54 protein-coding genes, 3 tRNA genes and 2 pseudogenes (2 of these 59 running past the window's edge) are annotated in these 56343 nt (G+C 59.3%); 36 read left to right on the top strand and 23 right to left on the bottom strand.

Annotation, left to right across the window (positions count from 1 at the left end):
• The 8 genes from ilvC to M5J09_RS08625 form a co-directional block, all read left to right on the top strand.
• On the top strand, positions 1–437 hold the end of the coding sequence (gene ilvC, locus M5J09_RS08660; RefSeq protein ID WP_042530599.1) for a ketol-acid reductoisomerase. 577 nt of this gene lie to the left of the window's left edge; the window shows 437 of its 1014 coding nt (coding positions 578–1014); its start codon lies off the left edge, out of view; it ends in the stop codon at positions 435–437.
• Between the two features lie 121 nt (positions 438–558).
• Positions 559–2352: a DUF262 domain-containing protein gene (locus M5J09_RS08655; RefSeq protein WP_257157585.1), complete on the top strand. Its 1794-nt coding sequence runs from the start codon at positions 559–561 to the stop codon at positions 2350–2352.
• A complete protein-coding gene (locus M5J09_RS08650) occupies positions 2342–3241 on the top strand; it encodes a hypothetical protein (RefSeq protein ID WP_257157584.1) in 900 nt (299 codons plus the stop codon). The genes M5J09_RS08655 and M5J09_RS08650 overlap by 11 nt, the downstream gene beginning before the upstream one ends.
• A 44-nt stretch (positions 3242–3285) precedes the next feature.
• Positions 3286–4872: a phosphoglycerate dehydrogenase gene (gene serA, locus M5J09_RS08645; RefSeq protein WP_257157583.1), complete on the top strand. Its 1587-nt coding sequence runs from the start codon at positions 3286–3288 to the stop codon at positions 4870–4872.
• Between the two features lie 164 nt (positions 4873–5036).
• Positions 5037–6056 (top strand): 3-isopropylmalate dehydrogenase, encoded by a 1020-nt coding sequence (locus M5J09_RS08640; RefSeq protein ID WP_257157582.1) that lies wholly within the window; start codon positions 5037–5039, stop codon positions 6054–6056.
• Between the two features lie 17 nt (positions 6057–6073).
• Complete coding sequence (locus tag M5J09_RS08635) at positions 6074–7930, top strand: DUF294 nucleotidyltransferase-like domain-containing protein (RefSeq protein WP_257157581.1); 1857 nt, start codon at positions 6074–6076, stop codon at positions 7928–7930.
• On the top strand, positions 7931–8554 hold the full coding sequence (locus tag M5J09_RS08630; protein ID WP_257157580.1) for an exonuclease domain-containing protein: 624 nt from the start codon (positions 7931–7933) through the stop codon (positions 8552–8554). It begins immediately after the preceding gene.
• Positions 8555–8644: 90 nt separating this feature from the next.
• Positions 8645–9454 carry a fumarylacetoacetate hydrolase family protein gene (locus M5J09_RS08625; RefSeq protein WP_257157579.1) on the top strand — a complete coding sequence of 270 codons (810 nt, stop codon included), beginning with the start codon at positions 8645–8647 and terminating at the stop codon, positions 9452–9454.
• A gap of 17 nt (positions 9455–9471) precedes the next feature.
• On the opposite strand, the gene M5J09_RS08620 is transcribed toward M5J09_RS08625, so the two are convergent.
• The 8 genes from M5J09_RS08620 to M5J09_RS08585 all read right to left on the bottom strand — a co-directional run bounded on the left by M5J09_RS08620 (position 9472) and on the right by M5J09_RS08585 (position 19472).
• On the bottom strand, positions 9472–10575 hold the full coding sequence (locus tag M5J09_RS08620; protein WP_257157578.1) for an isochorismate synthase MenF: 1104 nt from the start codon (positions 10573–10575) through the stop codon (positions 9472–9474).
• Positions 10576–10655: 80 nt separating this feature from the next.
• Positions 10656–12005, bottom strand: coding sequence for a choice-of-anchor M domain-containing protein (locus M5J09_RS08615; protein WP_257157577.1), 1350 nt, complete (start codon positions 12003–12005; stop codon positions 10656–10658).
• On the bottom strand, positions 12002–12889 hold the full coding sequence (locus tag M5J09_RS08610) for an anchored repeat-type ABC transporter permease subunit (protein WP_070536593.1): 888 nt from the start codon (positions 12887–12889) through the stop codon (positions 12002–12004). The genes M5J09_RS08615 and M5J09_RS08610 overlap by 4 nt, the downstream gene beginning before the upstream one ends.
• Positions 12886–13614, bottom strand: a complete 729-nt coding sequence (locus tag M5J09_RS08605; RefSeq protein WP_257157576.1) for an anchored repeat-type ABC transporter ATP-binding subunit — start codon at positions 13612–13614, stop codon at positions 12886–12888. The genes M5J09_RS08610 and M5J09_RS08605 overlap by 4 nt, the downstream gene beginning before the upstream one ends.
• Entirely contained in the window at positions 13607–14524 is a 918-nt protein-coding gene (locus tag M5J09_RS08600; protein WP_257157575.1) for a choice-of-anchor M domain-containing protein, read from the bottom strand. Before M5J09_RS08600 ends, M5J09_RS08605 begins: the two co-directional genes overlap by 8 nt.
• 18 nt (positions 14525–14542) lie before the next feature.
• Entirely contained in the window at positions 14543–16030 is a 1488-nt protein-coding gene (locus M5J09_RS08595) for an anchored repeat ABC transporter, substrate-binding protein (protein ID WP_257157574.1), read from the bottom strand.
• Positions 16030–17094, bottom strand: coding sequence for a choice-of-anchor M domain-containing protein (locus M5J09_RS08590; RefSeq protein ID WP_257157573.1), 1065 nt, complete (start codon positions 17092–17094; stop codon positions 16030–16032). Before M5J09_RS08590 ends, M5J09_RS08595 begins: the two co-directional genes overlap by 1 nt.
• A gap of 14 nt (positions 17095–17108) precedes the next feature.
• Positions 17109–19472: a choice-of-anchor M domain-containing protein gene (locus tag M5J09_RS08585; RefSeq protein WP_257157572.1), complete on the bottom strand. Its 2364-nt coding sequence runs from the start codon at positions 19470–19472 to the stop codon at positions 17109–17111.
• A gap of 163 nt (positions 19473–19635) precedes the next feature.
• On the opposite strand from M5J09_RS08585, the gene gltX reads away from it, so the two are divergent.
• The 4 genes from gltX (at position 19636) to M5J09_RS08565 (ending at position 22130) form a co-directional block, all read left to right on the top strand.
• Complete coding sequence (gene gltX / locus M5J09_RS08580) at positions 19636–21135, top strand: glutamate--tRNA ligase (RefSeq protein ID WP_257157571.1); 1500 nt, start codon at positions 19636–19638, stop codon at positions 21133–21135.
• 171 nt (positions 21136–21306) lie between these two features.
• A tRNA-Gln gene (locus tag M5J09_RS08575) sits at positions 21307–21378 on the top strand.
• Between the two features lie 56 nt (positions 21379–21434).
• Positions 21435–21507: transfer RNA gene (locus tag M5J09_RS08570), tRNA-Glu, on the top strand.
• 59 nt (positions 21508–21566) lie between these two features.
• Entirely contained in the window at positions 21567–22130 is a 564-nt protein-coding gene (locus M5J09_RS08565) for an alpha/beta hydrolase (protein ID WP_257157570.1), read from the top strand.
• Here M5J09_RS08565 and M5J09_RS08560 read toward each other — a convergent pair.
• Both M5J09_RS08560 and M5J09_RS08555 read right to left on the bottom strand, forming a co-directional pair.
• Positions 22125–22454 carry a transcriptional regulator gene (locus tag M5J09_RS08560; RefSeq protein WP_257157569.1) on the bottom strand — a complete coding sequence of 110 codons (330 nt, stop codon included), beginning with the start codon at positions 22452–22454 and terminating at the stop codon, positions 22125–22127. The genes M5J09_RS08565 and M5J09_RS08560 overlap by 6 nt on opposite strands.
• Positions 22447–22869, bottom strand: a complete 423-nt coding sequence (locus M5J09_RS08555; RefSeq protein WP_257157568.1) for a hypothetical protein — start codon at positions 22867–22869, stop codon at positions 22447–22449. Before M5J09_RS08555 ends, M5J09_RS08560 begins: the two co-directional genes overlap by 8 nt.
• A gap of 727 nt (positions 22870–23596) precedes the next feature.
• Here M5J09_RS08555 and M5J09_RS08550 point away from each other — a divergent pair.
• Positions 23597–23669 (top strand) — tRNA-Glu (locus tag M5J09_RS08550).
• Positions 23670–23864: 195 nt separating this feature from the next.
• On the opposite strand, the pseudogene M5J09_RS08545 reads toward M5J09_RS08550, so the two are convergent.
• Positions 23865–24961, bottom strand: a pseudogene (locus tag M5J09_RS08545) (IS1249 family transposase).
• Positions 24953–25162: pseudogene (locus M5J09_RS13320) on the bottom strand (transposase); the annotation flags it as partial. The pseudogenes M5J09_RS13320 and M5J09_RS08545, both read right to left, overlap by 9 nt.
• Before the next feature lie 73 nt (positions 25163–25235).
• Between M5J09_RS13320 and M5J09_RS08540 the strand changes: the two are divergent.
• Positions 25236–26663, top strand: coding sequence for a hypothetical protein (locus M5J09_RS08540; protein ID WP_257157567.1), 1428 nt, complete (start codon positions 25236–25238; stop codon positions 26661–26663).
• A gap of 854 nt (positions 26664–27517) precedes the next feature.
• Here the strand turns inward: M5J09_RS08540 and M5J09_RS08535 are convergent.
• Positions 27518–28138: a Panacea domain-containing protein gene (locus M5J09_RS08535; protein WP_257157566.1), complete on the bottom strand. Its 621-nt coding sequence runs from the start codon at positions 28136–28138 to the stop codon at positions 27518–27520.
• Between the two features lie 197 nt (positions 28139–28335).
• On the opposite strand from M5J09_RS08535, the gene M5J09_RS08530 reads away from it, so the two are divergent.
• The 3 genes from M5J09_RS08530 (at position 28336) to M5J09_RS08520 (ending at position 29594) form a co-directional block, all read left to right on the top strand.
• A complete protein-coding gene (locus tag M5J09_RS08530; protein ID WP_257157565.1) occupies positions 28336–28566 on the top strand; it encodes a hypothetical protein in 231 nt (76 codons plus the stop codon).
• 63 nt (positions 28567–28629) lie between these two features.
• On the top strand, positions 28630–28968 hold the full coding sequence (locus M5J09_RS08525) for a hypothetical protein (protein ID WP_257157564.1): 339 nt from the start codon (positions 28630–28632) through the stop codon (positions 28966–28968).
• An 89-nt stretch (positions 28969–29057) separates the two neighbouring features.
• Complete coding sequence (locus tag M5J09_RS08520; protein WP_257157563.1) at positions 29058–29594, top strand: aminoacyltransferase; 537 nt, start codon at positions 29058–29060, stop codon at positions 29592–29594.
• 192 nt (positions 29595–29786) lie between these two features.
• Here the strand turns inward: M5J09_RS08520 and M5J09_RS08515 are convergent, their stop codons facing one another.
• A complete protein-coding gene (locus M5J09_RS08515) occupies positions 29787–30497 on the bottom strand; it encodes a hypothetical protein (RefSeq protein ID WP_257157562.1) in 711 nt (236 codons plus the stop codon).
• A gap of 96 nt (positions 30498–30593) precedes the next feature.
• Positions 30594–30884: a hypothetical protein gene (locus M5J09_RS08510; protein ID WP_257157561.1), complete on the bottom strand. Its 291-nt coding sequence runs from the start codon at positions 30882–30884 to the stop codon at positions 30594–30596.
• 102 nt (positions 30885–30986) lie between these two features.
• Between M5J09_RS08510 and M5J09_RS08505 the strand changes: the two genes are divergently transcribed.
• Complete coding sequence (locus M5J09_RS08505; protein ID WP_257157560.1) at positions 30987–31814, top strand: S1 family peptidase; 828 nt, start codon at positions 30987–30989, stop codon at positions 31812–31814.
• Here M5J09_RS08505 and M5J09_RS08500 read toward each other — a convergent pair.
• A complete protein-coding gene (locus tag M5J09_RS08500) occupies positions 31811–32509 on the bottom strand; it encodes an IclR family transcriptional regulator (protein WP_070536576.1) in 699 nt (232 codons plus the stop codon). The genes M5J09_RS08505 and M5J09_RS08500 overlap by 4 nt on opposite strands.
• Before the next feature lie 48 nt (positions 32510–32557).
• Between M5J09_RS08500 and leuC the strand changes: the two genes are divergently transcribed.
• From leuC to M5J09_RS08480, 4 genes are all read left to right on the top strand, one after another.
• Positions 32558–33982, top strand: coding sequence for a 3-isopropylmalate dehydratase large subunit (gene leuC / locus M5J09_RS08495; protein WP_070536574.1), 1425 nt, complete (start codon positions 32558–32560; stop codon positions 33980–33982).
• Between the two features lie 46 nt (positions 33983–34028).
• On the top strand, positions 34029–34619 hold the full coding sequence (gene leuD, locus M5J09_RS08490) for a 3-isopropylmalate dehydratase small subunit (RefSeq protein WP_070536572.1): 591 nt from the start codon (positions 34029–34031) through the stop codon (positions 34617–34619).
• Positions 34620–34733: 114 nt separating this feature from the next.
• A complete protein-coding gene (locus M5J09_RS08485) occupies positions 34734–35786 on the top strand; it encodes a hypothetical protein (protein ID WP_257157559.1) in 1053 nt (350 codons plus the stop codon).
• Positions 35787–35946: 160 nt separating this feature from the next.
• On the top strand, positions 35947–36927 hold the full coding sequence (locus M5J09_RS08480) for a hypothetical protein (RefSeq protein ID WP_141741440.1): 981 nt from the start codon (positions 35947–35949) through the stop codon (positions 36925–36927).
• A 51-nt stretch (positions 36928–36978) separates the two neighbouring features.
• On the opposite strand, the gene M5J09_RS08475 is transcribed toward M5J09_RS08480, so the two are convergent.
• The gene (locus M5J09_RS08475) at positions 36979–37977 is read right to left on the bottom strand and encodes a bifunctional NUDIX hydrolase/histidine phosphatase family protein (RefSeq protein ID WP_257157558.1); all 999 of its coding nucleotides are present in this window, start codon (positions 37975–37977) and stop codon (positions 36979–36981) included.
• Between the two features lie 130 nt (positions 37978–38107).
• On the opposite strand from M5J09_RS08475, the gene M5J09_RS08470 reads away from it, so the two are divergent.
• Both M5J09_RS08470 and M5J09_RS08465 read left to right on the top strand, forming a co-directional pair.
• On the top strand, positions 38108–39106 hold the full coding sequence (locus tag M5J09_RS08470) for an NAD(P)H-dependent glycerol-3-phosphate dehydrogenase (protein ID WP_257157557.1): 999 nt from the start codon (positions 38108–38110) through the stop codon (positions 39104–39106).
• Positions 39107–39127: 21 nt separating this feature from the next.
• Entirely contained in the window at positions 39128–40198 is a 1071-nt protein-coding gene (locus M5J09_RS08465; RefSeq protein ID WP_257157556.1) for a D-alanine--D-alanine ligase family protein, read from the top strand.
• Between the two features lie 7 nt (positions 40199–40205).
• Here the strand turns inward: M5J09_RS08465 and M5J09_RS08460 are convergent, their stop codons facing one another.
• Complete coding sequence (locus tag M5J09_RS08460) at positions 40206–41111, bottom strand: DUF3515 domain-containing protein (RefSeq protein ID WP_257157555.1); 906 nt, start codon at positions 41109–41111, stop codon at positions 40206–40208.
• A gap of 46 nt (positions 41112–41157) precedes the next feature.
• On the opposite strand from M5J09_RS08460, the gene M5J09_RS08455 reads away from it, so the two are divergent.
• Genes M5J09_RS08455 through M5J09_RS08420 form a run of 8 tightly spaced genes read left to right on the top strand, consistent with a single transcriptional unit; the run spans position 41158 to position 49015 of the window.
• Positions 41158–42117 carry a thiamine-phosphate kinase gene (locus M5J09_RS08455; protein ID WP_257157554.1) on the top strand — a complete coding sequence of 320 codons (960 nt, stop codon included), beginning with the start codon at positions 41158–41160 and terminating at the stop codon, positions 42115–42117.
• Positions 42114–42755, top strand: a complete 642-nt coding sequence (locus tag M5J09_RS08450; protein WP_042530674.1) for a uracil-DNA glycosylase — start codon at positions 42114–42116, stop codon at positions 42753–42755. Before M5J09_RS08455 ends, M5J09_RS08450 begins: the two co-directional genes overlap by 4 nt.
• Positions 42756–42765: 10 nt before the next feature.
• The gene (locus tag M5J09_RS08445) at positions 42766–44151 is read left to right on the top strand and encodes a DAK2 domain-containing protein (RefSeq protein ID WP_144792756.1); all 1386 of its coding nucleotides are present in this window, start codon (positions 42766–42768) and stop codon (positions 44149–44151) included.
• 3 nt (positions 44152–44154) lie between these two features.
• Positions 44155–46251 (top strand): ATP-dependent DNA helicase RecG, encoded by a 2097-nt coding sequence (locus M5J09_RS08440; RefSeq protein WP_042530678.1) that lies wholly within the window; start codon positions 44155–44157, stop codon positions 46249–46251.
• A gap of 46 nt (positions 46252–46297) precedes the next feature.
• Entirely contained in the window at positions 46298–46867 is a 570-nt protein-coding gene (rsmD, locus tag M5J09_RS08435) for a 16S rRNA (guanine(966)-N(2))-methyltransferase RsmD (RefSeq protein ID WP_144792759.1), read from the top strand.
• Between the two features lie 4 nt (positions 46868–46871).
• Complete coding sequence (gene coaD, locus M5J09_RS08430) at positions 46872–47348, top strand: pantetheine-phosphate adenylyltransferase (protein ID WP_042530683.1); 477 nt, start codon at positions 46872–46874, stop codon at positions 47346–47348.
• 5 nt (positions 47349–47353) lie between these two features.
• Positions 47354–48109 carry a sulfite exporter TauE/SafE family protein gene (locus tag M5J09_RS08425; RefSeq protein ID WP_042530685.1) on the top strand — a complete coding sequence of 252 codons (756 nt, stop codon included), beginning with the start codon at positions 47354–47356 and terminating at the stop codon, positions 48107–48109.
• Between the two features lie 51 nt (positions 48110–48160).
• Positions 48161–49015 carry a PPK2 family polyphosphate kinase gene (locus tag M5J09_RS08420; RefSeq protein ID WP_042530687.1) on the top strand — a complete coding sequence of 285 codons (855 nt, stop codon included), beginning with the start codon at positions 48161–48163 and terminating at the stop codon, positions 49013–49015.
• Here the strand turns inward: M5J09_RS08420 and M5J09_RS08415 are convergent.
• The 5 genes from M5J09_RS08415 to M5J09_RS08395 form a co-directional block, all read right to left on the bottom strand.
• Positions 49012–49503 carry a YbjN domain-containing protein gene (locus M5J09_RS08415; RefSeq protein ID WP_070536546.1) on the bottom strand — a complete coding sequence of 164 codons (492 nt, stop codon included), beginning with the start codon at positions 49501–49503 and terminating at the stop codon, positions 49012–49014. The two genes, M5J09_RS08420 and M5J09_RS08415, sit on opposite strands and share 4 nt — an antisense overlap.
• Positions 49500–50048: a hypothetical protein gene (locus M5J09_RS08410; protein ID WP_257157553.1), complete on the bottom strand. Its 549-nt coding sequence runs from the start codon at positions 50046–50048 to the stop codon at positions 49500–49502. Before M5J09_RS08410 ends, M5J09_RS08415 begins: the two co-directional genes overlap by 4 nt.
• Entirely contained in the window at positions 50048–50548 is a 501-nt protein-coding gene (locus tag M5J09_RS08405) for a YbjN domain-containing protein (RefSeq protein ID WP_042530693.1), read from the bottom strand. Before M5J09_RS08405 ends, M5J09_RS08410 begins: the two co-directional genes overlap by 1 nt.
• A complete protein-coding gene (locus tag M5J09_RS08400) occupies positions 50541–51056 on the bottom strand; it encodes a YbjN domain-containing protein (protein WP_042530695.1) in 516 nt (171 codons plus the stop codon). The genes M5J09_RS08405 and M5J09_RS08400 overlap by 8 nt, the downstream gene beginning before the upstream one ends.
• 97 nt (positions 51057–51153) lie before the next feature.
• Entirely contained in the window at positions 51154–52491 is a 1338-nt protein-coding gene (locus M5J09_RS08395; RefSeq protein WP_257157552.1) for a TIGR01777 family oxidoreductase, read from the bottom strand.
• A gap of 171 nt (positions 52492–52662) precedes the next feature.
• Here M5J09_RS08395 and pyrR point away from each other — a divergent pair, with 171 nt between their 5' ends.
• The 4 genes from pyrR to carA all read left to right on the top strand — a co-directional run.
• Positions 52663–53259, top strand: a complete 597-nt coding sequence (pyrR, locus tag M5J09_RS08390) for a bifunctional pyr operon transcriptional regulator/uracil phosphoribosyltransferase PyrR (RefSeq protein WP_070536541.1) — start codon at positions 52663–52665, stop codon at positions 53257–53259.
• Positions 53260–54231 (top strand): aspartate carbamoyltransferase catalytic subunit, encoded by a 972-nt coding sequence (locus tag M5J09_RS08385; protein ID WP_257157551.1) that lies wholly within the window; start codon positions 53260–53262, stop codon positions 54229–54231.
• A gap of 18 nt (positions 54232–54249) precedes the next feature.
• Positions 54250–55602, top strand: a complete 1353-nt coding sequence (locus M5J09_RS08380; RefSeq protein WP_257157550.1) for a dihydroorotase — start codon at positions 54250–54252, stop codon at positions 55600–55602.
• A 117-nt stretch (positions 55603–55719) separates the two neighbouring features.
• A protein-coding gene (gene carA, locus M5J09_RS08375) for a glutamine-hydrolyzing carbamoyl-phosphate synthase small subunit (RefSeq protein WP_042533227.1) crosses the window boundary here: on the top strand, positions 55720–56343 show its 5' portion. The gene runs 522 nt beyond the window's last position; 624 of the gene's 1146 nt are visible here — the first part of the coding sequence; its start codon is at positions 55720–55722; its stop codon lies off the right edge, out of view.

The raw sequence follows: 56343 nt of genomic DNA, 5'->3' as shown, positions 1-56343 counted from the left end.
TCTTTGGTGAGCAGGCCGTCCTGTGCGGTGGCGTGGAATACCTCATCATGAATGGCTTCGAGGTGTTGACTGAAGCCGGCTATGAGCCGGAAATGGCCTACTTTGAGGTGTGCCACGAGCTGAAGCTCATCGTCGACCTCATCGTTGAAGGCGGCATCAAGAACATGAACTACTCCTGCTCCGATACCGCTGAGTTCGGTGGCTACCTCTCCGGCCCGCGCGTTATCGATGAGTCCGTCAAGGAGCGCATGAAGGATGTCCTCACCGACATTCAGGACGGCACCTTTGTCAAGCGCTTGGTGGCCAACGTTGAAGGCGGCAACAAGGAACTTGAGGAGCTGCGCGAGAAGGTCAACAACCACCCGATCGAGCAGACTGGTTCCCAGCTGCGCGATCTCATGAGCTGGGTTAAGAACCCGCTGGATGCGACTGCGTAAGTCATCAACCTGAAGACTCCCTCTAGCTGGCGTGGCTGGAGGGAGTTTCACATGTTTGGTAACGCAGCGCACATCGCTCTTAAACGGGCACGTTCCCACATCTGCTAGTAGGCTCGGAGCCATGGGTTTTTCTACGCCAAGCTATGACCTCTCTGACCTCTTCGCTCGCATCGACCGCGGGGATATCCAGCTTCCGGATTTCCAGCGCGCATACTCCTGGGATGAAGACCGCATCCGCTCTCTCATCGTGACCGTGCTGCGCGGTTATCCGCTTGGTGCCTTCCTCGCGTTGGATACTCGTAACGAGACCATGCGCTTCCGTCCCCGTGTACTGGCTGGTGCGCCGGACACTGGGGTAAATCCAGGTCTGCTGCTTCTTGACGGTCAGCAGCGCCTCACCTCTCTCTATCACTGTTTCCGGGGCGAGGGCTGCGTGGACACCACGGATTTCCGTTCCAAGAAGGTTTCCCGCAAGTTCTACGTGGACCTGCGAAAAGCAACGAGCGAAGACATCATGCCGGATGAGGCCGTGTTCGCCGTTAACCGGCATGGCGAGCTGCGCTCCCATTTTGCCCCGGAAATTGAAGGCTCCCTGTCAGATCGCGATGCTGCCATCAACGCGTGCTGCATCCCGGTCTCGGCTCTGCTCAGCGAAGAAGGCACCAGCATGCTCTTCGAGCTGGCCGCTGCGAACAACGGCACAAACCGCGATGTCGTCGCGGCCTTCAACAACCGCATTCTGCGGCCGTTGTCGGGCTACGCCGTGCCGATGATCCGTCTTTCCCGCGAAACGGCCCGCGCCGGTATCGGCTCAATCTTCGCCCAGGTCAACTCTGCCGGTCTTCAGATGGATGTCTTTGACCTGCTTACCGCAGTGTTTGCCTCGGAGGATCCGGATTTCCACTTGGCGGAGGAGTGGGCGGACGTCGAGAAGCAACTGCGTTCTTTCCCTGCTCTGGATGGTATTGGCCGCAACGAATTCCTCTCTGCCGTATCCCTATTGGTCTCGGGCAAGAAGGGCAATGCCGGAGGCCAGCGCGAGGACATTCTGCAGCTGTCACTTGCGGATTACCGCGCGGCATCGGAAACGCTCGTTAGCACCTTCCGGGAAGTGGCAGAGTTTTTGGCGGAGCGCTGCATCCTGTCGCTTGAGCAAGTTCCGTACTCCGAGCAAATTGTTCCGCTTGCCGTCATCCTTGCCCGCTTGGCCGAGAACAGCGGCGTTCTGGCCAGCCAGGATGCTAGGGACCGACTCAACCAGTGGTTCTGGAGCGGCGTGTTTGGTGAGCTCTATGGCTCCTCGGCGGTGAAATTGCGTGCCGCGCGTGACGTCGATGAGGTCACCGCATGGGTAGCAGGGGAGACTGATGCGATACCTAAGACGGTGCGTGATGCTACCTTCCGTGAATCCCGTCTGTTGTCGGTCGGGGAACACGATGGCGTGTGGCACGGCCTATATGCCCTGCTCATGGCCCGTGGTGCTAAGGATTGGCGCACTGGCCAGCCCTTCAACCGCCGCACGTTCGAGGAACTGAAGCCGGGATTCTTCCCCATTTTCCCGCTCTCGTGGTGCCAGCGTCACGGTGTGAGCCCGGTGCTGGCGAATTCCGTGCTCAACCGCACTCCCATGGGCAAACGCACAGAGGTGGTTCTTGATGGACACTCTCCGGAACGCTATTTGCCGCGCGTGCAGTCCAAGTCGATCATGGAAGATGCCGAGTTTGATGCGGTACTGGGCTCACACGACCTTCAACCGTCATTGCTGACTTCGACGACCGCGCATCAGTTCTTTGCGGATCGCCGCGAACGCTTCGTGGGCATCGTCGAATATGCACTCAACAAGTCCGTGGTGCGTGATGTGGATGAAGCGAACTTGTCCGGTGGTGAGGAGGGCCCGCAGGCCTTTGCGCACTAACGCTTTATGGGTAGTGCTCGCGGTGGGTGGCCTTGCCGTGGGTGCAACGGGCTGTTCATCTTGGGGCCGCGGCGAGCCTCTTGTTACGCAAGAGATTACTGCGGTTCCCGATGCCGAGATTGACCTCGAGCGCGCGAGTGAGGAAAACCGTCTGCGACTTATCGATCCCAAATTTGATCACGTAGTCGCCGTCCTCGACGACCCGTCGGGGGTGGAATCTGCCCGACTCTTTTTCAATCAGACCAATGCTCTCATTGTTGCGGAGGATACTGACGCCGCGGCCTTGCGCGCAGCCTCGCTGAGTGTGTCTCAGCGCATTCCTATGGTGACGTATGATGAGTCGATTCGCAGGCAGATTTCTGAGCTGGCCACGGACTTGGGCGTGGACCAGATTGTGGTGGTCGGTGATGTCCCTTGGGCTAGCCAGTATGGCTTGCGGGAGGTTATCCATGATCCCGGTAATACCAAGGCATTAGGGGAGTACACGGCGTTTCGTTTCACCTCTAAAGTGGTCAAGGATCCTAGCCGCATAGTGGATAACGTGGCGCACCTTAATTCTTCGGAGAAGACTGAGCTTAAGGCAGCGTGGGAGCCGTTGCCCCAGCGCATCACCAAGGAGAAGATGCCCGCCATCCCCGCAGAAGCCCGGCGCGATTCACAGATGGCGCCGGTGATCGTTGCTACCGTCGATAGCCCTGTGGCAAATGTCGCCAACGCTAATGCCTACGGTGGTACCGTCATGGTCATGCCGAATCCCGATCCGTCGGCAACAAAGGTCGGAGCGGCGATGACGGCGGGGCTAGAAAGGGGACCGATCGTGGCGCTGGGGCCGGAATTCGGTTCAGTGACAGAATTCACGCATAAAATAGCTCAGGGCTGGAAAGAATAAACTACACTTCACGGCATCAACTCATCAGCCTAGTGAAGGAAGTTATGTCGAAGCCGGTCGTACTTATCGCCGATAAGCTTGCAGAATCCACCGTATCCGCTTTGGGGGACAGCGTTGAGGTTCGCTGGGTGGATGGCCCTAACCGTGAGGAGCTGCTCGCGGCAGTTCCGGAAGCTGACGCCCTCCTCCTGCGTTCTGCCACAACAGTGGATGCTGAGGTTTTGTCTGCTGCCGAGAAGCTGAAGATCGTCGGCCGCGCCGGTGTGGGCTTGGACAATGTTGACATCCCTGCGGCCACCGAACGCGGCGTTATGGTAGTGAATGCCCCGACCTCTAATATTCACTCGGCCTGTGAGCAGGCCATCGCCCTGCTGTTGGCCACCGCGCGCCAGGTTCCGGCAGCAGACCAGTCTCTGCGTCAGGGTGAGTGGAAGCGCTCCTCCTTCAAGGGCGTGGAAATCTTCGGCAAAACCATCGGTATTGTGGGCTTCGGTCACATCGGTCAGCTCTTTGCGCAGCGTCTCCTTGCTTTTGAGACCACGGTTATCGCGCACGATCCCTACGCCAACCCGGCTCGCGCGGCGGCACTCGGTGTGGAGCTGGTCGGCCTCGAAGAACTCATGTCCCGCTCTGATTTCGTGACCATTCACCTGCCCAAGACTCCGGAGACTGCCGGAATGTTCGATGCCGAGCTGCTGGCCAAGGCTAAGAAGGGGCAGATCATCATCAACGCCGCACGCGGTGGCCTTGTCGATGAGGCGGCGCTTGCGGAGTCCATTAAGTCCGGCCACCACCGCGGTGCCGGCTTTGACGTCTATGCCACTGAGCCGTGCACGGATTCCCCGCTCTTCGAGCTTCCGCAGGTCACCGTGTCTCCGCACCTGGGTGCTTCCACTGTTGAGGCCCAAGATCGTGCCGGTACCGATGTTGCTGCGTCCGTTCTCAAGGCTCTGGCCGGTGAGTTCGTGGCAGATGCCGTCAACGTAGAAGGCGGCAAGGTGGGCGAGGAAGTTGCCGGCTGGTTGGATCTCGCGCGCAAGCTCGGTCTCGTCGCTGGCAACCTTCTTCACTCGGCTCCGGTGGCTGTTGAGGTTGAGGCCTGTGGTGAGCTGTCCACCGAGGATGTCTCCGCGCTCGGCCTGTCTGCCGTCCGTGGTTTGTTCTCCGGTGTGGTCTCGGAGACAGTGACTTTTGTGAACGCGATGCAGATTGCGGAAAGCCGCGGCGTGAGTGTTGATGTGAGGACTGAGGTGGAGTCGAAGGGCCACCGTTCCTCCGTCGTGGTGAAGATTATTGGCTCGGACGGTGAGGTATCTCAGCTGACTGGTGCGCTGACCGGCATCGATGGTGTGGAGAAGATTATTCGCATCAACGGCCGTGGCGTGGATATGCGAGCAACCGGCCGCAACCTCTTCTTCTCCTATAAGGATGCTCCTGGCGCACTGGGCACCGTAGGCACCAAGCTGGGTGCCGCCGGCATTAACATCGTGGCTGCTGCGCTCACCCAGGGTAAGGAAGTTGATGACGCTGTCCTCATCCTGCGTGTTGAGCGTGAGGTTCCGGAGGAGCTCATTGAGGAAATCAACTCTGCGCTGGGTGCGAGCTGCCGCCAGCTTGATCTTGACGCCTAAAGGAACAAGGCACCAAGGCCGTTCGTGCTCACTGTGAAGGGAAATCTTCGCCAGCGCGAGCGGCTTCGCTGCTTTCTGGTGGGCATAATCGGGTTCGGCCTACGGGGAGGGGTGAACGTGGTATTCTCACAATTATCCAATATGTGAGAAAGGAATCCCGCAATATGAAACTGGCAGTGATTGGCGGCGACGGCATCGGACCCGAGGTAACCGCAGAAGCGCTCAAGGTACTTCGTGCTGTACGTACGGACATTGAGGTCACAGACTATGACCTCGGCGCCCGTCGCTACCTGCGCAATGGGGAATTGCTCACCGAGGATGACCTGGTTTCCCTGCGCGAGCACGACGCCATCCTGCTTGGTGCTATCGGCGCGCCAGGAGAGGTTGCTCCGGGCATTCTAGAACGTGGATTGTTGCTGAAGATGCGCTTCGCGTTGGACCATCACGTTAACCTGCGCCCCGCCAAGTTGTACCCGACATCGACCTCGCCGCTGGCTAATCCAGGCGAGATAGATTTTGTCGTCGTGCGTGAGGGCACCGAAGGACTTTACTGCGGCAACGGAGGCACGCTGCGTGAGGGAACCGAGCATGAGGTTGCTTCCGAGGTGTCCCAGAACACTCGCTTTGGTGTCGAACGAGTCGTGCGCGATGCTTTTGAGCGCGCCATGGGACGCCGCAAGCACGTCACCCTTGTCCACAAAACCAACGTGTTGGTCAATGCTGGTGGGCTGTGGCAGCGCACCGTCGACGAGGTTACCGCCGAATATCCTGAGGTCACTGTGGACTACAACCACATCGATGCTGCCACCATTTATATGGTTACTGACCCGGCCCGCTATGACGTCATTGTGACCGATAACCTCTTTGGCGATATCCTCACTGACCTCGCAGGCGCCGTGACCGGCGGCATCGGTCTCGCAGCCTCCGGCAATATCGATGCCTCTGGTAAGAATCCGTCCATGTTCGAGCCTGTTCATGGTTCAGCCCCGGATATTGCTGGGCAGGGGATTGCGGACCCCACTGCTGCAATCTTGTCGGCGGCGATGTTGCTGCGTCATAGTGGCGACGAGGAGAATGCGGTGCGCGTGGAAGAGGCAGTGGCCGAGGACGTGTCCTCGCGCGGTGATGCCCCAGTGCGTACGACCGAGATTGGTGACCGAATCGCCTCCGCACTGCACTCGTAGCCCTGTAATCTTGGCGCATGAGCGTCGAATTAGATGAGGTCACTAGCTTTCTGGCCCAGCACGAGCCCTTTTCCCACCTGCCGGAGGAAGAGCTCGCCACGCTGCCCGCCAACTTGAGCATTGTGTACCTGCGCCGCGGTGACACGCCCGTGCAACGAGGAGAGACGAACGAGTTCCTCCACATCATTCGCGCTGGTGCCGTGGATGTTATCGGTGAAGACGGCGTGTTGCTCGATCGGCGCGAGGCTGGCTTGACCTTTGGTTATTCCACGCTGCAGGGCGAGCCAACCTCCGCGTATGAGATGGTGGCAGTCGAGGACAGCCTCGTCTTCACGCTCCCGCAACAGGCTTTTAATGACTTGTCGCAGCGTAATCCGGATCTCGCCCGTTTTTTCTCGGCACAATCACGTCAGGTGCGAGCGGCGGCCCGTGAGCTTGCTGACGCTGCTCCGACCGACGTCTTGCGTACCCCTCTCGGCGAGCTAGCCCGTACCGATGTGCTCACCGCTGCGGCGTCGACCACTATCGCGGATGCTGCCCAGCTTATGACACAGCGTGGGGTGTCCTCGCTGCTGGTTACCCGTGCACAGAACCAGCTAGAAGGCATCGTGACCGACCGTGATCTGCGCTCCCGAGTGCTGGCACTTGGGCTCAGTCCTGCGCGGACGGTAGGGGAGATCATGACCCCGAACCCGTTGGTTGTGCCGATGGATGCCCCCGCCATGGAAGCCCTCCTCCACATGGCTGAGCGCGGCATCCATCACTTGCCGGTGGTTGACGAAGGCCGCCTTCACGGCATCGTCACCCAATCTGATGTCACAAGGTTGCTGCACAACGATCCCGTCTACCTTGCGGCAGATCTATCGCGCCGTGGCAGCCGTGCGGAGCTGGCAGATGCCTTCACCGAAGCAACGCGGTTGGCGGGGCGCTTCGTGGAACGTGGCTCCACACCGGCGGAGGCAGCTAGCTTGGTGACCTTAGCTGCAGATGCAGTGGCTCGGCGGCTGTGCGCGTTGGCGGAAGTAGAGCTCGGCCCGCCACCGGTGGACTATGCGTTCGTGGCCGTCGGCTCCCAAGGCCGCCGCGAAATGGCCTTGGCTTCGGACCAAGATAATGCGCTGGTTTTATCTGATGACTACAATCCCGCAGCCCATGGTGAGTATTTCGCACAGCTCAGCACCTTCGTGTGTGAGGGCCTGGCGGAGGCAGGGCAGATGCGATGCCCCGGAGAGATGATGGCTATGACGCCGGAGTGGAGGATGACCTCTTCGGAGTGGGTTGAGACATTCCGTCGCTGGATCCGTGATCCACAGCCCGAAGCTTTGCTCAATGCCCAAATCTTCTTTGACTTCCGCGTGCTGTACGGAAGCGAGGAACTTGGCCGCCACGTTCATACTGCCGCGGTAGAGATGGGCAAGGGAGCCACGCGCTTGCATGCACACCTGGCCAGTCTTGCCGCTAGGCGTGAGCCGCCCCTGACCTTCTTCCGCGGACTCGTCGTGGAACGCGATGGCGACTATGCCAATACCCTGGACATCAAGAAGGGCGGGACAGCCGGCATCGTGCAGATGGGCCGCCTCTTCGCCTTGGCTTCTGGTTCGGCCGTGGTGGACACTCGTCAACGCCTCACGGAAGCCGCGGGTGGCCCGGTGAGCCGCCAGGGAGCACAGGAGCTTCTCGACGCCTTCGACTTCCTCCGCGCCCTCTCCTTTCAACACCAGGCCCGCCAGCTCCGTGAAGGAGTTAAGCCGGATTATCACATTGACCCCAAGAGCCTTGGGCGCTTGGAGCGCGAGCGACTGCGCGATGCTTTCCGCGCCATTAAATCCATGCAGAATGCCCTAGCCACCAAGTATCCAGTGAGGAGCATCTAGATGTGGGGAAGCCTGGGGCGACGTGGGAGGCGCGCTGATTGGGGTGCCCCGCCAGCCTCGACGCGCCTGGATGAGCTGAAACTACTGGCTGTGGATATGGAGACGACGAGTCTTGATCCCCGGACAGGTGACATCGTCTCACTTGGCTGGGTGCCGATTAACGGTGCACGGATTGATCTCTCAGGCGCTGGCTACAGCGTCGTTCGCGGAGCCCGCGTCGGTGAGGATGCCCACGTCCATCTGCTGACCCAAGAGATGGTGGATGAGGGAATCGAACTAGACGACGCCCTTTCGGCTTTACGCACGGCACTCCACGGCCGCGTGCTCCTCGCACACTTTGCACAGCTGGAAGTGGGGTTCATTGAGAGGGCTTCGCAGCACGTTTTCGGGGAGCGGCCGCGCCTAAGCGTGGTCGACACTTTTGCCCTTGAGCGTCGCCACATGGAGCGTATGGGGACCTATCCGCGCGGGGAAGATTTGCGGCTTGCTCGCGTGCGCGAGCGGTATGGCCTGCCGCGATACAGCAACCACAATGCGCTGAGTGATGCCCTTGCCTGTGCCGAGCTTTACCTGGCACAGCGGCGGAGCACGCGCGCGGAGTCGTTGCGCGATATGGCCCTCTAGTTACTTTTCTCCATGGAGAGGAAGAGTTAACAGGATTCACAACACAGCCTGGCTGCTGTGTGAAAGAACCTTGCGAGTAGTATGTCCGTTATGCGTTTAGGACGAATTGCTCACACCGAAGGAATCTGTTTCGCCATCATCGATGGCCCGGCTGATGCACCGATGGACCAGCTGGTGGCCAAGGAAATCGCCGGCACCCCGTTTACGCCCCCAGAGCCCACCGGACGTGAGTGGCCGCTGAATGAGGTCCGCCTTTTGGCGCCGACCTTGCCCACCAAGGTCGTGGCTCTGGGCCGCAACTATGCCGACCACGTCGCGGAGGTCTTCAAGGAATCCGCAGAGCACCTGCCGCCGACCATCTTCATCAAACCCTCCACCGCTGTTATCGGCCCGGGCGCACCGATTAAGATTCCGGAGTTTGCCACCAACGTCGAGTTTGAAGGCGAGCTTGCAGTTGTGATCTCCAAGGTGTCGAAAAATATTGACCCGGACAACTGGCGTGACCACGTTGCCGGATACACCATCTGCAATGACGTGTCCTCCCGCGACCTGCAGTTCAAGGATGGCCAGTGGGCGCGTGCCAAGGGTATTGATACCTTCTGCCCGCTGGGCCCGTGGATTGAAACCGACCTTGACTGCATCAACCTGGATGACCAAAAGATCAATGCGTACCTAACCCACGATGGTCAACGTGAGCAAAAGCAGGATTCCAACACTGATCAGATGATCGTGAAGATGAGCGGCATCATCGCGGAGATCTCTCAGTCCTATACCTTGCTTCCAGGTGATGTCATCACTACTGGCTCCCCGGCAGGCACCGCGCCGATGGTGCCGGGTGACACCATCGAAATCGAAATCCCGGGAGTGGGCCGCCTGACCAACCCGATTACCCGCGCATAACGTCAGAGGTCGTAGCGTTAGAGGTTAAGCGCGCGCAGAATGGTGCGCAGCTTCGCCGTGGTCTCCTGCAGCTCAGCCTCAGGCTCGGAATCCACGACGATGCCACCGCCTGCCCATGCGCGCGCAGACAAACCATCGCCGGCCACTTCAGCGCAGCGGATAGCCACCATGTATTCGCCAACACCCGAGCTGTCGCACCAGCCCACCGCACCTGCGTAAAAGCCACGATCAGTTTCGGCTGTCTCAATGAGCGCTTGTGCGGCTTCTGTCGGTGTGCCGCAGATAGCCGGGGTGGGGTAGACCAGCTCGGCGAGCTCGAGCGCCGTAATGGCTGGGTCCTTGAGTGTGCCTGCGATTGGAGTGCCCAAGTGCCACATTTCGTTTGTGGAGGTCAGCTCCGGCGACGTTGGAGCATCCAGGCTCTCACAGAGCGGCTCGAGGATTCGGCGGATGTGATCCACAACAAAAGCATGCTCGCGTAGATCCTTGCCCGAGTTGTGGAGATCCTGCCCCGCCACGATGTCGCGTGCCCTGTCGGCGTGGCGCGGCGCGGAGCCGGCGAGGGGGAAGGCTGTGACCGTTGAGCCCTGCTTCTTGATGAGTACTTCTGGGGAGGAGCCCACGAGCATCGCGCCTGGTCGTCCTGCTGGGCTCAGATCGGCGATAAAACCATCGCGGTGCGAGGAAAGATCGATAAGGCGTGCTGCCACGAGTAGTGGGTCGACAGGGTTAAGGAACTCGATATCGACTGCTCGGGCAAGCACTACCTTGTCCAGCTTGGAGGCCTCAATCGTGGCGATTGCCGCTTCAATGCGCCGCAAGTGTTCCTCGGGTTCCGGGTCGAAACCAGTGACGCGAGCTTCCAGCGCACCACTGCGGTAGTACGCGTGCGGCTCGAGCGGGCCGTCCTCACGAATAATGCTCTCTGGCACGGTGAGTGCGGCGGCCTCACCCTTGTGGAAAGGCAGCGCGCCCACGACCATGTCCGCCTCGCCGTTGCGCAAGGCAGTGACAGCAGCGTCAACCTCGGTGAAGGTGGCTACCGTTCCTTGGGTACGCACAGACCCCGTCGCGCGGGACAGGAGAAAATCTGGGGCGGAAGCGGGTCTGTGATCACACATAAGGAACAACTCTAGTTCCTTCGCCTGTGCCTGCTAAAACCAGATCGCCAACTAAGTCTGCACAAGACAGGTGTGTGAAACTAGTCGCGAGTGCGTGGGCGGAAGAACTGCACCGCAATGAAGAGCCCAATTCCCAGCAACAGTGCCAAGGCTCCCATACCGGCTAAAAAGCCCGCCCAAAAGCCCACCATTGGCGCGCCATAGCTTGTGGCCTCGATGTTTTGGGCATCAGCTAGCGTGTCCGTTCCGTGGGAATCGTCCTGCGCGGAGGCGTTCCGCGAACGGGTCGTGCGTTCAGCTGAGCGTTGGCGTTCCCGTGCGGCGTCCTTGGAGCCCTGCGCTTCGTTGCGCCCCGCCCCCTCACGCTGTGTCGAATCTCTCGGTGTGTGCTCATTGTGGGATGCTGCGTTCTGCCGATGAGAGTTCTGCCGGTCATTCTGGCGCTGCGGTTGGCCATCCTGGCGCTGCGGTTGGGGGTGGTCGGCCGCCGGCTCAGGTTGTGCCGATGGCTTCCCGGTTCGTGTGGACTCCTTCGTGCGTGTTGAGTCCCGGGACTGTCGCGGTGCTCGTGACTCAGAGGGCTTTCCACCGTTGAGGAAGGTGTCCGCTTCCTTGAACGTCTTGTCCATCGTCTTATCCAGCTGGGCGATGGCCTTAGACGTGTCATTGATGTCTTTAGCTAACTGCTGCGGACGGTTCTTTGCGCTTCCTGACCTGGAAGCGCTGCCAGAACCGGAGCCCCATTCCAGCTGGCAGAGTTCGCCGGTATCGGCCCCACCGACGAGAAAGGGAACGTCGATGGAATGCTCTGAGCCATCGTTGAGTGAGAATGTGAATGTGACGGCATAAGCCCCTGGTTCGGTGAAAACGATTCCGGTATGGCTGTGGAAATGATCCGGATAATCCCAGTCCACATCGGGATCCTCTGAGTCGAAGAGCACGGTGGGGGCACCTCCGAGGGAGTTCTGGAAACCGACAACTCGTCCACCATCGGGGCCACTGTGCAGCGTCATCGACAGCGTCGCATCCTGTGCTGCGGATTCATCGATATAGCTCGTATTGAACCCTAGCCAGGGAATATCCGGGTTTTGGGTCTGAGGAATCTGCCAGCCGTGCGAAGGGATATCTCCGCCGGCAGCATCGTCGAAGGCCGCGTTAGAACCAACCTCCACGTAAAAATCGCCGGAGGAGTAGTCATCTCCAGATTCGTCGTCGCGTGCTACGAAGCGCATGTCACCGGAGTTGCCCAGCAGGGCTAAATCTTGGTGGCCGCGGGTAAAAGCATGCTGTGAGTCGGCGTCACAGGAGGCAGTATCGCTGGCGGTGTCTGCAGCCAACGCCAGTGGGGCAGGCGCGCCAGTGGTTGGGATAGACAAGGCTAGGGCTGCCGCGGCGGTCAGCGTCAGTGGGCGGAGGATGAGGCGGTTCATGCGGACAAGGACTCCTTAGTTGTCGGGGTAGATGATGCGGATCGGCGGGAATGAAGAATTGGTGCGGCAATCCATGCCAAGAGGAAACAGGCAGTGAGTAGCAGGACGATGGTGGCGCCGGCGGGAAGGTCAATGGCCCATGCCAGGTAGATACCGAAGAAACTTCCCAAGGAACCAATGGCGGCGGAGACGGCCATCATGGTTCCTAGGGAGTCACACAGCAATCGCGCCGTTGCTGCGGGGGTGATGAGCAGTGCGAGAACGAGGATGTTGCCCACCGTGCCCACCGAGATCACTACCGCACCCGTAACACACAGGTACAGCACGATGTCGAGGGCAAAGACCGGAAGGCCCATTGCCCGGGCAGTTTCCTTGTCCAGGCACGTTGCTGTCAGCTGTGGGCCGAGGAGGACGATGATCCCCACAATGAGCACGGTGACCACGAGCGCGGTGTAGAGGTCCGTGTGGGAAACACCGGTGAGCGAACCAAAAAGGAAGCTCGTCAGCGACGCGGTGTAGCCCTCAACACGGGAGATGATCACCATTCCCAACGCGAACGAGGCGGCGAAAAAGATACCGATGACGGAATCCTCGCGCACCGTACGGCGCTGCGAGAAGCAGGCGATGAGTAAAGCTACGGTGCAGCCGGCGACGGCGCCACCTAAGAGAACCGAACCTTGGAGCACGAAGGCAATGGCGAGGCCTGGGAAGACAGCGTGGGAGACGGCATCACCAATGAAGGCCATGCCGCGAAGAACGACGTAGCAGCCAACGACGCCGCACACGATGGCCGCCAGGACTGAGATAGCTACGGCGCGGGCAAGAAAATCGAGGTGCGGGTTGGTGAGGTCCTGGAAGAACTCAATGAGTGAAATGTCGATCATGCTGCCACCCCAATTGCGGACAGCAGCGGAGACGTGGTGGATACCCCGAAGGTGTCGCTCCACGGTTGTGGGTTCAAGCGCAGCTCTGCAGCCGGGCCATCGGCTACGATGCCACGATTAAAAAGCACCAGACGCGAGCAGGAGTGAGCTGCTTCGGAGAGGTTGTGGGTGGACATTACGACGCTGGTTCCCTGAGCAGTGAGCTCATCGAAAAGGAAGAGAAGTTCCTCCGTATTAGGTGCGTCGAGGCCGGTAAAGGGTTCGTCGAGAAGCAGCACCTCCGGTTCGGTGGCCAGGGCACGCGCAATGAGGACACGTTGGCGCTGACCGCCCGACAGCTGCGCGATGGGGCGGCGAGCGAATTCTTCCAAGTTGGTCAGGCTCAGCGCGCGACGAGCAGCGTGCTTGTCTGCTCGGCCGGGGCGGCGTAGCCAGCCGACGATTCCGGTGCGCCCGCTCAGAACCGCCTTGGACACGCTAATGGGGAAGTCCCACTCCACGTCGTGACGCTGTGGAACATAGCCCAAAGACGCGGTGACGTCGATTGTCCCGGTGGAGGGAATAAGGCCGAGGATGGCCCGGAGAAGCGTGGTCTTGCCTGCGCCGTTGGGGCCGAGCAAGCCAATGAACTCGCCCGGATTTACGGTCACAGATGCATTCTCGATGACGTGGCGTCCCGCTAATGTGACGCTGAGGCCTTCGACGGAGATGAGCGGATTAGCCACGTCGCCCGCCCTTCGCGCGCACAACGGCGACAACCGCCGCGACGAGCACAAGGACGCCGAGGCCCGCCAGTGCCCATACCCATACTGGGACGGCTGCCTGCGAGGCTCCGGATGCTGAACCAGAGGATTCGGCAGTTTCATCCCACACGGTTGCTTGCGCTTCACTCAGGTCGGTCCCCTCACCCACGGCAAACGTCAGTGTGGCCTCTGCAGAAACCTCGGAGCCTGCGCTTTCACCACTACCGTCACCGGTCATACGCACGCGTACCTGGTGGATACCCGGTTCGGTGAAGACCCAGTTGGCGTGAGTATGGGTGCCGAGGTCAACCCAGAAACCATCGGTGGCGTCGTTTGCGGTGGACCACAGCAGCTGCGGCGGTTCGAAGCCACCATTTTGGAGGAAGAGGGAAAAATCTCCGGGTCCCTGGTGGCCCACGTACTCCATGGTGAGACCGCGATCCACGTTGTCAGCCAGGGAAGGGGCCTGCGTATTCCAACCTAGCCACGGGACCTCAGCCTGCTCAGTCTGGGGGACGACCCAGACGTGGTCACCTGGGTCGGCACCCACGAAAGAGAAGGCCTCATCGTCCGGGAGTGTGAGTTGGGCATTGTCGCCCACGTTAAAGACCACGTCATCTAGCTCACGCCACACCGGCTTTTCGGCGGAGTCATCGCGCGCCAGGAACTGAGCTTGGCCGTCGATGACCTGGAGCCCGAGGTCCACGTGCCCGTGATCGACGGTGGCCTCAGTACCAGGTGCGGCGACTTCCTCGTCGGCGCTGACTACCTGTGCCAGGTCTCCTGCCCAGGCAGTCGAGGGAGCACACGCAAGGGCCGCTGCGGTTATCACGGAGGCAACTGCGGTAGTCAGGCGCGGCAGACGGTGACGGTAGGTGGTGTGATGAGTCATAGCTTCTTTCCTTTGTGCTTAGGTTTCTGCAAGGCAGCGGTGTAGAGATTCAGCGTTGAACCGCATGAGGTCGAGATAGGAAGGGACAGATTCATCGAGTGTGTCGCCGTAAATGGGGCACACTGCGATGCCGAGGGAGTGCGCGGTCTCCCGGATGACATCGGCGCTTGCTTCTTGGGTGGGCTCGATGAAGACGGCAGGTAGCCGCAGATTCTCCAGCGTGCGTCGTAGCGCGATGACATCGCGAGGCGAAGGCTCGATAGCGGGATTCGGCGTAATGAAACCGGCGATGTCAATGCCATAACCTTGTTCCAAATAGGCGTAGCCGTGGTGCGGAGTGACCAGATGCCGTTTGTCCTCGGGGATATCCTCAATGAGGTCGCGGACAAAGGAGTCTGCCTCGCGCACTTGCACCGCGTAGTCGTGGGCACGCCCGCGGTAGTCTGCACCGTGAGAGGGATCCGCCATGGCTAAGTGGTCAGCGATGACCTCCGCGTAGGTGATGACGTTCTTGGCGTTGTGCCACAGGTGTGGATCGACCTCGCCGTGGAGATGCTTGCCCAGCACTGCTTGGGGCAAAAGGTAGGTCTCATCGCCTGGACGCCCGAGGAAGCGATATGCCGGGGACGGCGGGATTTCCTGCAGAGTCGAGTTAGGAATGCTCAAAGCGGTGGTTGCTGGGTCAAAGCGCTCGCCCTGATCTTCAAGATCCAGTGTTCCGGCGGCCACGTCAGCGGTGATATCGACGTGCCCCTCGCTCAGAGAGCGCATGCCCTCTGGTGGGTTGACACCGACGGCGACGGTGACCTCCTGCGGCCCTGCATTCGTTGCTGCGAAGGTCAGGCGGTAGATACCGGGTTTGCTGAAAGCCCAGGACACGTGTGTATGTGCATTGGCCGGAAGCGTGGTGGAATCCTCGCGGTCATCAATGCCGTCGGCGGTGTTGAAGAGCGGTTCGGGGGTACCGAAGGTGGACACAACGTACGCGGCGACGTCACCTGGTCCTTCGGCGGACTGCAGACGCATGTCCACGCTGTTCGTACCGGACGGAGCGTTGCGCACACGCAGTCCCAGCCAGATGGCGTCGAGTGCCACATTCTCCACCAGCGGCACGAGAGTGGCACCACGCGTCGAGGCTTCGTCCGCGACCTCCGTCACGGGAACGTCGGAGGATTCCCGCAGTGATTTCATGAGGTTCTGCGGCTCCAGCAGCAGGCCATTGGCCAGGAGCACATCGGCGTTGGCGATGTCCCGCACGGTACGCAGACTTGGCTCGAAGGTGTGGGGGTCCTTGCCTGCCGGAATGAGTGTTGTCACCTGGGCGTTGGGGCCTGCCACGTGCTTGGCGACGTCCCCCAGGATCGGCGTCGTCGCTACCACCTTCAGGCTCGCATCGTTGCCGTCCTCGCCTGCGGCTGTGCTCGTACAGGCAGTGAGAGCTGCCGACGTGGCAACGATAATGAGCAGCGCGGCGCAGTGTACCGCCCGGAAAGCTGATGACGGCATTAGTCGCGGCCCTTGAGCAAGGCGAGACGAGCGATGGCCAATCCCAGCACGAGCATGCCGAGGCCGAGGATGCCGATGCCCCACGGCAGGAGACCCTGACCGCTGTCGTAGTAGCCGGATGCGGCCACGGCATCGACATTATCTGTCTCCGCCTTAGACGTGGCGTCGCGGGACGGTGTGCGGTACTTGCTCGCCTTGCCCTCCTTCTTCTCTTTGTTGGCAGCGGTAGCCTTGGTCTTCGCAGAGTCCTTGGCTTGTGCTGTCGGTGCTGGGCCGGCCGCCGCGTCCGGTGCGGCGTCGGCGTCAGAGTGGGAAGAAAAGTGGGAGTCGGACGAGCGAGGGGCATCGCCAAGCGCTGCGTCATCGCTGCCATCCGGCGCGAGTTCAAAGGCCTCGGAGTCAGCTTCTTCGTCCGACTCGAGGGGCGCGGCGTCCGCATCACCGACGTTCCAGGTATAGGTGACCTGGTTGCTGACATCGCCGTTGGAGACCGCCTGAACGGTCATGGTGTACATGCCGGGATCCGTGAACGCCCAGTTGACATGGCGATGGGCAGGGTAGGCCTGGTTGATGACATCCCCGCTCACCAAGTCCATGGCGCCTTCCTCGGTGACCGGCTGGATGTCGCCGAACCCGGCCGTTTCGAAAACGAAGATGTCGCCCGGGCCGGTGACCTCCACGAACTCGAAATCAACGTCCTTGTAGCCAGCAGACTGCGCCGGCTGAGTGTCCCAGCCCGGCCACAACAGCGCACTGTCCTGGGTCTGCGGAAGATAATACGTGGGAACGCCGATGCCATCGATGCCCTCGGTGGCGTCATTCCACGCCTCCTCAGCGACTTTGAGGGTGACATCGTCGCCGGAGTGGATGACGCCGCTGCCAGTAATGTCCTCCTTCAGGGATAAGTTGAGCTCGCCGCCGGGCGCGGTGACATAAAAAGCGTCGACGTGTCCGGTATCGAAAACCTCTGCGTGGGCTGGCGTCATTGGTCCGTGCATGAGCACGAGGGCCAGTGCGCCCAGTGCGGCCACCGGCCTAGCAGCACGATGCGAAACGATGGTCACGGTGCAACTCCTTTCTAGCGGCCGAAGAGGCCGTTGAGTCGTGCCTCAATCTGCTGGCGATGGTCGTTGAAGAAATTGAGGAAGCCCTGGAAGATAATGGCGAGGACAACGGGGAGAACGAGCCCCCACAGACGTTCGAGCTTGGGCTTGGAGGACGTGATGTCCTTCGACGAGGAACCCGGCTTGCTCGAGTTTTCTGGGGCGCTTCCTGGAGCGCCTGTGGCGTCAGGGCTCGTGGGTGCGTCTTTCCCGCCCTTCGCGCTCACACAGTCAGCAAGAGCGGCGTCACCGGCCGCCACGGTGAGCGTCTGGGGAGCGGAGGTGATGGTCTTGCCGTCCTTGGTGGTGGCGGTGTAGGTGACGTCGAGCTTGTAGATTCCCGGTGTGGTGAACGCCCAGTTGGCGTGGGTATGCGAGGCGAAGGTGGTCTCGATGGAGTAATCGCCCTCGGCAGAATTCACCAGTGGGGTAAAGGTCTTGCCCAAGCCCTCAGTGGTGAACAGACCAAACGCCGCGCCTTCCGGCATCTCAGTCGGCTTGATGGTGAGGGTGACCGTGCCGTCCTTGTAGTCATCGTAGTTCAGAGACTGGGTGTTATAGCCCGGCCAGATGATGCCCTGGTCCTGGGTTTGGGGCAACAGATAGAACTTGTCCTTGCCCAGGTAATCAAATTCTTTGCCCTTGAGAACGTCGGGGCGTGCTCGCAGGGCATTGTCGTGGACGGCGAGGACGACGTCATCGAGCGGACGCTCGACAGTCTTCTTGTCCACGATGGCGGTTTCGTCCTTGAGGCGAGCGGTGAAAGAGTCACCGTCGCGGGTCGCGGCGATGTCAACGTGGCCGTGATCCAGGACCTTCTTCGTCGTGCACAGGCCAGTGTGCGGTCCAGCTTCGGTCTGTGGAGGTTCGTTACCACCAGGTGCGGTGCTTGGAGCGGTCGACGCTGTGCCTAATGCGCCCTGTGCCTCATACTTCTGTCCGAAGGCGAAGGAATCGGTCAACGTGATGGACCCGGAATTGTGGGTGACCGTCGGGTGCGGGAGGATATCGAGGCGGATGCGGTTGCCGTTGAAGTTCTTATCGGCGCCGACGACAAAGTCGGCGCGGCCATTCGTCATGACACCATCGAAGGGGATATCGGCGTACGTGCTCTCGCCGTTGAAGAAGCCTCCGTGGACGTAGCCAGTGAGTTTCTTGTCCGCGGCCTCAACGATGATGCGAGTGGCATCGTCGCCCTCCGGCACTGCACGGGCGGTGATTCCCGGATCGGATATGGAGATCTCCTCACCTGAGGACAACTCACGTGGGTGGGAGGTTTCCGTCCAAGACTCTGCGGAGGTCTTCGACGTGGTGGTCAGCTGCGAACCCTCGGAGTAGGCGAGTTCCTCCGAGATCCACCGAGGGGAGCCGTCCTGCGGGGTATAGACAGCTTGAATTGTTGCGTCTTCTGGGCCGAAGAACTCGTCGAAGTGTGCTGTGCCATCTGTGACGGGGAGATCGGTGAGGAAGTAGCCGTCGATAAGCAGCGTGAGCGCGCCGTTGGTGCCGCCAGAAAAGTCGATCGAGGACAGGTTCTCGTCACCGTCCTTTTCCTGCTTCTTTTTCGGGGCAATGCTGAGCTTGTAGTTCTTAGCGGAGGCATCGCCGGAAGCTGCCTTGTCGAAGCGCTCATGGAGGGAGGGAGTTGCTTCCTTCAGCGGACGCTCACCACCGACCTGAATGGAGGTGGTTACCGGTTCGGAGGCAATGAGCTTTCCATCCTTGTCACGGGCAGTGGTGCGGTAGGTGAGTCGGTAGCGTCCGGGCTTGGAAAAGACCGTGTAGTTGTGAGTGTGCGTACCGCTGGTGAGCCACGCCGAATGCGGAGCTCCTTCAGTGGTGCCGAAAAAGCGCTGAAGACCGCCGGGTCCGGGGTAGTAGCCGAACATTTCGACCTCGCCGGGCCCATCGACGCTCAGGAGGTCAAGAGAGGCGATGTTGTCGCGGAAGTCGTTGACAGGCAGCCCGGTGTCGGCTCCGAAACCCATCCATACCGGGTCCAAGCTTCCGTTCACGCTGGCCGGTGCCATGTAGTAGGTCTTTCCGGCCTGACCTGCGAAGGAGAGTGCGGGGTCTTCTGGCACGGTGAACTGGTACTGGTTGGTGCCATTCTGGTCCCAGCCTTTGCCCACCCATGCCACGGTGTCTTTGAGGTCATGGTCTGAATCCGCCGAGTGTGATTTGAGGGTGAGGGAGTTGTTCTCCCAGAAGGACTTGGGGGAGTCGATGTGGGTTTGGGTAGCTACGTGCTTGCCATCGTCTGGGCCAGCGACTGCGGTAGCAGGAGAGGCGAGGAGGGCGGCGCAGGTAATCAGCGCTATGGGACGGAATCGTGCCACGATATAGGGAGACCTTTCTCGAGTTTTGGGGAGAATCTCACTATAGGTAATGATTTCCATTCTCTTTATTGGGTTCCGAAAAGTCCTGCATATAGTTAGTGGATACAGCTTTCATTTACCCCCATGTGGGGCGTCCGGTGCGGCGAAGCAGCCCTGAACTACGATGGAGGTCATGACTGAAACAACTTCCGACGTCCGCGTACGTTTTTGTCCTTCACCTACCGGTACGCCCCACGTGGGCATGGTCCGCACGGCGCTGTTCAACTGGGCTTACGCTCGCCACACTGGCGGAAAGCTCATCTTCCGCATCGAGGACACCGATGCTGCTCGCGACTCTGAGGAGTCCTACCAGGCCATCATCGACTCCCTGAACTGGCTAGGCCTGGGCTGGGATGAAGGTGTCAACGTGGGTGGTCCTGATGAGCCTTACCGCCAGTCCCAGCGCATGGATATCTACGCTGAGGTTCTGCAGAAGCTCAAGGATGGCGGCTACGTCTATCCGGCGTACTCCACCAATGAGGAAGTCCAGGAGCGCCACAAGGCTGCCGGCCGCGACCCACAGCTGGGCTACGACAACTTTGACCGTGACTTGACCCAGGAGCAGATCGACGCTTTTGAGGCTGAAGGCCGCAAGCCCGTGTGGCGCCTGCGCATGCCGGATAAGGACTGGTCCTGGACAGACCTTGTCCGTGGGGAGATGACGTTCAAATCAGAGACTCAGCCGGACTACGTGGTTGCCCGCTCCAACGGTGCTCCGCTCTATACGCTGGTCAACCCTGTCGATGACGCCCTCATGGGCATCACGCACGTCCTGCGTGGTGAGGACCTACTGTCCTCCACGCCGCGCCAGCTTGCCCTCTATGAGGCACTTATTGAGCTGGGTATTGCTAAGCAGACTCCGGAGTTTGGCCACCTTCCCTTCGTGATGGGTGAGGGCAACAAGAAACTGTCCAAGCGTGACCCGCAGTCGAACCTGTTCAACCACCGTGACGCCGGCATCATCCCGGAGGGCATGCTCAATTATCTGTCGCTTCTGGGATGGTCGTTGTCTGCGGACCAGGACATCTTCTCCGTGGACGAGCTCATTGCCAACTTCGATGTCCACGACGTGCTGGGTAACCCGGCCCGTTTTGACCAGAAAAAACTGGAGGCCATCAACGCCGACCACATCCGCTTGCTCAAGCCGGAGGACTTCGCCGAGCGTCTGCGCGCGTACCTCACTGAGTACACCGACTTCCCGGCGGATTACCCGGAGGAGAAGTTCGCTTTCGTCGCCGACTTGGTGCAAACGCGTATCAAGACACTTTCGGATGCCTACGGCCTCATGTCCTTCCTCACCACTCCGGATGCGGACCTCGCGCTCGATGAAAAGGCTGCGAAGAAGAACCTGAAGGATGACGCTGTGCAGCCGCTCGAGGTCTCCATTGCCAAACTTGAGGAGCTCGGGGAGTGGAAGACGGAGGAGATTGAAAAGGTTCTCTCCGCCGCGCTTATCGACGACCTCGGCCTCAAGCCCCGCAAAGCCTACGGCGCCCTGCGTGTAGCTATCTCGGGCCAGCAGGTGTCTCCGCCGCTGTTTGAGTCCATGGAGCTTCTGGGCAAGGAGTCCACGTTGGCTCGACTCAAGGCCGCTTTGGCCGTGACTCCGTGGAGTGCTGAGTAGCCCTCCTGGTTCATCTCACAGGGATGTAATTTCGGGGCGTTGGAGATGGTTCTCTACACCCCGAAAATCCTTTCTGGCCTGGCGATTTGTGTGGATCGTGTGTGCTGGATATAGTTATAAACCGTTGCAGCGAGCGGCGAGGGGAAATCCCAAGCAGGTTCACCGCAATGATGGCCTATGGTGTAATTGGCAACACAACGGTTTCTGGTACCGTCATTCTAGGTTCGAGTCCTGGTAGGCCAGCAGTGATAGCGATTTAACGCAGTAACTCGCGTCAAACTATGTTGTCACAGTTCTATGCCCCGTTCGTCTAGCGGCCTAGGACGCCGGCCTCTCACGCCGGTAACACGGGTTCAAATCCCGTACGGGGTACCGCGTAGAGCGGCAAGCTTTCAGAGCTTGCCGCTCTTTTTTGTTTTAGTATCGGTGCCATGCACTTTTACATTGTTCATGGATATCAAGCCAGTCCGGAGAGTCACTGGTTCCCGTGGCTCGAGCAGCAGCTTTCTGCCGATGGGCACACGGTTCACACGATTGCATTGCCGCACTCGAATGCTCCGGAGCTCGATGAATGGGTCGAAGCGATTGGTCGAGTCATCGCTCGTCCCAGTGCTGACACCTGTTTCATTACGCACAGTCTTGGCGGCATAGCGCTGCTGCACTACCTCACCGCACTGGAAGGCGAGTGGGAGCTTCCAGGGCTCTTTATTGTCTCCGGGTTCGTGGAGAAGCTTCGCGTCATTCCAGAGCTCGATGAATTTATTGGCCAGGCGCACGTTGACCTGCCCAGAGTGAAACCCCACGTTGCTCACACTGAGGTCGTCGTTTCCACGAACGATGTCCTCGTGGACCCAGCCCTCACACAGCAACTTGCTGGTGTCCTCTCGGCCGCCCTTATTACCGTTGAGAACGGAGGGCATTTCCTCGAAAGAGATGGCTTTACTGAGTTTCCACAACTGTATGAGCACGTCGCACAATGGCTGCGCAGTCTATAACCCCTCTGTCATGGCTTTGAGCGCCTTCACGTGCTGCGTGTAGGCCTGTGTTCCTGTTTCAGTAAGTGCGACCCACACGGCATCCTTCGCGCGCGTGGAGCCGTACTCACGGGTACGGGTGGTATAGCCATTGTCATCAAGATGCTTCAACTGTTTCGATAGTGTATCGGCGGGAAGCTCCGTGAACTCAGCAAGCAGGCTGTATTTCATTTGTCGGCCGTTGGTAGCACCTGCAGAGAACAACGTGGCACAGATTTTGAGCCGATTAATAGGATGGATGACCGGATCTAGCTTGGCCGAGTGCTGCGCAGGTTGCTCAGGCATTGATGCCCTCAACGGCGGCGTTGCGGTTTTCATACAACATCCATGCGGTGGCTGCAGAAACAACGACGCCGCAGACAACCATCCACGGCCACGAATCCGGCGTGGGTGTGGTGGAGAAGAGCATGGCACCCAACAGCAGTACTCGTGACCACATCGCGCGATCGTTGCTCGGTCCTCTGTTGGGATCGAGTCGAACGAAAGGGTTGGCAATCTTGTCCTTGAGGAGATAGCCCACAACAAACATCGGGATTAATACTGCAAGGCCGTACCACCAGGACAGCTTGGTTAGCGCAAGTCCGCATCCGGTGCCGAGAGCAACAATCGCTACTGCCCATGGGCTCTGAGCCCAAGCGGTGCGCTTGTGGGCTTCTTGAATGACCTTAAACTCGTTGTTCTCATTGTTCTCGTAGTTCATCGTTCATCTCCTCACCTTTTCTTACTTGCAGCTAGTGCAAGTCTAACACTTGCAACTGATGCAAGTCTAACACTTGCAACTGGCGCAAGTCTAACGCTTGCAGCTGGTGCAAGTAAGTGGGTGACGATGGAGCGAAATGGAGGAGGGGGCGGTTGCAGACGCGATGAAGTGGTGTCAGTGGTCTGGTCATACCCCATACCGGCACGTCTTATGTCTGCGGTGGGTAGGGTGTGAGCTGCCGTACCAGGGGGCAAACCAGCGCCCAATTGGTCTACGTGCTTCCGGTGTGTCAGTGAGGGGCATACACTGCAGATACAACACATTCCCGGAAAGAAAGGAGAGCGGATGGCGGAAGCAGATAATCATCACTATCGCCGACGCGACTCTAGCAGACGGTAATGGGCGGCACTGCCATAATCCATAACTTCTCAACACCAACATTCGAGCGAAGTAGGAGCCCTGCCCCACATGCTGTTAGCGCACGCGTCCTCCCGAACCTCCAGCGATGCGCACGAGCATTCCGGCCCCAGCTGCCCACGGCACGCCCGCGGAATAACCACTGATTCGATCCGCCCAGGGTCTTAGAGAATGCTAGCTGGCATCGCAGCCGCAACAGGGCGACGAGGTTCGGGATTTTATCTTTGTAAAGGTGCTTTTAGCTGCCGATTTGTGCAAACTTTCGGGGATCCTATAGTGTTTAGCAAGTCCGCAACGGACAGCTAAGCGAGCCCCGTTCGTCTAGCGGCCTAGGACGCCGGCCTCTCACGCCGGTAACACGGGTTCAAATCCCGTACGGGGTACAAAAGGGCGGTTTCACGTTTCTGAACTGCGAAGTTCACGAAACCGACAATCGCCAATCTAACTCCCGATTCTCGTTACTGAGAATCGGGAGTTTGCTTGTCTTGCTCGATTCATGGTGCTCAAAAGCAACAGAGATACGGCGATATTTTTGGGTTAAGGGTCAAAATGTGTGTCTGGTCGGCGTGTCGTTGGGGTTAGATTTGGCCTTTTTGGATGCCGATTGAGTGGGTGTAGTTGGTGTCGATAGCGTTGTCATAGAGGGCTGGTCGTCCTGTTTCGTGGTCGGCTTGGTTCTCGTTGTGGGTCAGGGGTTCTACTTTGGCGAGTTGGTCCTGGCCCCAGTTGGGTTGCCTGGCGATTTCTATGGGATCGTCGGGCAGTTCTGTTTTTAGATACAGCCACCACTCCAGCATTCGTCGTTGGTGTTCTCCGCGTCTTCCGCGGTGTGTTCTCGCTAGTAGTTTCAGCTGGGAGTTGATACCGCCTTCAAGGCTGTTGGTGGTGGCTTTGATCCGGTGTGCATCAAGGACTCCGTCGGGTGGGGTGAGGTAGACAATCAGCAGGTTGCTGCGCCAGAGGTGGTTCAAACTGTTGTAAGCCTTGCGCACATTGGCATGGGTCCAGGTGCGCGTCCAGCGGCCTGTCTGAGGGCCTTTGACAAGCGTCGTTTCGTCTCACCAACTGCGGTAGACCGTGGCGAATTCATGTAGTTGAGCTGCCCATTGGCCCGCTTGCTCAATCGTGGTAATACGCCGAGTTTGAGTGCTATCCGGTAGATTGCGCGCCCGGCATCTGTGCGTGGGCGTGAGGTGGTGTAGCGGCGTACCACGCGTTGAGCATGCACTAGGCAGCGTTGAATGACAGTGGTAGTCCAGCATTGTTTGATAGCGCTGGCAGCTCCTTGACCGCCATCGATGACTGCGATGAACGGTGCTGGGATGCGTTCCAAAAGCTGTTTGTAAGGGTGGGTGGTTTCGTGTTTGCACTAGTGCCAGGCGATGACGTGGTCGACGGTGGCGGCGACGATTAAGCATCCGCTGGTGGTGTAGGTGCCGTCGATGAAGACTTGGTCGTAGATTCGGCCTGTATGCCCGATAGTGGGATCGGGAACATCAACGAGCCAGCACCAGCTAAAGCGTCGTTTCATCGTTGACGCACTGACACCATTGTGTTTGGCCAAGGCCTCCAGTGAGGTTGTGGTGGTGCAGTGCTAGATGAACTGGGTGAATGTGGCAGCTTTGGTGATATCTGGCCGGCTTTTATTGACTGACGCTCCGCAGGCTTCTTCCATTGTTTCGCCGCCTGAAGCGTTAGAGTCATCACGTACTGAGGCACTGTCACGGTACCAAGCCCGCAACGTGTGGTGAGATACTCCAAGCAGCTCACCGACCTCCGTGTAGGCGCGTTGCAGTGAGCAAGACTCCAGGCGGACCATTTCGATGATCTGATGGACCGCCTTCTCCTTGAACTCGACGGAATACTTTCTAGGCATAGTTCAATCCTTCCTTAGCTGAGGTAGGAACTAAACCCAGGACGCTTCAATTCATTTGCGTGATAATAGGTGCATGGCTGCGAAAGAACTCACCGAACGGCAAAAGAAGGTTCTTAAATGGATCGTGGACGGGTGTGTCGGCAACCCGCCTTACGAGACATTCAAGACCACAGCACGCATGTTGGAGGGGCACGGTCTGGTCAAGATTTCGGGTCGTGGTGCAGCATGGAAAGCGGTTGCAACGAAGCGCGGTGAGCGTGTTCACGATGGGACTGAAGCTCTGTTCGTGAAGAGGCGAGGGAAGGGCGCGGCTTCGTCTATGCCTGTCTCACACCCTCACGTTCCTGTGAAACCACTCGCGCCACCTGAGCCGAAGATTGATCTAGAGCCTTACGTACAGAAAGTGTTGAGTGCAATTGAGCAGTCGGATCTTGACGCTTTCTGGTGTGCGGCGAGTGAATCTGAGTTGAAACGAATTTGGATTCCGGTCGGGAAAACATTGATCAAGAACTATGGCGACCCTGAGTCAAATATTATCTATGACTATGTCGCAACACAGCCAGGCTACTGGCGAACACAGGGCAGTTTCAAAGTGGGAAAGCTTCAACTTGAGCCGTTGCGACTTCCTGATTGGCGGGAATTGATTCGCGGTGAGAAGAGGGTTGCTAAGTACCATCCCGCCGTGAAAACGACTTTTGAATGGCGTAAAGAAAAACTCAGCCCTGACGTTTATGCGCGTGCGAAGCGGGTGTTGCATGTCGTCTTCACGTTGTTTGAGTTGTACGGCGGCACTGTGGAAGTCGATCAGTGGTACAACGACTGGTCGAAGAAAACAATTGTGCGTGGAGTTTCGGCGGGTATTGGCAGCTTGTCGAAGGTTTTAATCAAAGAAGGCTACGACAAGTCTGAGCGCGAGCCGACCAAAGAAGAAACCGAGAAGCATAATCGGTGGCATAAGGGTGAGCCGATGCGCCGTTTCTACAATCACATTCCCAATGGGCAGCTGACAATCGAAGTCGGTTACGGCCTGGGCGCGCACGATACAAAACGCAATCCGAACGGAATCGAAAACGGAATCGAGCGCTATTTCATGTCGCTGCGAGTAAGAGATTTTTGGTACGGAGTTGATTCTGAAATCTCACGACGGCGAGAAGAACTTAGGGAGCGGCAGGCTGAATTTGCTCAGGGCATCGCGGCGAAAACTGTTGCGAAGGACTTCTATTTCGATGTGTTACACAAGCGTTCTCAAGAGTTGAAACAGTTTGAAGCAGTACGTGATTACGTCGATTTCATACAGCGAAATGAGCCTGAAAGTCCATGGATTACGTGGGCTGAGAAGTATCTCGACACGTTTGATCCTCGGCACAATCTGGCAATGCCGACCCCACCGGCACTTGATTTGAAAGCTCACGCGGGACTCATTGAAAAGATCATCGGTGTACTTGGTGAGGATGAGAGCACGTGGCCTGAGGCGTTCCCGGACGGTGAGTATCACGGCTGAGTTGGCTGTTGCGCGGGTGTCATGAACATTTGTAGCTGCGGTGGGAGGGTGTCGTGCGTGACGGATCGGTGGTGGGTTTAGGCACCCGAGATCCGGGGTTAGTTGGCCGGTCCTTAGTGGCTTCTAGGTACTGCTTCACGGCGACACGGGGTCAGAAAGGACAGAGTTGTGGCTCCTACACTGGTGGCGGTGCGGGGGCTGTTTCATGGAGACGGACGTGCCGAGGGGCTGCGGTTGGTTTAGGGAGCGTGTCTGTGACTTCGCATGACGAATTTATGTGCAATCGGGAGAAATAGGGGCAGGCGCGAAAGTGATTCATATAATTTCGCTAGCACTTTTGGCTTTAGAAGATAGTTTGGCCGCGTTTGATGTTTTCATCACTAACCGAGTGGGCTGAGCATTCAAAGAACGAAATCCCACAGACTGATAAAAGGGCACAAGCCCATTGTTGAGAGCATCGACAACAAGCAATCGGACTCCTGCCGCAGCGGCTACCTGACTGATTTTGCCTAGAGCTTGAAGACACAATCGTCTCCCGTGTTTCTGACCTTGAAGTCCTGTTGCTAGACCCATTTTGGCCAAAAGAATTGCCGGAGCGTCGAACTCATCCCTTGAGCAATAAGTCTTGCGGAGAGAATTTGACTCTCCATCGAACCTGCAGACCACCGAGGTGTGGGAGAAAAAGCCGACCACTTGACCTACATTATCGACACAAACGTGGGTGATGACCCTATTGTTGGCGTGTTCCTGCGCCGAATTTTGATGAAACCAATTATCGATTATCGGCTCGCCGGAACTAAAGCTGCCTATTTGATTCGTGTTATTTCTCGGCTCTACATGCGTCCAAGGAATTGTCATAGATCTGCGAGAATTGCGTCGATATCCTGGTCCGTAAACTCTATGTCAAAGGTTTTGGTATCAGCTTCCGTGAACAGATAGACGTTTGGTGGATATGCCTGTCGATCTCGTGATCGAGGCTGCCTGTACCAGTACTGCATTTCTTGATCACTGATCTCGTTCTTATATCCGCCCTTGACATAGTTGTCTGCCCAAGGAGCATCTTGATGTGACAAGTTGCGCAGCTGCGCAGCTGATAGATCTCCGAACATATTCCAGATAGTGTCTAAAAACGCTTTTACTGAGTCTGGCAGGCTAGAGGAGTCAAGCTTGGCATTGAACGCAACGGCGTCATCAGCGGCCACGATAATCTGTCGACCGAATTTCTTGAATTCATCGCGGATTTTGTCGATGATTGGCCCATGTTCGAAAGCGTGAACATCCGAGTCAAAAAGCCGTCTTCCAGTACCTGCCAGGTAGTTTGCCTGAGCGAAATACATCAACTTGTGTAGCTTCATTTGAGTGACGTCGGGATCTTTGCGCTCATCGTCAAGCGCAAGAAAATAGTCGCTAATTAGATGGGGATCTAAGTCGTAGCGGACTTCGGAATCCCAAGCGTTGGGAGTCTCTTCATTCATAATTTATCCTCCTTCCAGGGCGCTGATTGAGAGTATGCTTCACTTCAGCTTACGCTAAAATACGGCCATGTGCGTACCTGAAATGCAGTGTGTGTGAATCCTTAGTGGGCTTGGCCCCGACCCTTATTTCGCACTTGTTCGCTGATCCTGCTCCCATCCGGCATACTCGTTCCTGTCCCTACGACGCAGGAGCTTGTATGCCCGCACCCTTATTTACTTTCGATGGGTTCGGGATTATCGGAGCCGAGACCAAAGCCGCAATCCCACAATCAGAGTTCCCGCCTGACATCGTGGCGATGAATGATCTGCTCACGGCTCGACGGTACTGGCCTTACCTCCCGCACGTGGATCTCGACCTGATGGAGCAACACCACCCAGGAGCCAAGGACCTCATCACTGGCTTGAAGCGTGCACTCCATGAGACGTGAGACATGCTCGACGGTTGGACGGGACTGTACGAGTCCGGTCAGGCTCAGTGAATCGTTGAGCAAGTGACAGGTGGGGTCGAGGATAAGGAGCTTGCTTCTTTTTGCGGCGGCATCATCGAGGACCTGTTCCTGTGGGCCATGAATGATGAGCGGTCAGCGATGGAGGGGCGTGAAGTGCTCAAGGAATACGGGGTGCAGTCCCCAGAAGTCCTGTTGACGTTCTCGTATGACCCAGCTGGGCTTGCTGGCGGGGCGCTGGAGTTGTGGCATACAGAGCTGCGGCGTAACTATCTGCATTGGCTGATTCAGAGTGCTATGGCAGCGGAGCGGGAGGGGGATAGATTGCCGGCGTGGCAAGTGACGGGGTTTGCGGCGGTGAAGGAGTGGCTTGCGGATCTCTAGATTCATGGATTCCTAGCGGTGTCCGCCTCGGGTCTTGATACCTACATAGGTGTAGTTTCTCGACTGGACATTTGTAATAGACTCAGCGCATGACTCTGGAATTATGCGTTACTATTGCTCTCGCAGTAGCAGGATGGTTGTTTGGCTTCATTAAGTGGTGGGGTGAGAAAAAGCAGTCGAAGCTTGCGGAAAAGGCGCAGAGCGAGCGCGATGCTGTAGCAAAGCGTTTGACCGAGGCGCAAGAGAAAATCGCTGAACAGCAAGACAAGCTCGTGCAAGCGGCACGTGAAAATGCTGATTCCGTGAAGCTTATCGCTCAGCTGCAGAAGGACGATTCCAGTAGGTTCATTTGGGAAGTCTCCTGGGACGTCGGAGATCTCTACCGCGTGACCAACAAGTCCCGTAGAACAGTGCACAACGTGACTGTGATCAACGACAGTCCGTTAGCGAGAGATGATGATGGAACTGCGGAGTTGATGAAGCCTGGAGATTCGATCACATTCTTCTACGCCGCTGTGTGGGGATCCGACTACAAAGCGGAAGTGTCGTGGACTGATGAGTGCGGAAACGAATACTCTCGCTCGGTCAATTTCAAGAAGCAGGGTTCGATTGAATTTATGGAGTAGCGGCTCCATTCACATTCGGACTCACGCCTCGCGTTGAAGCTGGTAGCTCCATAGTTGTGGTGCAAGCTCCGAAATTCCGTGGTGCAAGCGTATTTGCAGGTCAGAGGTTCGGGCTGGTGGGGGGGAGTTTCGTGAAAGTGCGAAAAGTAAGAGTGGCACACGGAAGCGTGTGTCACTCTTGTTCTCTGTGGCTTAGACGATGAGCACTTCGGCGCCATTTCCTCCGGTGCAGCGGACGACTTCGTGGTCATCGATGTGGCAGGCCAAGTTATAGTCTTGATGCGTTACCGGGCTATTGACCAAGATCTGTGCCGGCATGTATCGGCGCAAATCCTCCTTGGGGCTCGGCGTGGACCCCATGAGCCTGCCAGCCGTCGAACGGGCGAAATCGCAGCTGGTGTTCTCGCCAGCCATCACGTAGGTGATGTTGTAGCCATCACCCATCAGACACATAGTGGCAGGAGTGCCGTGAACGTTTACCTTCGCGCCGTTCGGCTTGTCCTTGGGGAGTTGTTCAAAGACATGGTTTATTGAGCCTACGCGTGCGGCTTCAATGGTCTGCCGGCTGTTAGGTTCTTGGGCGGGGTTCGTGGCTTGTACGCCAGCTTGTTGCGGTATGTGCTGGGCAGCCTGGCCGTCGTTGTCTACGGGAATCGAACTAGGCCCCTCGACGGCGGGCGCAGCGCCTGGCATTGTCGGTTTGGGGGTGTTGGGGACGCGGACCTGGGAGTCGTCATTTAGTGGTTCGAACGCCGGATACGTATTCTCAAACGCCGGTTCCGCGGCGGTGGAGAGAGTTGGCGATGCCACGTCCGCGGAAGATGAACAGCCGGCAGCCAGTAGGCCAGCTGCAGCAACGGCTGCAAGGGCGGCGAATGGACGGCGGGTCTTGGTCGAAGTCATGGCACCTACCCTATCGGGGTGCGAACGGGGCTGCTGTGCAAAACGGGGAACGCTGCCCAGCCGTGTGGCTGGACAGCGTGGGGGAGCAGGGGTGGATTAGTGATCGTCCCAGTGGCCGTCGTGTGCAGCGTGGCGGTGGCCATCGTGCAGGTAGTCAACGTGATCGCCGTGCGGGATAGCGACGTGACCACAGCCCTCACCGTGCTCGTGGTCGTGGTCCTCGTGAACGTGATGCTCGGTAGGCTCGCATTCATCCCAGTGGCCCTCGTGCTCGCGGTGGATGTGGCCATCGTGGGAGTAGTCGGTGTGGTCGCCGTGCTGGAAAGCGACGTGACCGCAACCCTCGCCGTGGGTGTGGGTGTGCTCGTCATGAATGGTGTGGCTCATGGCTCCTCCTTAGGGAGTTCGAGTGTTTTCAATCTGTTTTCATTTAATCCTATTTTCAGTACAGTTTCAATAGTGGGGGTAGCGGGGTGCTACAGTAAGCGCATGACAACGAGACTGACGAGCCGGTTCCTGGCTGCCGCTGGGTCTTGCGCACTAGCCTTGGGTATCGCCGCCGCGCCTGTCGCTGCGGAAACTACCGTCCAGCTCACGCAAGGGCAGAAGATCATTACGTCTGACGGTGCAGAATGCAGCGTTGGCTACGTAGAGTCCACTCGCGCATGGACCTCGGCGCACTGTGCTCTCGATGGTGGGCAGGTGTATACCGATTCTGGGCAACACGTGGGAACCCTGCGATGGTTTAGCCCCTCGGGCGCCGCTAGCCACGACCTTGCCTACATTCAGTTTGCAGCTGGTACCTCCTCCGGTGGCAATCCGCTAACCGGTGACGGTATCGCGCCCCCTCCTGGCGAGGGCGCCACTGTGTGTATGGACGGCCGTTACGCGGGACGTCAGTGCGGACCGACCGTTCGCGGTCCTGGAGTTTTTCCGGGGATGCACTACGCATCAGGAGTTTCCCTGTCTCCAGGGGATAGCGGAGGTCCCGTTTCTCTGCAAGGGCGACCCGGGGTGGTGGGCATTTACCAGGGAGTTACGGAGGCGGACCGCAATGGCCGCACAGTGACCTTCTCCAACTATGCGCGCATGCCGTATGCCGATGAAATAGCCCGACTGCCACATCAGGGTTTCGTGCCGCGTCGTCCGAACAGGGAACCGGCCAACCTCGTACGTGCTGTTCGGGAGAGGGGAGAGGCATTTTCATCCACGAGCAGCAGGGGGCCGGAGGGCCTGAGGGGGCTCATTTTCTCTATCGGCCTAGGGGTTGTAGCGTCCCGGTTGCCGCTGCTTCCCTCTTTGAGCTCCCCGTCCTAAGTCGCGTCGTGGGCTAGAGCGTTGCTGAGCCGCTGTGCGGCGTCGAGAAGCATCGGCGCAAACTTCTCCGCAGGAGACGGGCGGAAACGTTCTGCTGAGCCGGACACTGAAAGTACAGCGATGAGGGTGCCTGAACCTTCAAATACTGGGGCAGAAATGGATGCGAGATTGGATTCGCGCTCCTCGATTGACTCGGAATAGCCATTCTCGCGCGCGAGAGTCACATCCTGCTCGCTAAACAGGGCGTCGGGAACGTGGACATCCGCAAAAGCGGCGAAAATACGTGCGGCGGAACCTGACGTTAGGGGTAGTTGGCGGCCCACCGGCACGACATTGTGTAGTCCAAATTCCGGCTCACGGGTGGCAATGCACGTGCGTGTCGTGCCGGAGAGCTCATAGAGCTGCACAGACTCACCGGTGGCTGCAAGAAGCTCCTCCATGATGGGCCCGGCGGTCTCGATAATGCGATCGCGGTTGCCCGGTAGGGCTGGGCCAGCGCCCCATTTCCCGTCGGGGGTGCGGGTCAAAATGCGATGTGCTTCGAGTGCTGTCGCGAGCCGGTGGGCTGTTGCCCGTGGTAAACCAGTAGTCTCGCAGAGCTCATTGAGCGTGGAGGGGCGGTTGGTCGCGGCCATCATGATGGCGACGGCGCGATCCAATACCTTTATTCCTGATACTGCGCTATACTCTCCCATATAATGAAATCTACGTCCCATTAATTGAGATTTCAAGTGGAGAGGCTTATGACTACGAAACTGACATTGGCAGAGAAGGTGTGGCGCGACCACGTCGTGCGCAAGGGAGAGAACGGCGAACCCGATCTCCTTTACATTGACTTCCAGCTCCTTCACGAAGTTACCAGCCCACAAGCCTTCGATGGGCTGCGCTTGGCTGGGCGTACCATGCGTCATCCTGAGCTGCACTTGGCTACAGAGGACCACAACGTTCCCACCGTGGGGATTAAGACCGGCAATCTGCTGGAGATTAAGGATGAGATCTCCCGTACCCAGGTCTCCACGTTGCGCAAGAACTGCGAAGAGTTCGGCGTGCGTCTTCATGCGATGGGGGATGCACAGCAGGGCATCGTTCACACCGTTGGCCCGCAGCTGGGTATCACGCAGCCCGGCATGACCATCGTGTGCGGTGACTCCCATACCTCGACGCATGGAGCGTTTGGCTCCATTGCCATGGGTATCGGCACCTCAGAGGTCGAGCACGTCATGGCCACCCAGACGCTCTCGCTGAAGCCCTTTAAGACCATGGCTATCGAGGTGAGTGGTGAGCTGGCAGAAGGCGTTTCGGCTAAGGATCTTATCCTGGCTATCATCGCCAAGATTGGCACCGGTGGCGGCCAAGGCCACATCATTGAGTACCGCGGCGAGGCCATCCGTAAGATGTCCATGGAAGCTCGCATGACCATCTGCAACATGTCTATCGAGGCGGGCGCCCGCGCCGGTATGGTAGCTCCGGATGAGACGACCTTTGACTACGTCAAGGGCCGCGAATTCGCACCGAAGGGTGAGGATTGGGACGCTGCTGTGGAGTATTGGAAGACCTTGCCTACTGATGATGGCGCCGAGTTCGACACCGTCGTCCACATCGACGGCTCTGCACTGACTCCATTCGTAACCTGGGGCACCAACCCGGGACAGGGACTGCCGCTGAGTGCGTCCGTACCGGACCCGGAATCCTTTGGTGACGAAGGCGACAAGGCAGCCACCGAAAAGGCCTTGGCCTATATGGATCTCAAGCCCGGCACCCCGCTGCGTGAGATTGAGATCGATACGGTCTTCCTAGGTTCCTGCACGAATGCCCGAATCGAGGATCTGCGGGCGGCCGCTGAGGTGGTCAAGGGCCGCAGCATTGCTGACGGCACCCGCATGATGGTCGTGCCCTCCTCAGCCGTTGTGAAGGCGCAGGCGGAAGAGGAAGGCCTCGACAAGATTTTCACTGATTTCGGTGCTGAATGGCGCACGGCTGGTTGCTCGATGTGCCTAGGTATGAACCCGGACCAGTTGAAACCGGGGGAGCGGTCGGCGTCGACAAGCAACCGCAATTTCGAAGGCCGACAGGGCCCAGGCGGGCGTACCCATCTCGTTTCGCCCGCTGTTGCAGCAGCCACCGCAGTTCTGGGCCACTTGGCGTCACCGGCAGACATCGACGCCTAAGAGGGGACGAGGAAGTACAAGGAAGAATCGGAGAAAGCAGAAGACAATGGACAAGTTCGTAAATCACACTGGCGTAGGTGTTCCGCTGCGCGCTTCGAACGTGGATACTGATCAGATCATTCCGGCTCGCTACCTCAAGTCGGTCAAGCGCACTGGCTTTGCCGAGGGACTGTTTTCTAACTGGCGTTCAGACGAGAACTTCGTACTCAACCAGCCCCAATTCAAAGATGGCTCCGTGCTTTTCGCTGGCCCCGACTTTGGCACAGGTTCCTCGCGCGAGCACGCGGTGTGGGCACTGGCGGAGTATGGTTTCAAGGCCGTGTTCTCTTCCCGGTTTGCCGATATTTTCCGTGGAAACTCAGGCAAGGCTGGGCTCCTGACCGGGCTCATGGCTCAGGAAGACATCGAGTTGATTTGGAAGCAGCTTGAGTCCGGCGAGACACAGGTGAGCGTTGATTTGGAGGCTCGGACTGTAACCGTCGGTGGTAATAGCTACACCTTCGACATCGATGACTACACCCGCTGGCGTCTCATGGAAGGCCTCGACGATATTGGACTTACCCTGCGCAACGAGGCGGACATTGAGGATTTCGAAGCTGGCCGTCCCTCGTTCAAGCCGAAAGTTGGTGCACAATAATGGTCGGCATCGCGTGAGAATGTGTAAATATCGTTAACCCCTTCTGAGGTAGGAAGGGGTAGTATTCCCCGTCTCATGTGGCACCCCTAACAGGGTGCCGTTAGTGTTTTCCGCATGACCAACCCTTTTGATAGCAATAGAGACCCGTCCAGCGATCAGCACGGCGGAAACAACGGCCACAACAGTTCTGGAGCCTATGGATCCGGCAACGGGGCCTCCACCGGTGGAAATACCTATGGCTCCTATGGGTCCGACCAGAGTAGCTTTGGCAACAAGAACTACGGCGGAACTTCGTATGGGGAGAACTCCTACGGTGCCAGCCAGGGTACGTACGGTCAGGAGTACCAGGATCCCAACGGATACGGTCAGGGATACCAGCAGCAAGGTGGCTATGGCGCGGGCTACCAACAGGAAGGTGGCTATGGCGCGGGTTACCAGCAGCAAGGTGGTCTGACCGTCTCGCCGGTCGACGCCATGGATTCCATCGGTCAGGCGTTCAAGGGTTATTTCAAGCAGCCTATGCCGGGTGCTCTCGCCGCTCTTGCCTACTTCGCAGTGATGGGAATCGGGATTTTCCTGCCTCTTTTCGTCGTGAGCATTGGTGCTGCGTCTACTGCCGCGACGTCGTATGACCCAGCGACTGACGCCTTTTCCGACGGTGGCGCTGCGGGCCTTGGGGCATTGAGCATTTTCGGTTTGGTCGTTGTTTACTTCTTGGCGATTCTTCTCTCTGCTTGGATGTATGCCGGCTGCGTCTCCGCCTCACGCAAGATTGCTAATGGGGAAAATGTCTCTTTCGGCGACTACTTTAAGGGTGGCAACGTCAAGGGTATTTTCGGTGTGTATATCTGCTATATGATTGCCCTTGTTATCGGTAGCTTTACCATCGTTCTGGGCATCGTGGCGGCCGTGCTTTTCTGGGCGGCACCGGTGATCAAAGCTGAAGACCCCGAAAAGAGTATTGGTGAGTGCTTTAAAGAATCGATGAACCTTGTCGTGAACAACTTCGGTCAAATGTTCCTTTTCTACCTCTTGTTCTCGATCTTGATGAGCTTGTTCATGTTGATTCCCATTGTTGGAATACTCTGTGCTCCTCCGCTCATGAGCTTGGGACATGTCCTTTTCTTGCGCACCGTGCGCAAGCGTCCGGCCATGCGCTGGGCCTAACATCTGGATTGTGTGACAGGGGCGTTCGTCCAAGACGGCGCCCCTTTCGTCGTGGGCGGAATGACTTCACTTGCGTTGCGTGGGGAATAGACCCCTGTTATTGCCGGGATGGAGGGCACTTCAGCGCGCCGACACTGAAACTCCCTATAGACTCCAGTGCATGACCAACCCATATGAAGGATATGACGGGCCACACGGGTATACCGGGCAAGGTGGATTTGGAGGCTCCTCTAGCCCCAACATGGGGCCACACCAATCTGGTTATGGAGCGCAGGGAGGAGGGGTGCCGCCCTACTCAGGACACGGTGGCCCTTATCAGCCGGGGCCCTATGGGGGTGGAAACTACTCGGGCTCCTTTGAGAACCACTTCAACGGAACCGGCCCTTACCAACAAGGGCCGTGGCCGCAGCAGCCCCCAGTGATGATGGGGGTGCCGCAGGCAGAGCCCGGCTATATTATTGGGCAGTCTTTTAAAGCCTTCGGGGATGCTGCTGCAGAGTGGATCGTGGGTGTCCTTGCCCATCTGGGCATCCTTACCGCTGTCTATTTTGCGGTCAATTTTGCCGTGATGGTGGTGTCCTTCAACGTCGCGATTGTTATGGGCAGCATTTCCTCCACCGCGGCCTCTGAACCTTTGAGTTTCGCGGGCGTCGTCGCCTTGCTGCTGACGTTCGTCGCAATTTTCGGTTGCGTGTTTGCCTGCATGCTGTGGATGCAGGCAAACTTTTGCTATGCCGCCAATAAGGCGTTGGACGGCGAAAAGCTGACGTTCGGAGATTTCTTTCAATTCAAATCCGTCGCTGGCTTGATGAAGGTTTTTCTGTGCGTAGGATTTATGGTCACCGTGGGCTCGCTGCTCATCATCCCAGGGATTGTTGCGATCGTGCTGTTCTGGGCGGCACCAGTCATCAAGGCGAAAGAACCTTCGCTTACCGTGGGCCAATGTCTGAGCTTGTCACAGCAGATGGTGCGCCAAAACTTCGGCACTGCCCTGGGCACTGTAGTTCTGCTCGGGTTGATTCAGTTTGCCTTCTCATTGTTTCTGTTTCTCGGGCTAATCCCCGCCTTTCCTATTACGGCATTGGGGTTTGCGTTTGCCGCTCGCGCCATCTCACAGCAGCAATGCAGGCTCTGGCCGTAACTTTGGGGCGGGGGGAAGATGGGATGAGCAAGAAACCTCCCATTCGCGGAGCTATCGCACCGGTAGGGGGCTAGCTAGGTAGTCCGCGCCAGTCAGCTCACCGTCGTTGAAAGACAGCACCCACACTGAGGCCTTCTTAAACTTCAGCTCCTCGATAGGGGTTGTGATGAACTTTGGGGCATAGGACTCGATGATGCCCGGAATAGTGAGACCCTGGCTTACGACAACCGGAACGCCACCGCCATCGACAACGCGCTGGAAAGCTGCGCGGGCGTCCTCAGGTGCGGCGTCAAAAACATCATCACCGAAAGCCTTGTTGATGGCGATGTCCATTCCGAGTTCGTCGGCAAGCGGAGCGGCCGTCTGTTGGCAGCGTTGCGGTGGGGCGCAGTAGATGGCCGTCGGGTGGTAAGGGGCGAGCATCGGGACGAGCATCTCAGCCTGGCGGCGACCTTTCTTGTCCAACGGGCGCAGATCATCATCGCCCTCCCAGGTTCGTCGCTGGTGGGCGTGGGCATGCCGCACGTAGAGAACACGCGTGGTCGGGGCTAGGCGCAGTCGCTTTTGAGCCTTAGCCAACACTTGCGTATCGACTTCATAAGACAACAACTCGCAGGCTTCGTCGATGGACACCCACCGCAGCTCATCGGTCTCATCATTCGGAGTGTAGGAACCCTCCAGAACTCGCGCCATCCAGTAGTAGACCACCTTTGTTCGGCCTTGTACCGGGTACGCTACCTTCCCGATGAGCTTGCCCAATCGCACCGTGTAGCCGGTCTCCTCTAGAATTTCGCGGGCAGCGGTAGCTGGCAGGGACTCGCCCGGATCGACCTTGCCCTTGGGCAGCGACCAATCGTCGTAGTGCGGGCGGTGGATGATGGCCACCTCTGGATCCTGCGGCTCACCGCGCCACAACACCGCACCGGCAGCCAGCGTGGTGCGCTTGAACTCATCGGCCGGATCCACCGGAATTTCCTGATGGCGCCCGGAAACAAACACCTCCGATTGGGTATCTTTATCCGTTTCGTGCATGTTCTTTGCCTTGGGCATACTGCTCCTTCAACACCGGTATTTTTCGCTCCCTCCATCTTCCTCCACTGTCCGCCGTGATGCAGCCTTACGCGCCGAGCGTGCTTTAATGGTGGAAACCGACAAAAGCGATTCAAAAGTGAGGTGGCACATGGTTAATGTGGCCGTAATGGGAGCAGGCTCCTGGGGAACCACCCTGGCCAAAGTTTTTGCGGACGCCGGCAACGAGGTGCGCCTGTGGGCTCGCCGCGCAGAGCTGGCGGAGGCCATCAACACTCGCCACGAGAACCCAGACTACCTACCGGACCTGCCACTTCCCGAGTCAATTCAGGCAACGACGGATCCCGCGCAGGCGCTTGGCGACGCCTCCATCGTCATCTTCGGTGTCCCCTCCCAGACCCTGCGCGCCAACCTGGAAGACTGGGCGCCGTTACTGCCGCAGGACGCCACGGTGGTGTCCATCTCCAAAGGTGTGGAAAAGGAAACGCTTAATCTCATGAGTGAGGTTATCGCGGATGCCGCCGGGGTAGAGGAAGCGCGCATCGCGGTGCTTTCAGGGCCCAACTTGGCCAAGGAGGTGGCACAGGAACAGCCGGCGGCGACGGTTATCGCCTGCACCGATGTAGCGCGCGCTGAAGAAGTTCAGCATGCAGCGGCCGCACCTTACTTCCGCCCGTACACGAACACCGATGTGATCGGCGCAGAGATCGGAGGTGCCTGCAAGAACGTCATCGCGCTCGCGTGCGGCATGGCCTCCGGCAAAGGCTTGGGCAACAACACTATGGCCACCATCATCACCCGCGGTTTGGCGGAGATTACGCGCCTTGGTGTAGAACTCGGTGCGGATCCTTTCACGTTCTCCGGCTTGGCAGGTATGGGAGACCTCGTTGCAACCTGTAGCTCAACGTTGTCGCGCAACCGCACCTTCGGATACCGCCTGGGCCAAGGCGGCACGCTGGAGGAAGCCACGGCGGCCACCAACGGCCAGGTAGCTGAGGGCGTTATTTCTTCGGACTCCATTTTCCGCCTTGCCCAGCGTGCAGGAGTGGAGATGCCCATCACTCAGGCCGTCTACGGCGTGTGCCACGAAGGCGTCAGCGTGGATGACATGATCGTGGCTCTGATGGGTCGCACCAAAAAGGCGGAGTAGAGCCGAGTAAAGTTGCCGGGTATGACTGAAGCGAAACCTGTGCGCGTAGCCGTCGTCTACGGCGGGCGCAGCTCCGAGCACTCGGTGTCCTGCATTTCCGCGGGCGCCATTATGGAGCACCTCGACCCGGAGAAATACGAGGTGGTGCCTATCGGCATCACCCGTGATGGTATGTGGACCCAGGGAACCCGGGAGGGCCTGCAGATTGTTGACGGCCGCCTCCCAGAGGTCGAGCTGCACGACGAGCTTGCGCTCTCCCTTAACCCTGCCACGCGCGGTCGCATTCATAACGTGACCCGTCACGAGCACTACACCGAGGTGGACGTCATCGTCCCGGTCCTGCATGGACCGTTTGGTGAGGACGGGACGGTGCAGGGCCTGTTCGAGCTGTCCGGAATTCCGTACGTGGGCGCCGGTGTGCTGGCGTCTGCCGTCGGGATGGATAAGGAATTCACCAAGAAGCTGCTGGTGGCCGAAGGCCTGCCCGTGGCGCCCCAGGTGGTGCTCACCGGAGAGACTGCGTTGAGCGATGAACACAAGGCCCACCTTGGCCTTCCCGTCTTCGTCAAACCAGCACGCGGCGGATCCTCCATCGGCGTGTCCAAAGTTTCAGTCTGGGAGGATTTCGAGGCAGCCGTACAGCTAGCCTACCAGTCCGATGCCAAGGTGCTCGTGGAGCCGGAGATCCTCGGCGCCGAGGTTGAGGTCGGCGTGCTCGAACACCCAGACGGAACCCTCCAAGCCTCCGTACCCGCGAAACTCCTCGGAACCACGGAGTCCGAGGAAGGTTTTTATGACTTCGACTCGAAGTACATCAATGAGGGCGTTTCTGCAGCAATCCCTGCGCCTTTGAGCCAGGAACTCAGCGAAGAAATCCGCGAACGCGCCATCGAAGCCTTCCGAGCGTTGGGCGCAGCGGGGCTGTCCCGCGTGGACTTCTTCATCACCGACGAGACCTACTACATCAACGAGGTCAACACCTTCCCGGGATTTACCCCGATTTCGATGTATCCGCAGGTCTTCTCCGCAGCCGGCGTGGGTTATGCCGAGCTGCTTGACATACTGATCCAGACTGCACTCGCGCGCGCCTAGCCGCTGTTTATGACTGGGGCGGTGTGGCCTTAGCGAGAGCGTCACTCAGCCGAACGAGCGCCGAGTTCGCCGCGTCCTGCGGGGCAGATAGTGCGAGATCCTCGGAGCGTCCCAAGGCGAACCACGTGCCGGCTGTGGTGCCCTCAGCCAAGGTGGTGTCCTCAAACCACGGAACCCCATTGACTTGCTGTAGCTGGACGCCGGCTGCGTAGTTCTCCGGAGAGGCCACGCCGCAGCGTACAACAATTTCCTCGCGCCCCGGCGCGCTATACACCCACGTGTTCTTGTCGCCCACATCCGAGCGGCGTGTGTAGCCTTCCGCGAGCGATCCTGGCAAAGCTTTGTCGAGCTTAGGGCACATCTCATCCGGCCCGGCAGCTAGCTGGGACAGCGGAGCTGGATGTGGCGTGAGGGATTCATGGGGGAGACGGGAGAGGGCGTCGCTAAGTCCCTGTGGTTCCTCATCTGCCGCGGTGGTCATGGCCACGGCCGGGGACCGCTGCGTGGAGTACCACGTTGTGAGGTTCGATCCTGGTGTCGCATCGATAACCTTGAGCCATTCTTCGCCCTCGACGTCGAGGGTCTGCGAGTATTCAGTGTACTGCTGTGGCAAATCTACGCCGCAGCGCACCGTTACGCGGTCCTCCGAGGTGCTGGCCCATGCGGCGACGCCGGCGGGCGCAGGATCCGCGAGTTCCGCGCGGGGGTGGCCCAGGAGGACGTCGGGAAGCGCTCGCACCAGCTCCGCACATTCGGGGGAGTCCGCGGCCTCCGACGGGGTCGGTGGCAGCGCAACCGGCTGCTGAGCAGTGGACGTGAAGACGTATTTGGCCCCAAAGATCACGGCCAGCACCATTGCGATGGCAATCCCGAGTGAGACGTAGATGGCGGTGCGGTTAAATTGGGTATCCATAGGGGCTTATCCTAACCCCGGGAGGCCTAAAAGAGAGAAGGAGTCTATGGGTTTGTCGCACACGCTGGAGCAGGTCGGTGAAAGGCACGTCATCCATGAGATTGTTGCTGCAGCACCGAGCGCACTCAACGGCGACGATGCAGCGGTACTGTATCCGGCCGCGCCCAATTCCCGGGCGGTAGCCTCAACGGACATGATGGTGGAAGGGCGCCACTTCCGCCGTGACTGGTCGACGGCCGCGGAAGTGGGACAGAAGGCGATAGTGCGCAACTTTGCCGATATCGAGGCAATGGGGGCGCGGCCTACCGCAGCTCTGTTGGCCATCGCCGCACCAGGAGACACACCGGTGGGTTACGTGCGAGGAATTGCGCAGGGAATCGCAGAGCGGTGTGCGCTGTACAACGCTGAGCTGGTCGGTGGTGACCTCACACGCAGCGACAGTTTGGTCATCAATGTGACTGCCATGGGATCACTGGGTGGCAGCGGTGCGCCGTTGACGTTAGACAAGGCGCGAGCGGGACAAACCCTGGTAGCGCACGGAAAGATTGGCTATTCCGCGGCGGGCCTGGCGCTGTTGGAGCGCTTCGGCCGTGCATTGCCTCAGGAATTGGAGGACCTGTGGCCGCTTGTCGACGCCCACTGTGCCCCCACCCTCACCCCCGGTCGCGGTGTTATCGCGCGTGCTACTGGGTCGACAGCGATGACGGATAACTCCGATGGTTTGGTGCGTGACATGGGTCTTATGGCCCAGCGCTCCTCCGTGAACATCGATCTTGACCCAGCGGCGATTGCGCCGGATGCGCTGCTTGTCTCGGCCGGGGCCGTGTTGGATGTGGACCCGTGGGAATGGGTTCTGAGCGGTGGAGAGGATCACACGCTGCTGGCGACGACGTACAAGGCCGCACCGTCTGGATTCCGTGAGATTGGCCAGGTGCAGCGCGGAACAGGAGTAACCGTGGGCGGCGAGGCTCCCCGCTTCACCGGGGGATGGGAGAGCTTCGCATGATTGACACCTCACGGATCCACTACTCCTGGCTGCCGCACATCCGTCACGCCCTGGAGGAGAACCTGCCGCGTATTGAGGAGCACATCGGCCAGGAGTTTTTACCGCCACCTGCGGACGTCTTTGCCGCGTTGTCCATGCCGCTTGAGGATGTTCGCGTGCTCATCGTGGGCCAGGATCCCTATCCCACTCCGGGGCATGCCATGGGGCTGTCCTTCTCCACGCGCCCAGGTGTTGCGGCTCCCCGCTCGCTGCGGAACATTTATGCTGAGTTACAGGATGACCTTGGAATATCCGGGCGCGACGACGGTGACTTACGTGCCTGGAGCGCACAGGGGGTGTTGCTGCTCAACCGCGTTCTCACCGTTGCCCCGGGGCAGGCAGGCTCGCACCGCCGACTGGGGTGGGAGGCGATTACGGAGGCAGCGATTCGGGCGCTTGCCGGGCGCGACATCGTGGCCATCTTATGGGGTCGCGATGCCCAGAACTGCCAGGCTTTCCTGCCCGGCACCGACTGCATTACCTCGCCGCACCCCTCGCCACTGTCGGCGCGGCGCGGTTTCTTCGGCTCGAAGCCGTTCTCCCGGGCCAATGCAGCCCTCGAGGCACGCGGCGTGCCCGCGGTGGACTGGCGCTTGTAAACTAGCCCTCATGTCGTATCCCGCCGAGTTGGACGCTCGCGGCCTGCATTCCTGGGCCGCGCGAACCGTGGAGGAGCTCAAACGCCGCCGCGCCGAGATTAACGCCCTCAACGTGTTTCCCGTTCCCGATTCCGACACGGGATCCAACATGGCTTTCACCATGGAGTCCGCGCTGGCGGAGGCAAACAAGGGCGAGACCGATGTGGCTGAGGCGCTAGCTCTGGGTTCGGTGCGTGGTGCCCGCGGAAATTCCGGCATGGTGCTCTCCCAGGTGCTGCGAGGGGTGGCGGATACTACGACGGAATCTCGCGTCGACGGGGCTGTTCTAGCGGATGCCCTTACCCACGCTGTCGACCTCGTCGATCGCGCACTTGCCGCACCGGTCGAAGGCACGATTATCACCGTGCTTCGCGCAGCGGCCGAGGCTGCTCGCGGCGCAGCGGCTCACCCCGGCGCAGAGCTGCATGGCATCCTCACCGCGGCTCTTGAAGCTGCCCGTCGCGCATTGGCCGCCACGCCCTCTCAACTGCCCGCCCTGCGCGACGCCGGTGTGGTGGATGCCGGTGGGGCCGGACTCGTTATCTTGCTTGAGTGCCTGCTGGCTGAGGTCACTGGTGCAGGACCCACGCCACAGCCGTTGACGGTGGATGAGCGGGAGCCTGTGAATGCTGAGGTGAGCGGGGCGGAAATTGAGGCCATCTTTTTCTATGAGGGTGACCTCGATGAACTCCAGCGGGCATTGGACCACATGGGAAATAGCCTCGTTATTGCACGTGCGACGGAATCCTCGGCGAGCGTGCATATCCACAGCTCGGAAATTGGACCGGTGATTGAGAAGGCTTATGAGCTGGGCGGAGTCAGCCGCTTGCGTGTGGAAGTCTTGCCTGCGGCCGGCCTCGGGCCAGCGGATGAGTCCGTCGCGGACACAGGCCGCCGCATTTTTGCCGCCGTGTCCGAGGACGGGGTGCGGGAACTCTTCGAAAAAGTTGGCGTGATTGTGGTGGACCCAAGCGCCGAACTGAATCAGGCACGTGACGGTGATCTGTTTCTACCCAATGGCTGCGGCGGCGATGCGGGGCGGGCCACCGTTATTCCCTCCGATTCCGTGGTGGCTAGCTTGGCCGCTATGTCGGTCTATGACCCGGAGAATCCTGATACCGCTGAGGTCGTGGCAGCGATGGGAGATGCCGCGCGGTCTATGCGCATGGCGCATCTCGCTGAGGAAACCGAGTCCTGTCTCGAGGACACCTGTCGGGCCCTCTTGGTTCAGGGTGGTGAGCAAGTCACCGTGCTGACCTCGCTGGATGTTGCTGAAGAAGAGCTCGCCCACAGACTTGGTGTGGACACTGTTGTCGTAAGCGTTTCCGGTGCGCGTACGGAAATTGGGGTGGAGTAGACCGTGCTGGGCTGGCAAGATGAGCGCGCGCTCACGGCTGTGCTGCCGAAGAAAGATGCCGCGGCGCTCAAGAAAGCTTTCGGCTACACCACCTGCGGTGAGTTACTCAGCCATTACCCGCGCGATTACATCCGCCACAACAAGGAGGTGGGCCTTGGCGGTGCCGAGGAAGGTGACCAGGTCACCATTACCGGCGTCATCACCGATGTGCGCACGCGCTACACCTCCAAGGCGATGGTCTTCACTCTGTATATGGACAGTGGCATTCAGGCGGCTTTTTTCAATGCGCACTTTGTCCAGCGCATCCTGCGTGGCGGAATGCGCATCATGCTCTCGGGAAAGCTGAAGTACTTCCGTGGCACACCGAGTCTTCAGCACCCGGATTTCCTCATCCTGGACCCAGGGACTGCCCAGAGCTCGCTGCTGGATAAAGCAGCAGGGACGGGCACAGGTTCGCTCAAGAAGCTCGCGCAATTCGGTTCGTTGGAGACCTTCCTCAAACGAGAGTGGATTCCCGTGTATCCGGCCAGCGGCACAGCCACCTCCTGGTACGTCATGGGGGCAATTCACAAGGTACTGGAGAACACCCCACCAATCACGGAGCCGCTGGACTACCGCATGATGGTGACTCTGGATCAGGCTGTGCGTGAAATCCACGAGCCTGGTCCACAGGGGCCGGAGCGGGCGATTCAGCGTCTCAAGTACAACGAGGCACTGTCCATCGGACTCGTCATGGCGTTGCGCCAGCGTGATGTCAAGGCCCGCACGGCACCATCGATGCCAGCCATCATCGATGGTTACCGCGATGAGCTGCTCATGGAGCTTCCCTTCGCGCTTACCGATGGCCAGCGTCGCGTCATTGGTGAAATCGACGAAGACCTGTCCGGAACCGTTCCCATGATGCGACTGTTGCAGGGCGAAGTTGGCTCCGGCAAGACCCTCGTAGCCACGTGCGCGATGCTGCAGGCAGTTGACGCCGGTAAACAAGCAGCGCTACTGGCGCCAACAGAAGTGCTGGCGGTGCAACATGGGGCGTCGATAAGCACAAGCGTTCCCGAGGGCGTCACCGTCACCGTGCTTACAGGCTCGATGAAAACCGCGGACAAGCGCCAAGCCCTTCTGGAGATTGTCTCTGGCGAAGCCGATATCGTCATCGGCACCCACGCCATCATCCAAGACACTGTTGAGTTCTTCGACCTCGGCCTCGTCATCGTTGATGAGCAACACCGTTTTGGTGTGGAGCAGCGTGACAGTCTGCGAACCAAGACGCGGGAGGGAACAAGCCCGCACCTGCTCGTCATGACCGCAACACCGATTCCTCGCACCATCGCCATGACAGTCTTTGGTGACCTTGCCGTCTCAACTCTTAAGGAACTACCGGGTGGGCGCAAGCCCATCTTGTCCGCGGTGGTGCCGGAATGGAAGCCGGAATGGGTCCGCCGCGCAATCGAACGCATCCGTGAAGAGGTAGAGAAAGGCCACCAGGCCTATATCGTGTGCCCTCGCATCGACGGCGAGGGAGGAGTCGAGCAGATGTCCGTTCAGCTGCGCAACCTGCCCTTTAGGGGGCTGACCGTGGAGATGCTGCACGGCAAAATGCCAGACAAGGACGAGGTCATGGCCAGGTTCGCGCGGGGAGAGATCGACATCCTCGTGGCCACCACGGTGATTGAGGTCGGCGTGGACGTGCCGAATGCCACGGTGATGCTCATCCGTGAATCAGAGAATTTCGGCGTGTCCCAGCTGCACCAGCTGCGCGGGCGTGTGGGCCGAGGCGGCAATGAATCGGTGTGCTTGTTGCACACGACGGCGCAGCCGAACTCTAAATCCTATCGGCGCGTGTCCGCCATTGCGGATACCCCATCTGGTTTTGACTTGGCAGAACTGGACCTCAAGCAGCGCCACGAGGGCGACATCCTCGGAACCCTGCAGTCAGGCACGAAACGCACACTCAAACTCTTGGACTTAAGCAATGACCGTGAGATTGTCGAGCGTACGCACAACGATGCCGCTGCGATGGTGGAGCGCAACCCCCAGCTTGCCGAAGAGCTTACCCAGAATCTCACCGCGGACGAGCAGGGTTTCCTAGAAAAGAATTAGGGGGACATCTCCCGACGCTGGACTTTGGGGGGATAGGGTAGAGGCCATGACGAGAATCATCGCTGGGGAAGCCCGCGGGCGCACCATCAAGGTGCCCGAGTCTGGGACGAGGCCAACTTCCGACCGTGCCCGCGAGGGCCTTTTTTCATCTCTCGATGTGCGCTGGGGTTTCGTGGATTCCCGTGTGCTCGATCTCTTTGCTGGCTCCGGTGCGTTGGGCCTTGAGGCCGCCAGCCGCGGTGCGGAGGAGGTCGTTCTGGTGGAACATAACCCCGCTGCGGTCAAGGTGATTCGACACAACATTGGCGTGGTGAAGCACCCCCGCGTGGACGTGCGGGAAATGAAAGCCTCAACGTATCTGGCCACCGCACCGCGCGGCTACTTCGACATTGTTCTCGCGGATCCTCCCTATGACTTCGACGACGTTGACGGGCTTCTGGACGCGATTGAACCCGTGCTCGATGACGCTGCAATTGTCGTCATCGAACGGCACGTGGATTCGCCCCACACTGAGTGGCCGGAGGGTTTTGAGCCGACCGGCCAAAAATTGAAGAAGCGCACTTTCGGTATTGCGCGCTTTGACATGGCTATCTATCACCGAAGCGAGGAGAACTAACATCATGCCCACTCATGCCGTCTGCCCTGGTTCTTTCGACCCCATCACGCTGGGGCACGTCGATGTCTTTACCCGCGCTGCAGAGCTCTTCGACAAAGTCACGGTACTTGTGACCGCCAACCCAGATAAGCCTTCTGGACTCTTCACCGTAGAAGAGCGCGTCGAGCTCATCCGTGACACTGTCTCGCTTGACATCGAGGTCGAGTGGTGGAGCGGTCTTCTCGTGGACTACACCAGCGCCCACGGCGTGGACACGATCGTTAAAGGCCTGCGGTCCTCACTGGACTATGAATACGAGCTGCCCATGGCACAGATGAATCGTCGTCTCTCCGGCATCGATACTGTCTTCCTCCTCACCGATGAGAAGTACGGCTATATCTCCTCCTCGTTGTGTAAACAGGTGGCGAAGTATGGTGGCGATGTGACTGGCATGTTCCCGGAGCGTGTCGCAGAGGCTGTCATGAAGCGCTACCGAGGTTAAGCGCGGTGAGTGTCGTAGCACTTCCCTTTGCCATCCTTCTTATCGTCGCGGTGGGATCGTGTTTGCAGCGCGTCTCCGGCATGGGCCTCGGACTCATCGGTGGGCCCATTCTGACCCTCATGTTGGGGCCGGTGGAAGGCATTATGGTCACGAACGTTCTGGCCTGCATCAACGCAGCCTTAACCACGTATTCCATGCGCGCTGATGTGGATTGGCACAAGTGGCTGCGCATCGGCCCCTTCATGGTTTTGGGCTCGATCCCGGCGGCACTTCTCATTGCACGGATTGATACCGCGAGCCTCCTCGTGTTGGTGGGCGGCGCGCTGCTTTGTGCGCTCGGCGTGGTGTCCTTCGGACGGCGTTTTGTCCCCGAGCTGCATGGAACCGGGCCAGCGATATCTGCTGGCATCCTCGGTGGTTTCACTAACACATTGGCAGGCGTGGCCGGTCCGGTCATCACGGTGTATGCCCAGGCGGCGCGGTGGCCGCAGTCGGTCTACGCCGCGACCTTGCAGCCCTGTTTCTTCATCGGGGGGCTTTTCTCCGTAGTGACCAAGTATTTCTTAGGGGCTGGTGGCTTCGAAGGTTTGCACTGGTTGGTGTGGCCTTTCGGCATCATCGGCATGTTCATCGGCATCAAGGTGGGCACGTCGATTGCAGGGCGGGTCTCCCGAGAGAAGGCACGCAAGCTTTCCTTAACGGTGGCGAGCTTGGGTTCCTTGAGTGCGCTCATTCGTGGCCTTATAGCTTTGGCTGCGTAGGCGAGTAAAGGCTGGTGTTGCTGTGGCGGCGGTCTCTGTAAGCTGGTCGCTATGGCGAAATTCAAGATCGAAGACGCACTGAACCTGCGCGCAGGCAAGAATTTTCAGATCGACTCCGTGGATCCCTCCTCCACGCCGGGGTTCGACGGCGATAAGGATGAGCTCGACGATCGCTTCTCTAAGTATGACGATGAACTGTACGAGCTGCAGGAACGCCTCTTCGCCAACGGCCGCGCCTACGGTGAAGACGCACCAGCTGCACTCATCGTTCTGCAAGGTATGGACACCTCTGGCAAAGGCGGCGCCATTCGCCACGTGCTGAGTACGTTCGACCCGCAGGGCACAACGACGGTTGGTTTCGGCAAACCTACCGATGAGGAGCTGGAGCACGACTTCTTGTGGCGTATCCGCAAACACGATCCCACACCCGGACAGATTGTGGCCTTCGACCGTTCGCACTACGAAGATGTGCTCATCCAGCGTGTGCATGAGTGGGTCGACGAAGAGGAAGTTGATCGCCGCATTGAGGCGATCCGTGACTACGAGCTGGACCTGACGGCCAAGGGCGTCAAGGTCATCAAAATCTTCCTGCACATCTCTAAGGAAGCGCAGAAAGAGAACCTTCTCGAGCGCACCGAGCGCCCGGATAAGTTCTGGAAGTATGACCCGTCGGACGTCGAGGAGCGCGCGTACTGGGATAAATACATGGAGGCCTACCAGGACGCGATCCAGCGCACCGATGAAAACTATGCCCCCTGGTATGTCATCCCCACTGACAATAAGAAATACGCCCGCATGGCGCTGAAGTTCCTCATCGTGGATCTCCTGCGGCACGTGGACCTTGAGTGGCCGGCACCCGACTTCGACCCAGAAGTCGAGCGCCAGCGCATCGAAGAGGCCGACTAAGCCTCGTCACCCGGCACACCGCCCGCAAGCCCGCGGACGGTGTCGTTAAAGGTATCCAGCACGGACAACAATGCCTCTTGGGCACTGATAATGCCTAGGTTGAGGGCATGGAATAGTTGGTCATCAGTCATGCCCACAGCGGTGACGAAACACGCGTCACCGCGCAATTCCACCATGCCCTCAGCAGTACCAACGAGCGCACGGCCGTCGAAAGCGCTGGAATTAAACTCATTGCACAGCACGTGGAACAGCGAAACTACCTCAGCGTCTAGCTGCGTGGGCAGAACGCATTCGAGGCGTACCAGTTCGTCTTCAACAGAGATGACCCAATCCAAGTCGTTGAGGCGAGCCACGACTACTGCGCCGTCGTCGGGCTGGGCCGTTGCGGACATAGCGAGCTCCGTCCCGGTGAGCAAGGTCAGCACGCGGTCGCGAGTAACTTCGGGCAGGGGAGAACCAGCCAGAATCTCGTAAGGGTCTGCACTCATAGTTTGTCCTCTGTCTCCTGTTCCTGCGAGTCATTCCACGTCACGGCCTGCGGGAAGCGCTCAGCGATGACATCGAAGATCTCGGCGAAACTAGCCAATGAGCTCAGCAAGAAGTGCCCCAGCTGGCCCAAAGACAGGCCCTCGCCTACGGCCATGGCGCGGTTGGCACAAAGCTGGATCTCTCCGGGCGCACCAGCCTTGTCGTCCTCGTCGCCGCTCACCAGATAACTTACGGTCGGCGCCACACTGGCCCAGTTGAGCTCGGCCACGGTTGCGGCCACCGCTTCCTCCTCAACGGCAGCAAGCGTGCCCTCCCATGTGGCAAAGGTGCTGAGGACGTCGCCGTCTTCGCTAAGGTCGCAATGCACCGCAATGTGCGGGATGCCGGTTTGCAGGACGCGGTGTAAGTCAACGTCGTCAGCGTACGCATCTACCTCGACATCAGCTCGCGGGGCTTCAATGATGGCATAGTCGGCGTCGATGATCTCACACAGCTCGGCGAGCCTGTCAATGCTCACCGGCTCGATAGCGTGAAGGTCAGTCACTACTCGGCGCTTTCGGTGTTGCCCTCGCCCGCCTGAGCAGCAGACTCGGAGCCAAGCTTCGCCATCTCCTCAGCGGCGGCAACCATTGCGTTCTGGGCATTGATGACGCCGTCAACGGAGGCGCGCAGAGCAGAAGCCAGTTGCTCGTCATTCATACCGGCAGCGCATGGAATATCGGACTCGGTGCGCACGAGCAGCATGCCGTCAAAGTCTGTGATCACGGCGCTTGCACCCATAGCCACGGAATTAATCTGGTTAGCAGCCAGGAAGAGGCCAGCATCTGCCTTGGCATACTCGGCGTCGGTAGGCACATCGCAGCGCACAATGGCCACGCTGTCGAGCACCGCAAACATGCAGGGCAGGCCGTTAAGGTTCGCGGTGGCGGCATCGGTGCGACCGGTCACCGGTTCAAGCTCGATGTCGAAAGTTTTCATTGCGGCGATGACACGGTCGAGCGTGACGTCAGGCAAAGCGTTCGGGTCCTTGGCAGGATTAGTCATGGTTGTGCTCCTTCCAGGTCACAAGCTGCGGGTACTGCTGTTCAATCCATTCGAAGGATTGCAGGATGGCATCCAAGGTGGACATCACAAAGGCGCCTAGCTGGTTGCGGGAAGCACCGTGGGTTGTGTCCAACTCGCGGGCACCGGAGACTGCTAGGGCGTTATCTGGGGCCTCAAAGAAGCGGAACGTGGGCGTGAAGTGATCCTGATTCCACGAGTTGATGTGCATCAGCAGCGCGGGGCCTTCGGAAGCGGGAACCGAACCGCGCCACACGGAATCCACGATGAGGGAGGAACCGATGAGTTGGAAAGCAATCGCCGCATTGGAGAAGCCAGTGCGCAGGAGAGTAACGGTTCCAGAGTCCTGCGTCTTCTGCTCTTCGATGCGGTATTCCAAGCCCTCGGAATCAAAGATCTCCGCGATGCGCTCGAGGGTCACATCCTCCACGGGGGTGTCAGGCAGCAGCTCGCGCTGCTGCGCTTCTTGCTGATTGGTCGCGTCAGTCACTTTCTTTCTCTCACTCACTTCGCTAGTTTCTGAGCCTTAATTTTCTTTACGGCCCCGACCCTACCGGAGGCATGGGTACCGGGTGAGCGGGTGGGGCCTAGAAGAGCTCCTCGCCGCCCAATTCATGGGCAAGCGCTTGGTCTACCTCGCGGTAGCGGAAAACATGCCCTAACTCGTCTAACTTGGCGGGTATTACCTTTTGGTTGGCCAGGGCAAGCTCACGGGCGCCTTCCTTGCCTAGGAGCACGGCGGGGCCTAGCTCCGGAATCGGAATGATGGTGGGGCGGTGCAGCTCGGAGCCCAGAGCAGCGACATAGTCGCGATTGCGGACCGGGGTCGGGGAGACGGCGTTGATGGGGCCCTGCCACCTCTGGTCCAGGGCGGCACGAACGTACATATCCTCGAGGTCATCTTGGGCAACCCAGCTGTACCACATCTCGCCCTTGCCAAAAGCGCCGCCACACCCCGTGGAGAACAGCGCACGCAACAGCGGGAGCATCCCGCCGTTTCCGGACTGGACGATTCCGGTACGCATGTTCACCACGCGTTTACCGGCAGCAACCGCCGGCGCACAGGCATGCTCCCAAGCTTCCACCACGTCGGCGAGGAACCCCTCGCCACGCGCGGAATTCTCCGTCAGTTCTTCATCACCGCGGTCAGGCCCATAGAAACCAATCGCCGAAGCACAGACCATGGCACTGAGTGATGTGGTCTCGGCGGCGACCTGTGCCAGCAGGTGTGTTGGGCCCACGCGCGAATTCCGAATGGCCTGTTTGTGGGAGCTGTTGAAGCGGCCAAAGATGGGCTCGCCAGCCAAGTGGATGAGCACGTCCACGCCTTCCAGCAGGTTCTTGGCAGGTAAGTGTGGCCGCCACAGGCGCTCGCCCACGCTCGGAGTGGCGCGAACCAAGGGGATGACGGTGTGGCCGAGCGTAGTGAGCTGTGCTGCGACGGCCTTGCCCACCGTGCCGTGGGAACCGGTGAGGGCGATGGTCAGAGGATTATCGTTCAGCGCGCCCAAGCGCTGTGCGAACCGGAAGTCCTCGATGAGCTGATGCTGGCGGTAGGCAAACGTGGACCTGACGGCCGCGGAGGGGATGCGGGTATGAACCTTGTCCGTGATCAGTGTGCCGTCCGGGTGATCTTCGAAGAGATGCTCATGACGCCAGTTCGCCAGCACGCGGAAAGGGGCGTTGACGCACACGTCGGCGAAGGACTTCTGCGGTTGGTAACCCGCCAAGTCATGGCGGGCGACCCATTTCAGCCCGCCCGGCAGGCCCAGTATCGACGTGCCGGTGGCTAGAGACTCTGCCTGGCGGATGGGAGTCATGACACCAAACGGTGCGTTCAATCGAAGGAGTGCCCCGGGACGCTCGTGCCACCGCCACACCTCCTCGCGTGATGCTGGAACAACGTGCTGGGTGGTGAAACTCACTAGTGGACAACCTGCCTTAAGGATAGTGGGGCATGAAGGCTGGGTTTTAGCCTTCAACAGTGCACGGAAAAAGTGCTAAGGTTGGTGCTGACTTTCAAGCATAGACAGTCTTTCTAACCATTGTCCGACATCCTTTAAAGACCGCACTGTGAGGCGGGGAAGGAGGTCACGATGAGTGAAACCGACATTCACGCGGAGTCCAATGAGCTTTTGAGCTCATCAGACGTCGCGCGCACCGTCGCACGCATCGCGCACCAGATCATTGAAAAAACCGCGTTGGATTCGAGTGACTCATCGCGAGTCATTCTCCTTGGCATTCCCTCTGGTGGCGTGCCACTAGCCCAGCGCCTTGCTGAAAAAATAGAGGAATTCTCCGGGGTAGAGGTTCCCTGGGGTTCTCTCGACATCACCTTGTACCGTGATGATCTTTATTCGCGCCCACACCGCGCGCTTAAGCCCACTACTGTGCCGGACGGTGGTATCAACGCCACCACCGTCATCCTCGTGGATGATGTGCTCTATTCCGGCCGCACGATTCGCGCCGCGCTCGATGCGTTGGCGGATATCGGCCGCCCCGACATCATCCAGCTCGCGGTCTTGGTGGATCGCGGCCACCGCCAGGTTCCCATTCGCGCCGATTATGTGGGCAAGAACATTCCCACCGCGCGTGATGAGGACGTCACCGTCTACAACGCCGAAATCGACGGCCGTGACGCCGTCGTGCTCACCCGTTCGGTCGAGTCGGCACAGCCCGGCAAGGAGGCCTAAATGAAACATCTCATCAACATTGCTGACTTGAGCGCTGAGGAGATTCTGGCGCTCATGGATGAAGCGGATCGCTTTCGTGAGGCGCTTGATGGGCGCGAGGTTAAAAAGCTTCCCACTCTGCGTGGCCGCACGGTCTTTACCCTGTTCTACGAAAACTCCACTCGTACGCGCTCGTCCTTCGAGACGGCCGGCAAGTGGATGTCTGCGGATGTCATCAACCTCTCTGCGTCGAGCTCTTCCGTGAAGAAGGGCGAGTCCCTCAAGGACACCGGCTTGACGCTGACCTCGATTGGCGCGGATGCCATCATCATTCGCCACCCGTCCTCGGGTGCTGCGCAGCAGCTGGCCAGCTGGGTCGCTCCGGATGGACAGGGGCCGAGCGTCATCAACGCCGGAGACGGTTCGCACCAGCATCCGACGCAGGCGCTTCTCGACGCCACCACGATGCGCCAACGCCTCAACCTCGATACCGAGCGCTCCGCGGGCGGCACGGGGTTTGAAGGCCTTAAGGTCACCATCGTCGGTGACTGCCTGCACTCCCGCGTGGTGCGCTCCAACGTGGATTTGCTCTCCACCTTGGGCGCTGAGGTCACCCTCGTTGCGCCGCCGACGCTGCTGCCCTATGGGGTAGATACCTGGCCGGTGCGCGTCTCACACGACCTCGATGCCGAGGTGGCTGATGCAGACGTCGTTATGATGCTGCGCGTGCAGGCCGAGCGCATGAACGGTGGTTTCTTCCCGTCTCATCGTGAATACGCCTCCCTTTATGGTCTATCCAAGGATCGCGCGGCCGCGATGAAGAAGGATGCGATCATCATGCACCCAGGCCCGATGGTCCGCGGCATGGAAATCAACTACGCCGTGGCGGACTATGACAATGCGGCCGTGCTTCAGCAGGTTAACAACGGCGTCCACGTGCGCATGGCCACCTTGTTTACGCTGCTTACCAATGGCGAGAACGCCGGAATCTAGACGAGGAGATACTGAGATATGACTACTTATCCTGACACCGGCGCGCTGTCTGCACCCGCGGACGGCACCCTGCTCATCACCAATGTCCGCCCGTATGGCGAAGGTGAGCCGACAAGCGTCCTCATCAAGGACGGCATTATCACAGCGGTGGGCACCACGAACGATGCAACGGGCGGCGCCGCGCCAGACCGCACCATTGATGCTGGCGGTCATGTCCTCCTTCCAGGCTTGGTGGATATGCACGTTCATCTGCGCGAGCCCGGCCGTGAGGACACCGAGACCATTGAGACTGGTTCGCGTGCCGCTGCCAAGGGCGGCTTCACCGCCGTGTTCACCATGGCGAATACCTCGCCCGTGACCGACCAGCCCATCATCGCTGAGTCTGTCTGGGCCAAGGGCCAGGCCCGCGGCCTGTGTGATGTCCACCCTGTTGGCTCTATCACCAAGGGCCTTGAAGGCAAGACGCTCACCGAATTTGGCATGATGGCGCGGTCTGATGCCAAGGTGCGCATGTTCTCCGATGACGGAAAGTGCGTCCAGGACCCGCAGCTCATGCGTCGCGCCCTGGAGTACGCCAAGGGCCTTGATGTTCTCTTGGCACAGCACGCTGAGGATCACCGCATGACCGAAGGTGCTTCCGCCAACGAGGGTGAGGTCGCTGCACGCCTGGGCCTGCGCGGATGGCCGCGCGTGGCGGAAGAATCCATTGTCGCCCGCGACGCACTCTTGGCCCGTGACTACGGCAACCGCATGCACATTTGCCATGCGTCTACCAAGGGCACCGTCGAGCTGCTCAAGTGGGCGAAGGAGCAGGACATTCCACTGACTGCCGAGGTCACCCCGCACCACTTGCTCATGACCGATGAGAAGCTCGTGACCTATGACGGTGTCTTCCGCGTGAACCCGCCGCTGCGCGAGGAAGCAGATACCTTGGCGCTGCGCCAGGCGCTTCTCGACGGCCTCATTGACGTCGTCGCCACCGACCATGCCCCGCACGGAAGCGAAGACAAGTGCGTCGAATTCGAGAACGCAAAGCCCGGCATGCTGGGGCTGGAGTCCTCCCTCGCGGTCATCGCCAAGCTTTTCGTCGCTACCGGGCTCGCGGACTGGCGCTTCGTTGCCCGCGTCATGTCTGAGCGTCCAGCCGAAATCACCCGTCTGCCTGGCCACGGCCGCCCCATCGCCGTGGGCGAGCCAGCCAACCTCACCATCGTCGATCCAAAACACTCGTGGGTATCCGATTCCACCCGCCTGGCTTCTAAATCGGACAACAACCCCTATGAGGGCGAGGAATTCGGCGCGCGCGTGACCCACACCATTCTGCGCGGCGCGGTGACGTATGACCTCGCCGCCGACCACTCGGGACAATAGTTACTTAGAGACACCACGAGCACCTAGTGCTACATACTGAAAGGCCACCACACAGTGACTTCCACAGAAACTTCTTCTGCAACCGCGACCGGTGAGGCGTCGTCAAGCGCCCAGCCCATTCCCGCCATCCTGGTACTCGCTGATGGCCGCACCTTCCGCGGCCACGGCTTCGGCGCGACTGGCACCACCCTGGGCGAGGCCGTCTTCACCACCGCCATGACCGGCTACCAGGAAACCATGACGGACCCGTCGTACCACCGCCAGATTGTCGTGACCGCTGCCCCGCAGATCGGCAACACCGGCTGGAATGACGAGGACAATGAGTCCCACGGGGACACGATCTGGGTCGCCGGCCTCGTCATCCGCGACCTGGCACGCCGCGTCTCCAACTGGCGCGCTGCGCGTACTTTGCCGGAGGAGATGGAAAAGCAAGGCATCATCGGCATCAGCGGAATCGACACCCGTACCGTGGTGCGACACCTGCGCAACCACGGCTCCATCAAGGCCGGTCTCTTCTCCGGCGAAGCCGCTGAGAGGGACGTTGCGGAGCTCATCGAGGAGGTCAAGAACCAACCGTCTATGGCTGGCCTGGATCTCTCTGAGGAGGTCTCCACGGATAAGCCCTACACCATTGAGGCAGTCGGGGAGAAGTGCTACACCGTCGTTGCCTACGACATGGGCGTGAAGACCGCTACGCCGAACAACTTTGCGCAGCGCGGCATCGAAACCATCGTCGTTCCG

Source organism: Corynebacterium sp. BF-R-2 (genome assembly GCF_024586525.1).
In the GTDB taxonomy this organism is placed as follows: domain Bacteria; phylum Actinomycetota; class Actinomycetes; order Mycobacteriales; family Mycobacteriaceae; genus Corynebacterium; species Corynebacterium singulare.
The sequence above is the reverse complement of the archived record's forward strand: the minus strand, read 5'-3'. Positions and strand labels throughout refer to the sequence as shown.

Excerpts from the sequence above, each read along its gene's own strand:
- M5J09_RS08635 (WP_257157581.1), top strand. The coding sequence starts at position 6,074 with ATGAGCGTCGAATTAGATGAGGTCACTAGCTTTCTGGCCCAGCACGAG.
- M5J09_RS08555 (WP_257157568.1), bottom strand. The coding sequence starts at position 22,869 with ATGAACTACGAGAACAATGAGAACAACGAGTTTAAGGTCATTCAAGAA.
- M5J09_RS08630 (WP_257157580.1), top strand. The coding sequence starts at position 7,931 with ATGTGGGGAAGCCTGGGGCGACGTGGGAGGCGCGCTGATTGGGGTGCC.
- M5J09_RS08465 (WP_257157556.1), top strand. The coding sequence starts at position 39,128 with ATGACTGAAGCGAAACCTGTGCGCGTAGCCGTCGTCTACGGCGGGCGC.
- M5J09_RS08515 (WP_257157562.1), bottom strand. The coding sequence starts at position 30,497 with ATGACTTCGACCAAGACCCGCCGTCCATTCGCCGCCCTTGCAGCCGTT.
- serA (WP_257157583.1), top strand. The coding sequence starts at position 3,286 with ATGTCGAAGCCGGTCGTACTTATCGCCGATAAGCTTGCAGAATCCACC.
- pyrR (WP_070536541.1), top strand. The coding sequence starts at position 52,663 with ATGAGTGAAACCGACATTCACGCGGAGTCCAATGAGCTTTTGAGCTCA.
- M5J09_RS08475 (WP_257157558.1), bottom strand. The coding sequence starts at position 37,977 with ATGCCCAAGGCAAAGAACATGCACGAAACGGATAAAGATACCCAATCG.
- M5J09_RS08560 (WP_257157569.1), bottom strand. The coding sequence starts at position 22,454 with ATGCCTGAGCAACCTGCGCAGCACTCGGCCAAGCTAGATCCGGTCATC.
- M5J09_RS08620 (WP_257157578.1), bottom strand. The coding sequence starts at position 10,575 with ATGTGTGATCACAGACCCGCTTCCGCCCCAGATTTTCTCCTGTCCCGC.
- leuD (WP_070536572.1), top strand. The coding sequence starts at position 34,029 with ATGGACAAGTTCGTAAATCACACTGGCGTAGGTGTTCCGCTGCGCGCT.
- M5J09_RS08415 (WP_070536546.1), bottom strand. The coding sequence starts at position 49,503 with ATGAGTGCAGACCCTTACGAGATTCTGGCTGGTTCTCCCCTGCCCGAA.
- gltX (WP_257157571.1), top strand. The coding sequence starts at position 19,636 with ATGGAGGTCATGACTGAAACAACTTCCGACGTCCGCGTACGTTTTTGT.
- M5J09_RS08505 (WP_257157560.1), top strand. The coding sequence starts at position 30,987 with ATGACAACGAGACTGACGAGCCGGTTCCTGGCTGCCGCTGGGTCTTGC.
- rsmD (WP_144792759.1), top strand. The coding sequence starts at position 46,298 with ATGACGAGAATCATCGCTGGGGAAGCCCGCGGGCGCACCATCAAGGTG.
- M5J09_RS08610 (WP_070536593.1), bottom strand. The coding sequence starts at position 12,889 with ATGATCGACATTTCACTCATTGAGTTCTTCCAGGACCTCACCAACCCG.
- M5J09_RS08480 (WP_141741440.1), top strand. The coding sequence starts at position 35,947 with ATGACCAACCCATATGAAGGATATGACGGGCCACACGGGTATACCGGG.
- M5J09_RS08520 (WP_257157563.1), top strand. The coding sequence starts at position 29,058 with ATGACTCTGGAATTATGCGTTACTATTGCTCTCGCAGTAGCAGGATGG.
- M5J09_RS08405 (WP_042530693.1), bottom strand. The coding sequence starts at position 50,548 with ATGACTAATCCTGCCAAGGACCCGAACGCTTTGCCTGACGTCACGCTC.
- M5J09_RS08595 (WP_257157574.1), bottom strand. The coding sequence starts at position 16,030 with ATGCCGTCATCAGCTTTCCGGGCGGTACACTGCGCCGCGCTGCTCATT.
- M5J09_RS08600 (WP_257157575.1), bottom strand. The coding sequence starts at position 14,524 with ATGACTCATCACACCACCTACCGTCACCGTCTGCCGCGCCTGACTACC.
- M5J09_RS08625 (WP_257157579.1), top strand. The coding sequence starts at position 8,645 with ATGCGTTTAGGACGAATTGCTCACACCGAAGGAATCTGTTTCGCCATC.
- M5J09_RS08380 (WP_257157550.1), top strand. The coding sequence starts at position 54,250 with ATGACTACTTATCCTGACACCGGCGCGCTGTCTGCACCCGCGGACGGC.
- M5J09_RS08615 (WP_257157577.1), bottom strand. The coding sequence starts at position 12,005 with ATGAACCGCCTCATCCTCCGCCCACTGACGCTGACCGCCGCGGCAGCC.
- coaD (WP_042530683.1), top strand. The coding sequence starts at position 46,872 with ATGCCCACTCATGCCGTCTGCCCTGGTTCTTTCGACCCCATCACGCTG.
- M5J09_RS08640 (WP_257157582.1), top strand. The coding sequence starts at position 5,037 with ATGAAACTGGCAGTGATTGGCGGCGACGGCATCGGACCCGAGGTAACC.
- M5J09_RS08540 (WP_257157567.1), top strand. The coding sequence starts at position 25,236 with ATGGCTGCGAAAGAACTCACCGAACGGCAAAAGAAGGTTCTTAAATGG.
- M5J09_RS08420 (WP_042530687.1), top strand. The coding sequence starts at position 48,161 with ATGGCGAAATTCAAGATCGAAGACGCACTGAACCTGCGCGCAGGCAAG.
- M5J09_RS08470 (WP_257157557.1), top strand. The coding sequence starts at position 38,108 with ATGGTTAATGTGGCCGTAATGGGAGCAGGCTCCTGGGGAACCACCCTG.
- M5J09_RS08510 (WP_257157561.1), bottom strand. The coding sequence starts at position 30,884 with ATGAGCCACACCATTCATGACGAGCACACCCACACCCACGGCGAGGGT.
- M5J09_RS08445 (WP_144792756.1), top strand. The coding sequence starts at position 42,766 with ATGTCGTATCCCGCCGAGTTGGACGCTCGCGGCCTGCATTCCTGGGCC.
- M5J09_RS08455 (WP_257157554.1), top strand. The coding sequence starts at position 41,158 with ATGGGTTTGTCGCACACGCTGGAGCAGGTCGGTGAAAGGCACGTCATC.
- M5J09_RS08535 (WP_257157566.1), bottom strand. The coding sequence starts at position 28,138 with ATGAATGAAGAGACTCCCAACGCTTGGGATTCCGAAGTCCGCTACGAC.
- leuC (WP_070536574.1), top strand. The coding sequence starts at position 32,558 with ATGACTACGAAACTGACATTGGCAGAGAAGGTGTGGCGCGACCACGTC.
- M5J09_RS08485 (WP_257157559.1), top strand. The coding sequence starts at position 34,734 with ATGACCAACCCTTTTGATAGCAATAGAGACCCGTCCAGCGATCAGCAC.
- M5J09_RS08565 (WP_257157570.1), top strand. The coding sequence starts at position 21,567 with ATGCACTTTTACATTGTTCATGGATATCAAGCCAGTCCGGAGAGTCAC.
- M5J09_RS08655 (WP_257157585.1), top strand. The coding sequence starts at position 559 with ATGGGTTTTTCTACGCCAAGCTATGACCTCTCTGACCTCTTCGCTCGC.
- M5J09_RS08460 (WP_257157555.1), bottom strand. The coding sequence starts at position 41,111 with ATGGATACCCAATTTAACCGCACCGCCATCTACGTCTCACTCGGGATT.
- M5J09_RS08500 (WP_070536576.1), bottom strand. The coding sequence starts at position 32,509 with ATGGGAGAGTATAGCGCAGTATCAGGAATAAAGGTATTGGATCGCGCC.
- M5J09_RS08530 (WP_257157565.1), top strand. The coding sequence starts at position 28,336 with ATGCCCGCACCCTTATTTACTTTCGATGGGTTCGGGATTATCGGAGCC.
- M5J09_RS08450 (WP_042530674.1), top strand. The coding sequence starts at position 42,114 with ATGATTGACACCTCACGGATCCACTACTCCTGGCTGCCGCACATCCGT.
- M5J09_RS08385 (WP_257157551.1), top strand. The coding sequence starts at position 53,260 with ATGAAACATCTCATCAACATTGCTGACTTGAGCGCTGAGGAGATTCTG.